Genomic DNA, 55,515 nt, shown 5'->3' with positions numbered 1-55,515 from the left:
CGTGCTGCTGCAGATGGCCGTGGTGCTGACCTTCGGCGGCTCGCTGCCGGTGGTGAAGCTGGGGCGCATGGCCGGGCAGTTCGCCAAGCCACGCTCCTCGGACACCGAGACGCAGGAGGGCGAGACGCTGCCCTCCTACCGCGGCGACATCATCAACGGGCCGGACTTCACCGCCGGGGCGCGCATCCCCGATCCCGGCCGGATGGAGTTCGCCTACATGCAGTCGGCCGGCACGCTGAACCTGCTGCGCGCCTTCGCCACCGGCGGCTATGCCGACCTGCACGAGGTGCACCGCTGGAACCTCGGCTTCGTCGCCCGCTCGCCGCTGGCCGACCGCTACCGCGACCTGGCCGCCCGCATCGACGAGACGCTGCGCTTCATGGCCGCCTGCGGCATGTCCGAGGCGCCGCAGGTGCGCGAGACGGAGTTCTACACCAGCCACGAGGCGCTGCTGCTGCCCTATGAGGAAGCGCTGACCCGCGTGGATTCCACCACCGGCGACTGGTACGCCTGCTCGGCGCACTTCCTCTGGATCGGCGACCGCACGCGGCAGCCCGAGGGCGCGCATGTCGAGTTCCTGCGCGGGGTGAAGAACCCGATCGGGCTGAAGGTCGGTCCGACCAGCGACCCGGCCGAACTGGTGCGCCTCACCGAGCTGCTGAACCCCGGCAACACCCCCGGCCGGCTGACCCTGATCAGCCGCATGGGCGCCCAGAAGGTGATGGAGAAGCTGCCGCCGCTGCTGCGCGCGGTGAAGCAGGCCGGGCGCGAGGTGGTCTGGATCTGCGACCCCATGCACGGCAACACCCACACCGCCGGCGGCTACAAGACCCGCTCCTTCGACGCCATCCTGGCCGAGCTGCGCGGCTTCTTCGACTGCCACGAGGCCGAGGGCACCTGGGCTGGCGGCGTGCATGTCGAGATGACCGGCTCCGAGGTGACGGAGTGTGTCGGCGGCGCCCATCGCCTCACCGAGGCCGACCTTTCCGCCAACTATGCCACCTTCTGCGACCCCCGGCTGAACGCCGAGCAGGCGCTGGAGCTGGCCTTCCTGGTGGCCGAGGAGCTGAAGGCCCGCCGGCCGGACGGCGTTCCCGTCCCCCTGGTGGCGGCACAATGAGCTTGACGGAGCGCGGTGCCGGCGTGGACGACGCCGGCATCGCGCGGCTGACCGACGCCTATTTCAACCGCACCCGGGAGATCGTCGGCCGCTACGGCGATGCCCGCGTCACCTATGCGGTGTTCATGCGCCGCCCGGTCGTCTCGGCGCCGCGGCTGGTCACGGATTGGCTGGAGCGGGTGGCGGCCGAGCGCGGCACCCGCTTCGAGGTCGAGCTGATGCACCCCGAGGGCGAGTGGATCGGCGCCGGCGACCCGATCCTTTATCTTTCCGGCTCCATGGAGCAGCTCGTCAACCTGGAGACGATCTACCTCCAGAAGCTCGGTCCCGCCTGCGTCGCCGCGCACAACGCCTACCAGATGTGCGTGGAGCTGCCGGAGGCCGCCTTCCTGGCCATGGAGGCGCGGCACTGCGCCGGCGCCGAGATGGAGGAGATGATGGCCTATGCCGCCGCGGTCGGCAGCGCCGCCGCCAGGCGCGAGGGGGCCAAGGGCTTCATCGGCAACGCCACCGATGCCACGGCGCACTGGTTCGGCAACCGGCATGGCTTCGGCACCATGCCGCATGCCCTGATCGGCTATGCCCGCAGCACCGTGCGCGCCGCCGAGATGTTCCACGAGACCTATCCGGACGAGCCGCTGACCGTCCTGGTGGACTATTTCGGCCGCGAGGTCACCGACAGCCTGGCCGTCTGCCAACGCTTCCCGGAGCTGGCGGCCAGCGGGCGGCTCTCGGTGCGGCTGGACACGCATGGCGGCCGCTTCCTCGAAGGCCTGGACCCGGCCGCCTCCTATGGCGCGCTGGAGCGGCACGCGCCGGGCGCCATCCGCCGCTACCGCTCGGAGACCGAGCTGCGCCACCTCGTCGGCACCGGCGTCTCCGCCGCCGCCATCTGGCGGATGCGGGAGGCACTGGACGAGGCCGGCTTCCCAAAGGTGCGGATCATCGCCTCCTCCGGCTTCGGTGTCTCCAAGTGCCGCGTCATGCGCGAGGCGCGCGCACCGATCGATGTGGTCGGCACCGGCAGCTTCATCCCGGACAGCTGGAGCGAGACCTACGCCACCGCCGACATCGTGGCCTATGACGGCGTCGCGCGGGTGAAGGTCGGCCGCGAGTTCCTGCTGCACAAGAATGGCGCCCGCAAGAAGGTGAGCGCCGCCTGAAACGCCGTGCCGGGGCCGCCGCGCCCCGGCCGGTTTTGCCAGCCTCAGGCCGCCAGCGCCGGACGGGCGGGCCGCAGAACCGTCTCCGCCTCGGCCAGCAGGCGTGCCTTCACCTCGCTCACGAAGGGGTTGTCCTCCGTGATGGTGCGGAACAGCGCCTCGGAATCCTGCGACACCATGCCGACGGCCCGCAGCAGCTGATCGAAGCTGCTGGTGGTGTGCGGCAGCTCCGGCATCTCCAGCGATGCGACGATCCGCCCCAGCAGGTGCGTCAGCCCCTGCACCCAGGCCATCTGCCGGTCGTGCTCCTCCGGCGACATCCGCACCACCTCCAGCCCAAGGCCCCGCAGCATCCGCCCTGCCAGCCGTGCCCGTGCGCTGGGCCGGGCGTCGGCGGGCGGGCAGAGCGCCAGACGCAGGCCGGCAATGCCGTCCCGCCCGCTCTGGGGGCCGAAGAGCGGATGGGTGCCGAGCAACTCCACATGGTCGGGCAGGGCGGCGCGCAGCACTGCCAGCGGGTGCAGCTTCAGCGAGCAGACCTCCACCACGAGGGCGCCAGGCCGCAGATGCGGCGCGATGGCCTGCGCCACCTCGGCCAGCCGCGCGACGGGCACGGCCAGCACCACCACGGGCTTGCTGGCGGCCTCGGCGAGCGTCGCATCGCAGGGCAGCGCCGGGTCATGGCCGCGGACGGTGAAGATCCGCTCCAGGTGTGGCCGGCAGAAGCCGCCGAAGGCACCCAGGCCGATCAGGCCCAGCGAAGGTCGGGAAGACGGAGACATGGCATCCTCGGGCTTGGCTGCCGCCGCCGGGAGAAGGCCTGTCCGCAAATGGAAATGCCGCCCGGGGGCGGCATGAGGTCATTTGGAAGGGACGACCGCGCCGCGCGTTATGCCGAGCGACGGTAATAGGAGCGCAGGAAGGGCGCGGCCGTGTTCATACCCTCATGAAACGCGCCGCCGCCCGTCGCGTCAAGCCTGCGTCGCGTGCCGCCACGGTGCGAAATCCGCCGCGCTGCTCTGGCCGATGCGGGAAAGCAGCAGCGGCCAGGCGCGCAGCCCCTCCTCCAGCGAGGAAAGGCGGAAAAACTCGTTGGGCGCGTGCACGTCCTCGTCCGGCATGGCGAAGCCGAACATCAGCGTGTCGATGCCCAGCATCTCCCGGAAGATGCCGGTGATCGGCAGGGTGCCGCCGATGCGGGCGCGCACGGGGTCGCGGCCCTGGGTCTCGCGCACCACCGCCTCGGCGGCAACAAGCAAGGGATGCCCTTCCGGAAGGGTGGCGGAGGGCGAGTTGCCGCCCGGCGGGGAGAAGAACAGCTCCACCCCCTCGGGGCAATGGCTTCGCAGGTGCGCGACAATGCAATCGCGCGCGCGGTCCGGGTCCTGGCCGGGCACCAGCCGCGCGGTGATCTTGGCCTGCGCCTCGGCGGGAATGACCGTCTTGCTGCCGGCACCGGTATAGCCGCCCCACAGCCCGTTCACGTCGATGGTGGGGCGCAGGGTGACGCGCTCGCGCACGCCATAGGCCGGGTCGCCATGCGGCAGGGCGCCGGTACTGGCGTAGAAGGCGGCCTCGTCGCCGGCCAGCGCGGCGGCATCGGCGCGGTCGCGCTCGGTGAGCGGCGCGGCGTCCTCGTCGAAGCCGGCGACCTGGATGCGCCCCTGCGCGTCGTGCTGCGAGGCGACGAGGCGGGCCATCTCATGCAGCGCGTTGCGCACGGCGCCGCCATAGCGGCCGGAATGCATGTCCTTGCCGGCGCTGCGCAGCGTCACCTCCAGCTTGCACAGCCCGCGCGAGCCGGTGTTCAGCGTGGGCAGGGAGGTGCTGGCGCGTCCGCCATCGGCGGAGAGCATGGCGTCCGCGGCCAGCAGGTCCCGGTGCCGCTCGATGATGCGGCGGATGCTGGGGCTGCCGGTCTCCTCCTCGCCCTCCAGGAACAGCTTCACGTTGACCGGGCACTTGCCCTCGGCGGCCAGGAAGGCGCCGACCGTCTCCACGGCGATCAGCGTCGAGCCCTTCACGTCCGAGGCGCCGCGCGCGTAGAGGCGGCCGTCGCGGATGGCGGGCTCGAAGGGCGGCGTCACCCAGCGGTCGAGCGGATCAGGCGGCTGCACGTCGTAATGGCCGTAGATGATGATGGTGGGCTGGCCAGGTGCGCCGAGCCATTCGCCGTACACCGCCGGCTGCCCGCCGCCATCCAGCAGCTGAACCTTCTGCAGCCCAAGCTCGCGCAGCCGTGCCGTCAAGAAGTTCCGGGTCGCGGCCATGCCCTCGGCATAGGCGGGATCGGTGCTGACGCTCGGCAGGCGCAGCAGCGCCATCAGGCGTTCCAGCACCGCGTCCTTGCGGGCAAGGAGGTGATCGGCGACGGCGGTGCTCATGCTGCGGGACTCCTGCGGTGAGGTGCCGAGTGTGGAGCGATGGCGCTCCGTCATCCAGCCCGTGCCTCGCGGACTTGACGCGGATCGCGGCCGTGCGAGGCTCCGCAACATGCGCATCCATGTTCAGAACCCGGCCGACGAGGCCATCTTCCCCATCACGCCCCGGCAATGGTCCGACGCCATCGCGCGGGCGCCCGACATGGCGGGCCTGCAGGCCAGCTTCGCCAGCGATGACACCGGCTACGCCCAGGCCATGCGCGAGGCGGAGGTGCTGGTCACCTGGACCCGCATCGTGCACGAGCGCTTTCCCAAAGGCGCGCTTCCCGGCGTCGCGCCGAAGCTGCGGATGATCTTCTGCACCTCGGCGGGGCTCGACCGCCTGGCGCCCTTCGACTGGCTGCCGGATGACGTGCTGCTGCTGAACAACCGTGGCACCCACGCGGCCAAGGCCGGCGAATACGGCATCATGGCGCTGCTGATGCTGGCCAACAACATTCCCTTCTTCGCCGACCGGCAGCGGGAGGGGCAGTGGCAGCCGCGCTTCGCCTCGGTGCTGGCGGGACGGACGGTGTGCGTGGTGGGGCTCGGCTCGCTTGGCGGCGCGGTGGCGCAACGCGCCAAGCAGTTCGGCATGCGCGTCATCGGCGTGCGCAGCAGCGCCCGGCCGCATGAGGCGTGTGAACGCGTGGTGGCGCAGGATGCGCTCGACAGCGTGCTGCCGGAGGCCGAGTTCCTCGTGCTTGCCTGCCCGCTGACGCCGCAGACACAGGGCCTGCTCGACCGTCGCCGCATGGAACTGCTGCCGCGCGGCGCCAAGCTGGTGAACATCGGTCGTGGCGCGTTGTGGGACCAGGAGGCCGTCTGCGATCTGCTCGATGCCGGGCATCTGAACGGCGCGGTGACGGACGTGGCCGTGCCGGAGCCGCTGCCGCCGGAGCACCGCGCCTGGCGCACGCCCGGGCTCTTCGTCACGCCGCACATGTCCTCCGACGATCCCGGCACCTACAACGATCGCAGCCTGGATATCCTGTTCGAGAACATCCGCGCGCTGCGCAGCGGGCAGCCTTGCCCAAACCGTGTCGAGCCGGGCCGCGGCTACTGACGCCGGAGCGCTGCCGCGATCCGTGCCGGCAGCGCATTCCTTGCGGCTCCGATCGCTTTTTACGTGGCGGCCACTCGTGGCGGAACGGCCGCGGCGCAGGTCTTGAGTACCCGCGCCCTACGTTAATATGACCACTTTGTGACGAACCCCCGCGCGCAATCCGGACTACTGAGAATGAGCGAATGCCTCATTTTCGGACAGGAATCTCATGCGGAACACACACGCGGCGGAAATCATCGACAGACACCGCGGTGTGCGCGACAAACCGGAACAACCTTACATCCGCGCCGGCATCGTGGCGCTGCTGTCCGCCGTGGTGATGGTGGTCCTCGCCGTCCTTGAGAAGCGCGCGTACGGCTCCTGGGGGTTCGCGGACGAGCCGCCCGCCTTCGACGCCGCATCGCTCGCAAAATCCGCCCTGGCGCTGCTGCTTTCGGCCTTGTTCATCCTTCCCTTCCTGCGGAGCCCGCCGGCTCGCGCGCTGCTTGCCATGGGCGTGGCGGAGAAGGGACTGGCCTGGGCGTCACTCGCGCTGGCCGTGGCGTTCCTCGCCGTCTTTCTGGCCAGTCCGGAGCTGTTCAGCGCGCTGGCGCGTGAGGACCACAGCGTGGAATGGGGCTCGGCGCTCGCGCTCTTCCTGGGTTGCGGCCTGCTGCTCTGGAGCGCGGTGCGCTTCATCGCCGGCCGGCGGAACTCCGGCGGCTATTCAGCCTCCCTCTGCGGCCTTGGCGCGCTGCTTCTGGCCGCCTGCCTCTTTGTGGTCGGCATGGAGGAAATCTCCTGGATGCAGCGGGTCTTCGACATCCATACGCCCGAGGCACTGATCGGGACGAACATGCAGGAGGAGCTGAACTTCCATAACCTTTTCACCAACGGCTCCGAACTGCTGTACTACGGCGGAAGCTTCGTGTTCCTGATGCTGCTGCCCTTTCTGAAGGAGATGGCGCCGGTGCCGGCGGTGCTGCGAGCCGTCGGACCTCTCATCCCCGGCCGCGCCGTGCTGGCGGTCAGCGCGCCGATCGCGACCTTCAACTTCGACATGTGGCATCTGCTGCCGATCCAGATGGTGTTGATCCTGAGCCTGGTCATCGTGGTTCAAGCCGCCAGGACCGCGCCGAACCGGGGCGAGGCGACGCTCTTCTCCGCCATTGCCGCCATGCTGGCGCTCTCGCAGCTGCTGCTGATCGCCTTTGGCGACCACCTGGTCCGCCTGTGGGACCCGACGGAGTACAAGGAGCTGTTCATCGGCCTCGGCTTCGCCTGCTACGGAGGGCAGGTGGCCTGGCATGCCGCCAGGAGCAGCGTGCCGGCGTCTCGCCGCCTCAGGGCCTGACAGGAAAGGGGGTGCGGGCGCCCAAGCAGCCGTCGCTGCGGCCGCCCGCGCCACGGGAAGGCGGAGGGGCGGCGGCCGTATGACGCCGGATCGTGCCGGTGGATGCGCCCGGCCCGTCCTCAGGCGCGAGGGAGAAGGTGGGCGCGCGGCTCGCGCCGCACCCGGCTAGGCCGGGAGGCCCTACTTCACCAGGCCGGAGCGCGCGATGGGCGCGACGAACTGCGGCTCGGTGTCCCAGGGGAACAGGATCCAGGTGTCCTGGCTCACCTCCGTGATGAAGGTGTCCACCAGCGGCTTGCCGGCCGGCTTCGCATAGACGGTGGCGAAATGCGCCTTGGGAAGTATGGCCCGCACCACCTTGGCGGTGGTGCCGGTGTCCACCAGGTCGTCCAGCACCAGCCAGCCCTCGCCATCGCCGGCGGCCACCGGCGGCTTGGCCACTTCCGGCGTGCCCAGCTTCTCCTCGTCATAGGTGATGACGGAGACGCTTTCGATCATCCGGCAATCCAACTCGCGCGCCACGATGGCGGCGGGGATCAGGCCTCCGCGGGTGATCGCGACAATGCCCTTCCACGGGCCGCGCTCCACCAGCCGCCAGGCGAGCGCCTTGCTGTCGCGGTGAAGCTGGTCCCAGCTGACGGTGTAATAACGAGGCGCCATGCTCAGAACATCCTGCCGCCGTTGGGGACGGCGAAATCGGGTCGGATCAGCACCACGTCGCCATTGGCGTCCGGCAGGCCCAGGGTCAGGACCTCGCTCTCGACGCCGGCGATGCGGCGGGGCGGAAAGTTCACCACGCACAGCACCTGGCGGCCGATCAGCCTGTCGGCCGGGTAGTGCACCGTGAGCTGCGCGGAGGAGCGCTTGACGCCGATCTCCGGCCCAAGGTCGATCTCCAGCCGCAGGGCCGGCTTGCGGGCCCCCTCCAGCGGAACGGCATCCAGCACCGTCCCGACACGGATGTCGATCCGGTTGAAGTCGTCGATCGTGGCGGTGGTTTCCATCCGCTTCGGATAGCGCAGCCGGGCGGCCGGCGGAAGTGGGCGGATTGATGCCGGGGCCGGACCGTGCCAGCGTCGGCGCCTGGAAAACGGAATGGAGGATGCCGCCCATGGCCGAGGCCTTGCCCCAAACGCCCCCGCTGCGCTGCGACGGGCTGCGTGCGCTGGTGACGGGGGCCTCCCGCGGCATCGGCCGGGCGGCGGCGGTGGCGCTGGCCGGGGCCGGGGCGGAGGTGGTGCTGGCGGCCCGTGCCCTGCCGGAGATGGAGGAAACCATCGCCGCTCTCGGCCCCGAGGCGCGGGCGAGCGCCCGCGCGCTGGACGTGACCGACCGCGCCGCCGTGCGCCATCTGGTTGAGGGGGAGGGACCCTTCGACATCCTGGTCAACAATGCCGGCACCAATATCCGCGAGCCCTTCCTGGAGGTTCGCGACGAGAGCTTCGACCGGCTGGTGGCCCTCAACCTGCGCGGCGCCTTCGCCGTGGCCCAGGCGGTGGCGGCCGGCATGGTGGCGGCCGGCAAGGGCGGCAGCATCATCAACCTGTCCTCGGTGAACGGGCATGTCGGCGGGCTGAACCGAAGCGTCTACACGGCCACCAAGCACGCCATCGAGGGGCTGACCAAGGCCATGTCGGCCGAGCTGGGGCCGCACGGGGTCCGCGTCAACGCCATCTGCCCCGGCTTCGTCCAGACCCCGCTTACCGAGGGGCTGCTGGCCGACGAGAAGTTCCGCGCCGCCCATCTGCGCCGCACCCCGCTCGGCAAGATCATGACGGTGGAGGACGTGATGGGCGCCATCGTCTTCTTCGCCTCGCCCGCCTCTGCCATGATCAGCGGCGCCTCCTTGCTGATCGACGGCGGCTTCTGCACGCTGTGACCTCTTCACCCGGAAAGACTTCGATGCGCGACTTCCATATCCCCGGCCGCAGTGCGGTTCTCTCCACCCACGCCATGGCCGCGACCTCGATGCCGATCGCCACGCTGACGGCGCTCGACATCCTGCGCCAGGGCGGCAACGCCATGGACGCCGCCATCGCCGCCTGCGCCGTGCTGGCCGTGGTGGAGCCGCAGTCCACCGGAATCGGCGGCGACTGCTTCTGCCTTTACGCGCCCGCCGGCACGGGCCAGGTGGTCGCCATGAACGGCTCCGGCCGCGCCCCCGCCGGTGCCACGCCGGAGAAGCTGCGCGCCGACGGGCTGACCGCCATGGTCAACACCTCGGCCCATTCCGTCACCGTGCCCGGCGCTGTCTCCGCCTGGGAGAAGCTCAACAAGGCGCACGGCAAGCTCTCCCTGGCGCAGATCCTGGCGCCCGCGGCGAAGATCGCCGAGGAGGGCCACCCCGTGCATGCCCGCGTGGCGCATGACTGGGAGGCCGGGGCCGGCAAGCTCGCCAGGCACGAGGCTACCGCGCGCCACTTCCTGAAGGATGGCAAGCCCTACGCTGTTGGCGAGGTGTTCAGGCAGCCCGCCCTTGGCCGTACGCTGCGCGCCATCGGCGAACGTGGCGCCCGCGCCTTCTACGAAGGCGAGATCGCGGCCGACATGGCGGCGACGCTGCGTGCCGCCGGCGGCACCCACACGGAGGAGGATTTCGCCGCCGGCCTGGACGGCGCCGAGTTCGTCACGCCGATCCAGTCCAAGTGGCGCGGCCTCGACATCTTCCAGTGCCCGCCGAACGGCTCCGGCCTGCTGGTGCTGCAGATGCTGGGCGTGCTCGGTGAATGCGCGACGCCCGAGCAGGGGCCGCTCTCCACCGAGCGCCTGCACCGCCATGTCGAGGCGGCACGCCTCGCCTACCGCGATCGCGACGCCTTCGTGGCCGACCCGGCGCAGGTGGACGTGCCGGTGGCGAAGCTGACCAGCCCGGATTACGCGAAGCAGTTGCGCGCGCTGATCAGCGACGAGGCCGCGATGCGCGAGCTGCCACCCGCCGGGATGGCGGAGATGCTGCCGAAGCACAAGGACACGGTCTATCTCTGCGTCGTGGACGCCGACGGCAACGCCTGCTCCTTCATCAACTCGCTTTTCGAGGGCTTCGGCTCCGGCATCCTGGCCGAGAAGAGCGGCGTGATGCTGCACAACCGCGGCTTCGGCTTCCGCCTGCAGGAAGGCCACCCGAACTGCATCGCGCCGGGCAAGCGGCCGATGCACACCATCATCCCCGGCATGGTGATGAAGGATGGCCGCGCCATCATGCCCTATGGCGTGATGGGCGGGCACTTCCAGCCGATGGGCCAGACGCTGTTCCTGACCAACCACTTCGAGTTCGGCATGGACGTGCAGGCCTCGCTCGATTTCCCGCGCCTCTTCCCCTACGCGGGCAAGGTGCAGATCGAGCGCGGCATCCCGACCGAGGTGATCGACCGCCTCAACCGCATGGGCCATGCCTGCGAGATGATCGACAAGCCGCATGGCGGCGGCCAAGCCATCCTGATCGACCACCAGCGCGGCGTGCTGATGGGCGGCTCCGACCCGCGCAAGGACGGCTGCGCGCTGGGGTATTGAGGCCATGATCCGCGCCATCCAGGCCGACATCACCCGGCTGGACGTGGACGCCATCGTCAACGCCGCCAACGCGGCCCTGGCGCCGGGCGGCGGGGTCTGTGGCGCGATCCACGCCGCGGCGGGGCCGGAACTGGCCGCCGCCTGCGCGCGGCTCGGCGGCTGCCCCACGGGCGAGGCGCGGATCACCCCCGGCTTTCGCCTGAAGGCGCGCCACGTCATCCATGCCGTCGGGCCGGTCTGGCATGGCGGCAGGCAGGGAGAGGCGGAGCAGCTCGCCGGCTGCTACCGCGCCTCCCTGTCGCGCCTGCGCGAGGCGGGTGGCCGTTCCATCGCCTTTCCCGCCATCTCCACCGGCATCTACGGCTACCCGCGCGAGGAGGCCACCCGCGTCGCGGTGGCCACGCTGCGCGAGGAGCTCGCGGCGGAGGGCGACCTCGACGTCACTTTCGCCTGTTTCGACGCCGCCATGCTGGCGCTCTACCAGAAGGAACTGGACGCGTGACCGAAGCCTGCGACCTCTCCGCCGTCGCCCTCCGTCGGATGATCGGCCAGAAAAAACTATCCCCCGTCGAGCTGCTGGACTCCTGCCTGAAGCGCATCGGCGCGGTGAACCACGCCGTCAACGCGATGGTGGCGCTGGACGAGGAGCGGGCGCGCGGCGCGGCCAAGGCCGCCGAGACTGCGGTGATGCGCGGCGACAAGCTCGGCCCGCTGCACGGCCTGCCGCTCGGCATCAAGGACCTGGACGACACCGAGGGGCTGGTCACCACCTTCGGCAGCCCGATCTTCAAGGACAACGTGCCGGCCAAGGACTCCACCATGGTGGCCGACCTGCGCGCGGCGGGCGGCATCGTTCTGGGCAAGACCAACACGCCGGAATTCGGCGCCGGCGCCAACACCCGCAACGCCGTCTATGGCGCGACGGGCAACCCCTTCGACCCGAGCAAGTCGGCCGCCGGCTCCTCCGGCGGTTCCGGCGTGGCGCTGGCCTGCAGCATGGTGCCGCTGGCCAGCGGCTCCGACACCGGCGGCTCGTTGCGCAACCCGGCGGCCTTCAACGGCATCGTCGGCTTCCGCCCAAGCCCCGGCGTGGTGCCGCAGGAGCGGCGGCTGCTCGGCTGGTCCGGCCTGCCGGTGCTCGGCCCGATGGCGCGCAACATGGCCGACCTGGCGCTGCTCTTCTCCGCCATGGCGGCCGACCACGGCGTGGACCCGCTGGCCTACACGCTGCCGGGCAAGGACGTGCGCCGCGGCATGCCGCTGAACGAGGCGGTGGACCTTTCCGCCCTGCGCGTCGCCGCCACGCCGGATTTCGGCTTCGCGCCGACCGAGAAGCACATCCGCGACGTCTTCGCCGAGCGCGTCGCGGCGCTGACGCCGCTCTTCGGCAGCGTCGAGGACGGCCACCCGGATTGCACGGATGCCGATGAATCCTTTGCCATCCTGCGCGCGCTGAACTTCCTGGCGGCGCATGAGGAGAAGGTGCGGGTCCGCCCGCAGGATGTCGGCCCCAATGTGCGCGCCAACGTCGAGGAGGGGCTGGGCTACAGCGCCAAGGACGTGGCGCGCGCCTCGGTGATCCAGACCAGGATCTACCGCGCCTGGCAGAGCTTCTTCGCCGGCGGCGTGGACGTCATCATCGCGCCCGCCATCACCCTCTCGCCGCGCCCCTGGAGCGAGCTGTACCCGGCCGAGATCGACGGCAAGCCGACCAAGAACTACTTCCACTGGCTGGCGCTGGCCTATGCGGTGACGCTGCCCGGCCATCCGGCCATCAGCCTGCCGCTGGGCGTGGATCATGCCGGCATGCCCTTCGGCCTGCAGATCGTCGGACCGCGCGGCGGGGACGCGAAGGTGCTCGCGGTGGCGGCGGCGATCGAGGCGGCGGTGGAAGGCGATGCAACGCTCGCCCGGCCGGTGCCGGATCTCGCCAGGCTGCGCGCGGCGCGGCCGATCAGCGAGATGCCGGGCTTCCTCAGCTTCGACTGAGAGCAGCAAAAAGGCCGGGGGAAGGAATTCCCCCGGACCCCCATCTTTTTTCTATCAGTTTGGCGCTGCGCGTCCTGCCCGCGCGGGAACTCGAAGAAAAAGAAAGGGGGGCTTGGGGGGGGGGGGGGAGTCTTTCCCCCCGGCCTCCCTCAATCCAGGCTGATCTTCGCCTGCTGCGCCACCTTGCCCCAGCGCTGCGTCTCGCTGGCGACGAAGGCGCCGAACTCCTGCGGGCTGTTGCCGACCGGCGTGATGCCGAGGTCCTTGAACCGCGCCTGCACGTTCGGCTGGTTCAGCGCCGCGACCGCCTCCTTGTGCAGCCGCTCGACGATCGGCTTCGGAACGCCGGCCGGCGCGAAAAGCCCATGCCAGGAGAGGCTCTCGAAGCCCGGCACCGTCTCGGCCACGGTGGGAATGTCCGGTGCCGCCGGCACGCGCTGCAACGAGGTCACGCCCAGGATGCGCAGCTTGCCATCCCGCGCGAAGGGCCAGGCCGAGGAGAAGTTGTCGAAGGCGATCGGCAGTTCGCCGGTCAGCAGCGCCGTCATCAACTGGCCGCTGCCGCGATAGGGCACATGCTCCATCTGCGTGCCGGTGAGCTGCGAGAACAGCGCGCCCGCGAGATGCACGGAGGTGCCGACGCCGGAGGAGCCGAAATTGTACTCGCCCGGCTTGGCGCGCAGCAGGGCGACCAGTTCGGCCACGGTCTTCGCCGGGAAGTCCTGCGTCACCGCCAGCGCGTTGGGCTGCGCCGCGAGCTGGGTGATCGGTGCGAAGTCCTTCAGGTTGTTGTACGGGATCTTCGGATAGATCGCCGGGTTGATGGCGTGGCTGCTGATGGTACCGAGGCAGATGGTGTAGCCATCCGGCGTCGCGCGGGCGCAGGCCTCGCTGCCGACATTGCCGCCGGCGCCCGGCCGGTTCTCCACCACGATCGGCTGCCCGAGCGCCTTGCTCATCTCGGTGCCGACGAGGCGTGCGATGGTGTCCGAGGTACCGGCGCTGAAGGGCACGATCAGCCGGATCGGCTGCGTGGGATAGCTGGCCTGCTGGGCGAAGGCGGGCGCGGAGGCCAGCGCGAGGGCGCAGGCGGCCGCCAGCTTCGGGATGATCTTCATGGTTGATCCGCTCCTCCGGGCCCGCCGTCACTGCGGCGCGGCCGCGACTCATCGCGCCGGCCGGGCACCTGCCTGGCCGGATGGACCTGCCCGGCGGACGCCCGCCGGGCCTTCAAGGAATATGCGTTGTGCGGCTCAGCGCCCGTTCTGCTCGCGCCAGGCGGCGAACTCTTCGAGGTTGCGCTCGTCCGTCGCCGGGTAGAGGCCGCGGATCGTGCGGCCCTCGCGCACTTTCTCGGTGACGAAGTCCTCGTAGGCCGTCATCTCGGTCGCCTCCTCGGCGATTTCGTCGGCCAGGTGCGCGGGGATGATGATGACGCCGTCATTGTCGCCCACCACCACGTCGCCCGGGAAAACCGGCGCATCACCGCAGCCGATCGGCACGTTGATGTCGATCGCCTGGTGCAGCGTCAGGTTGGTCGGCGCCGAGGGGCGGGAATGGTAGGCCGGCATCTCCAGCGTGGCGATCTCGGCCGAGTCCCGGAAGCCGCCATCGGTGACGACGCCGGCCACGCCGCGCTTCATCAGCCGCGTCACCAGGATGCCACCGGCCGAGGCCGCGCGGGCGTCCTTGCGGCTGTCCATCACCATCACGGCGCCTGGCGGGCACTCTTCCACCGCCTTGCGCTGCGGGTGGTCCGGGTTGCGGAAGACGGTGAGCTGGTTGAGGTCCTCGCGCGCCGGCATGTAGCGCAGCGTGAAGGCCTCGCCGACCATGCTCTCCTCGCGCGGGGCGAGCGGCTTGACGTCCTGGATGAACTGGCTGCGGAGGCCGCGCTTGTAGAGCGCCGTGGCCAGCGTGGCGGTGCTCACCTTCTTCAGCTTGTCCCGCGTTTCGGGCTTCAGCTTGCTCATCGGGGTTCGTGCTCCTGCGCGATCAATGCCTGGACGCTCAATGAATGACCGGCTCGCCCACCGGGGGGCCGAACTCGGTCTTCAGGAAGTCGAAGTCGCAGCCTTCATTGGCCTGCTGGATGTGCTTGAGGAACATGTGGCCGTAGCCGCGGCCGTAGCGCGGTTCCGGCTCCTTCCATTCGGCGCGCCGCTTCGCCAGCTCCTCCTCGGAGACGCGCATGTTGATGCTGCGCGCGTCCACGTCCAGCTCGACGACGTCGCCGGTGCGCAGCAGCGCCAGCGGGCCGCCGATGTAGGATTCGGGCGCCACATGCAGCACGCAGGCGCCGTAGGAGGTGCCGCTCATGCGCGCGTCGGAGATGCGCAGCATGTCGCGGTGGCCTTCCTTCAGCAGCTTCTTCGGCATCGGCAGCATTCCCCATTCCGGCATGCCCGGGCCGCCCTGCGGGCCGGCATTGCGCAGCACCATCACCGTGTCCGGCGTGAAGGGGTAGTTCTCGTCGTCCACCGCCTTCTTCATGGCGTCGTAGTCGTCGAACACCACGGCGGGGCCGGAATGCTTCAGGAAGCGCTGGTCCATGGCGGCCGGCTTGATGACGCAGCCATCCGGCGCCAGGTTGCCCTTCAGCACCGCCAGCGAGCCCTCGCCGTAGATCGGGTTGCTGGTGGTGCGGATGACGTCGTCGTTGAAGACCTTCGCGCCCTCGATGTTCTCGCCGAGCGTGCGGCCGGTGACGGTCAGGCAATCCAGGTGCAGGTGCTCGCGGATCTGGTTCATCAGCGCCTTGATGCCGCCCGCGTAGAAGAAGTCCTCCATCAGGTAGGCATTGCCGGAGGGGCGCACGTTGCCGATCACCGGCACCTTGCGGCTGAAGCGCTCGAAATCTTCCAGCCCGATGTCGCAGTTGGCGCGCCGCGCCATGGCGATCAGGTGGATGATGGCGTTGGTCGAGCAGCCCATGGCCATGGCAACGGCGATGGCGTTCTCAAAGGCCTCGCGCGTCTGGATGCGCTGCGGCGTCAGGTCCTCCCACACCATGTCCACGATGCGGCGGCCGGATTCGGAGGCGAGGCGGATATGCCCCGCATCGGCGGCCGGCACCGAAGAGCCGCCCGGCAGCACCAGCCCGACCGCCTCGGCGATCGCGGTCATGGTGCTCGCCGTGCCCATGGTCATGCAGGTGCCGTAGGAGCGGGCAATGCCGCCCTCGACGCCCAGCCAGTCCTGGTCGGTGATCTTGCCGGCGCGCAGCTCGTCCCAGTACTTCCAGGAATCCGAGCCGGAGCCGAGGATCTTGCCCTGCCAGTTGCCGCGCAGCATCGGTCCGGCGGGCAGGTAGATGGCCGGAATGTTCATGCTGGTGGCGCCGAGCAGCAGACCCGGCGTGGTCTTGTCGCAACCGCCCATCAGCACCGCGCCGTCCACGGGGTGGGAGCGCAGCAGCTCCTCCGCCTCCATCGCCAGCATGTTGCGGTACATCATGGTGGTCGGCTTGACGAAGCTCTCCGAGACCGAGATCGCCGGCAACTCCACCGGAAAGCCGCCCGCCATCAGGATGCCGCGCTTCACGTCATCGACGCGCTGCTTGAAGTGCGCGTGGCAGGGCTGCAGGTCGGACCAGGTGTTGAGGATCGCGATGACCGGCTTGCCCGTCCATTCCTCGGGCGCGTAGCCCATCTGCATGGCGCGCGAGCGATGGCCGAAGCTGCGCAGGTCGGCCGGGCCGAACCAGCGGCGGCTGCGGAGATCCTCGACCTTCTTGACGTGGGGCAGGGGAGACTGGGACATGGGAAGCCGGACCTCCGTTCAGACCGGGTCGATCGGCCCGCGGCCGGATGCGACCGCGGCGATGTTGTCGAGGGCGCGCATTCCCATGGCGTCGCGCGTCTCGCGCGTGGCGCTGGCGACATGCGGGGTGAGGAAGACGTTCGGCAGCGCGGCGAAGCGCGTGTCGTAGTCCGGCTCCTTGCGGAACACGTCGAGCCCGGCGGCGAAGAGATGGCCGGACTTCAGCGCGTCGAGCAGCGCCTCCTCGTCCACCACCGAGCCGCGCGCGGTGTTCACGAACACCGCGCCCTTGGGCAGCAGTGCGAAGCGCGCCGCCGTCATCAGCGTGCCGGTCTCCACGCCGCCCGGCAGGTGCAGCGAGAGGATCTGGCAGCGCGGCAGCATGGCGTCGAGGCTGGGGCAGAACTCGGCCCCCTGTTCCAGCTCCGGCGCCAGGCGGTTGCGGTTGTTGTAGAGGATGCGCATGCCAAAGCCGCGGGCCCGCTGCGCCATGGCGCGGCCGATGCGCCCCATGCCGACGATGCCCAGCACCTTATTGCTGGGCTGGATGCCCAGCATGTCCGGCAGGCCGAGCGGCTTGCGCCAGCCCTCGCGCATCAGCGCGTCGTACTCATGCGCGCGGCGGCAGGCGGCCAGCAGCAGCATGAAGGCGAGGTCGGCGGTGCAGTCGGTCAGCACGTCCGGCGTGTTGGTCACCAGGATGCCGCGCGCCTTGGCGGCGGCGGCGTCCATGTGGTCGTAGCCGACGCTGGAGTTGGCGATCAGCCGCACATGCCCGGGCAGGCGCGCGATGGCGGCGGCATCGAGCTTCGCCGTGCCGCCGATCAGCAGCGCCTCCGCGCGATGCGCGGCGGCGGCGGCGATCGCCTCCTCCGCGGTCATGTCCTCCTCGGCCAGCACGGCGTCGAACTCGCGGCGCGCGCGCTCCGTCGCCAGCGGGGTGAGCCGGCGGCAGACGACGATGCGGGGAAGGGCAGGGGTCATGCGCGATCTCCAGAGCCGCAGCGGCGTTGGGCCGGATGGAGACCTGGCGGGCGGGGACATGCCAGACGGGGACCTGCCAGACGGGGACATGCCAGACGGGACAGGGTCATGCTTCCTCCTCGGCCGGTGTTCCATGGGGCCTTTGCGACCGGCATAAAGGGGATCGGCTTGTCTGACAAGCCACCGATATTTCGGATTTTGGACTTTGGTGCTAGGCTCGCCTCATCATGTCCAAGCTTTCCGCCGCGCCGCTGCAGCCCTTTGAGCGTCGCCCCTCCGCGGGGGAGTTCGCCTATGGAAGCTTGCGGGAAACCATTCTGACCCTCGCTTTGCCGCCCGGAGCGCCCCTTTCGCGTGCCACCCTCGCGGAAAGCCTCGGCCTCAGCCAGACCCCGGTACGGGAGGCGCTGGTGCGGCTGCAGGCGGAAGGCCTTGTGGAGGTGGTGCCGAGCGCCTCCACCCATGTGGCGCGCATCAACCTCGCTTCGGCGCGCGAGACGCTGTTCCTGCGCCGCGCGCTGGAACGCGAGATGGTGCGGCAACTGGCCGAAGCGCCGCCGCCCGGATTGACGGAGCGGATCCAGGCGCAGCTTGCCGCGCAGGGCGACCTGCTGGAGCGCGGCGACCACGCCGCCTTCTCGGCGGTCGACGACGCCTTCCACGCCATGCTCTACGAGGCGGCCGGGATCAGCGGTTTGTGGGACATGGTGCAGAGGCGCAGCGGCCATCTGGCGCGGTTGCGGCGGCTGCATCTGCCGGCCCCGGGGAAGGCGCGCACGGTGCTGCAGGAGCACGGCGCGCTGGCGGACGCCATACTGGCCGGGGACGCCGTGGCCGCCGAGGTGGCTCTGCGCCGGCATCTCTCCGACACCTTCGGGCGGCTGGAAGAAATCCGCGCCGCGCATCCCGGCTACTTCGCCGCCGGCTGATCTGCCTGCGGGAGTTCCTGTTGCGAACGCGGCGCATTCTCGCCAAGTCCCTGAAAAGTAACGGTATTTCTCCGCACGCCCTCTTGCCCGCATGGTCCATCGAGGCGAAAAGGCAGGCAGGAGAACCGTCACATGAAGCGCCTCGAGGACCTGACCGAAGCCGAGATCCTGGCTCTGGCCATCGCCAGCGAGGAGGAGGATTCTCGCATCTACGGCCACTTCGCCCTGCGGCTGCGCGGCAGCTACCCGGCCTCCGCCGCGGTGTTCGATGCGATGGCCACCGAGGAGCAGGAGCATCGCGACCGGCTCCTGACGCTCTACGAAGCCAAGTTCGGCTCCGAGCTGCCCTACATCACGCGCGAGGATGTGCGCGGCTTCCTCAGACGCCGTCCGGTCTGGCTGATGGACGACCTGCGCATCGAGACGGTGCGTGCCCAGGCCGAGTTGATGGAACGGCAGGCCGCCAACTTCTACACCGCCGCCGCGGCGCGCAGCCGCGATACCGAGGTGCGCCGCCTGCTTGGCGACCTCGCCGCCACGGAGCGCCACCACGAGGAGCGCGCCGGCGAGCTGGAGACCGCCTATCTCACCGAGTCAGCCCGCAGCGCGGAGGATACGGAATCACGTCGCCTGCTGCTGCTGCAGATCGTGCAGCCCGGGCTCGCCGGGCTGATCGACGGCTCCATCTCGACCCTTGCGCCGATCTTCGCCGCCGCCTTCGCCACCCAGGATTCGGGCGACGCCCTGCTCGTGGGCCTGGCCGCCTCGGTTGGCGCAGGGATCAGCATGGGCCTCACCGAGGCGCTCTCCGACGACGGCGCCATCACCGGGCGCGGCCATCCCTGGGTGCGCGGCACCGCCTGTGGACTGATGACGGCGCTCGGCGGCCTCGGCCATACGCTGCCATACCTCATCCCCGATTTCTGGCTGGCGACCGCCGTGGCGGGGATCATCGTGCTCATCGAGCTGTTCGCCATCGCGTGGATCCGCTGGCGCTACATGGAGACGCCCTTCGCCTCGGCAACGGTGCAGGTGGTGCTGGGCGGCGTGCTCGTGCTGCTCGCCGGCATCTTCATCGGGAGCGCGTAGCCGCCCCCCCGGGGGCCTCCTCCTCGGGGGCCGCCTCCTCGGGGGCGCCGACCGCCACCAGGCGGCCTTCCTGCATCCGCAGCGTGCGGTCGTGGTGCTTCACCACGGCGGGGCGGTGGGCGATGGAGAGAATGGCGGTTTCCGGAAGTTCCTGCCGCAGCAGGGTGTAGAGACGGTCCTCGGCCTCCGGGTCGAGGCTGGCGGTGGCCTCGTCCAGGAACAGCCAGCGCGGCTTCAGCAGCAGGGCGCGGGCCAGGGCCACCCGCTGCTGCTCGCCGCCCGAGAGGCGCCGCTCCCAGGCCTCCGCCTCGTCCAGCCGCGGCAGCAGCGCGCCCAGTCCCGCCTTCTCCAGCGCGGCGGCGACGCTTCCCTCGCTGAAGTTGGCGGGATCGCGCGGATAGGCCACCACCTCGCGCAGCGTGCCGAGCGGAAGATAGGGCCGCTGCGGCAGGAACAGCGCCTCGCCCGCCGGAATGCTGATGCGCCCGCTGCCGAAGGGCCAGATGCCGGAAAGCGCGCGGAACAATGTGGACTTGCCACTGCCGGAGGCGCCGGTGATCACCACCGCCTCGCCCGGCTCCAGCGTCAGCGCGGCGTCATGCGTCAGCGCGCGGCCACTGGGCAGGCGGATGGTGAGCGCCTCGGCCCGCAGCGCGGTCCCGTCGGTCGGCACCCGGTCCGGCCCGTCGCCGGCGGCGAGCTGGGCCGCCTTCAGCGCCCGCTGGAAGCCGGCCAGGCGCTCCACCGTGGCGCCCCACTCGGTCAGCCGCGCGTAGTTGCTGACCACCCAGGACAGCGCGCCCTGCACCTCGCCGAAGGCCGAGGAGGTCTGGATCAGTCCGCCGAGCTGGATGCGCCCGGCGAAGAAGGCCGGCGCCGCGACGACGATCGGAAAGATCACCGCCACCTGCCCGTATCCCGAGGTGAAGAAGGTGAGCTGCTTGGTGGCGCGCATGATGCCCCACCAGTTCTGGATCACGGCGCCGAAGCGGTGCAGCAGGTTGCGCTGCTCCTGCGCCTCGCCGCCATGCAGCGCGACGCCTTCCATGTTCTCGCGGAACCGCACCAGGGCGTAGCGGAAATCCGCCTCCACCCGCTGCTGCAGGAAGTTCAGCCCGATCAGCTTGCGGCCGATCAGATGCGCCAGCCAGGTGCCAAGCATCGAGTAGAGCAGCGCCGCCCAGACCATGTAGCCGGGAACCGAGACGCCGAAGATCACCATCGGCCCCGACAATCCCCACAGCACCACAACGAAGGAGACCAGCGTCACCACCGCGTTCATCAGCCCGAGGCCGAGGCTCAGCGTGTCGTCCACGAAGAGCCGCATGTCGTCCGAGATGCGCTGGTCCGGGTTGTCGGTGCCCTGGTCGGTGAGGGCGATGCGGTAGTAGGCGCGCTTCTCCAGCCAGCCGGACAGGAAGCGCTCGGTCAGCCAGCGGCGCCAGCGGATCTGCAGCGCCTGCTGCAGGTAGAGCGCGTAGACGCCGACCAGGATGTACACCGCCGCGACCAGCGTGAAGCCTGGCATGAAGAAGCCTCCCTCGGTGGTCTGCCCCCAGAGGATGAGGCCGGTGAAGGCGCCGAAATCCTTGGCCTCCAGCGCATTGTAGAAGGCGCGCTGCCAGTAGGTCAGCAGCACGCCCATGCCGACCAGCGCCAGGTTGAGCAGGATGACGACGGCGAGCAGCCCCCGCGCGCGCCAGCGCTCCCCGCTGTTCCAGTAGGGGCGGGCGAGCGCCCAGGCGTCACGCAGGAAAAGCGGGATGCGACGCATGGAAGGAGGGTGTCCTCGCGGAAGGGGAAGCAGGGTCGCTCAGCCGTTGCGCCGACCGCTTAGCCGGCGCGCAGCTCGGCATCCAGCGCGGCCAGCCATGCCGCAACGCGCCGGCCGTTCACGCCGAGGTCGGACCAGCCGAACAGGCTGCGCGAATAGAGCACCAGCGCGGCGCCGGCCGGATCGGGCAGCACCTGGGCGGCGATGATGTCCGGGAAGTTGGTCCAGCGGGTGCGCTCCACCCATTGCACCTGCTCGCGTTCGGGCCACTCGGCCAGCAGGGAACAGCGTGCGCGCTTTGTGGCGACGCGCCGCAAGGCCGCCATCAGCGCGGTGGGCGCCAGCCGATAGGGCTCCAGCCGCCGGTGAGCCGGCAGGGCGCTGCCGGCCGGTGCCGCCAACGCGGCGTTCGGCGAAGGCGGTAGGCGGAAGGTCGCGTCGAAGGCGATCGGCTGCGGCGCGGGCAGGCGGTGCGCGCCGCGGCCGAGCAGCGCGCGGAAGGGAACGCTGTGCCTCATGCCGCAGGTGCCCGCAGGCGGATCACCCCGCGTACTTCCTCGGGAGGCACCGGCTTTCCCTTGCGCAGCACCTCCAGCCGCCCCTCGCGCTGCAGGGCGACGGCGGCCTCGCGCACCGCCCCGAGCAGGCCGCGCCAATGCTCTTCCGGCGCCAGGGCCTGCGCGACCTCGCTCGGGGCGATGGACCGCCCGGGCGCGCAGGCCGCGGTCTGGCGAAGGATCTCGGCGCTCAGCACCTCCAGGGAGGGGCGTTCGAAGGGATGGCTCATGCGCGGTCCTGAACTCGTGAGGTCCGTCAGCGCGGGGTGGCGCGCAGACGGGTGAAGCTGATGACCGCGGCGCAGGCGGCAATGGCGGCCGCCACGAGCAGGGCCGTGTCCGCGCCGCCCGCACCGATCAGGCGGAGGCACAGCGCCGCCAGCGCCGCGCCCGTGGTCTGCCCGAGCAGGCGGGCGGTGGAAAGCATGCCGCTGGCGCCGCCGCTGCGCTCGCGTGGGGCGGAAGAGAGAATGGTGCGGTTGTTGGGCGTCTGGAAGAGGCCGAAGCCGAGGCCGCAAAGCGCCATCCGCCAGCCGATGTCGAAGGCGCCGGGCGCGTCCGGCAGCAGCGAGAGCAGGCACAGGCCGGTGGCCATCAGGCCGAGCCCAACGCCGCCGAGCAGGCCGGCCGGCAGCTTGTCCGAAGCCCGCCCGGCCAGCGGCGAGACCACGATCAGTACCAGCGGCCAGGGCATCATCAGCAACCCGGTCTCGACCTGGGTGCGGCCGAGATCGTGCTGCAGGAAGAAGGGCAGGGCGACAAAGGTGAGCATCTGCGCCGCGAAGGAGCAGATCGAGGTGGCGATGGAGAGCGCGAAGATCGGGATGCGCAACAGGTCCACCGGCAGCAGCGGCGCGGTGCGGCCGGCCTGGCGCCGTACCAGCAGAAAGCCGGCGAGCAGGCCGGCCAGCACCAGCGGCCCCGCCACCAGCGGCGACCCACCCCGCGCGAACTGCTCCACCCCGGTCATCAGCAGGCCAAAGGTCGCGGCGCTGAACAGGGCGCTCGCCACGTCGAAGCGGCGGCGCGCCCGCGGGGTGGCAGGCAGGTAGCGCAGCGCCAGCACCAGGGCGGCCAGCCCGATCGGGATGTTGATGGCGAAGATCCAGGGCCAGTGCGCCACGCTCAGCACCGCGGAGGCGACGCCCGGGCCGAGCACCGATGAACTGGCCACCACCAGCGCGTTGATGCCCATGCCGCGGCCGAGCAGCCGGTTCGGATAGATGAAGCGCACCAGGGCGGTGTTGACGCTCATCAGCCCGGCGGCGCCGAGCCCCTGCGCGATGCGGGCGATGGTGAGGCCGGTGAGCGAGTCGGCCATGGCGCAGAAAAAGGAGGCCAGGATGAAAAGCGTCAGCCCGGCGCGGTAGATCCGCTCGTAGCCGAGCTTCTCGCCGAGCGAGGCCAACGGCAGCAGCGAAACGACGACGGCGATCTGGTAGGCGTTGACCACCAGGATCACGTCCGCGGACGAGACGCGCAGATCGGCGGCGATGGCCGGAAGCGCGACATTGGCAATGGAACTGTCGATTACCGCCAGGGCGATGGCGACGGCGATGGCCAGCACCGCACCCCGCCGCTGTGGCTGGGGCAGGCCATCCCTATCCTCTTGCTGCATCCGGCGGCGCGTCCTCCGATTTTGCCAGGGCTCCGACCTTGCGCCCGGTGCGACCAGGGCGCCAGGGGGAGTGCCTGCAGGAAGGGGGTGCGGAAAACGCGGGGCCGGAAGGGGGCGGCTCAGGCGTAGGCGCGCTCCACCAGTGGTCCGGGCGGCGGGTTGCTGGCGATCTCGCGGATGATCTTGCGCCGCACCGCGCCCTCGAAGGAACGGAAGCCCTCGGCCACCATCAGAAAGGCGCCGGGGCCGCCGATCACCTCGTGGCGGTAGTAGTCGTCGAGTGGCGGCTGCAACAGGGCGACCTGGCTCGGGGCCGGGGTGTGGTCCACCACGGCGAGGCCGTTGAGCACGATGCCCTGCGCCAGCGCCTCGGTTCGTGCCTGCGCCAGCGGCCGGCCGGAGTTGTTCACGCCGTCGCCGGAGATGTCCACCACCCGCCGCGTGCCTTCGTAGCCCTGGCCGAACAGCCGCGCCGCGTAGTCGATGGCACCGGAGATGGAGGTGTAGAGATACGTCTGCCTCGGCGCGGCGTCGAGCCGGTCGGCGAAGCGGGCGGCGCTCGCCGGGCCGTCGATGCGCGTCCAGGGCACCACGAGATCCTGGATGTTCCAGTCGGACCAGGTGAAGAGGGTGACCGCGATGGCGCCCAGCGGACCACCCTGGATGCCCTCGGCGAGGCGCTGGTCGCGGAAGGCCGCCGCATAGCCGCGGAACTGCAGCTCCTGCTCCTCCGCATCCACGGAGCGGCTGACATCCACGGCCAGCACGAGTTCCACGTCCACCGGTTCGTTCTCGCCCGCGCGTGCCGGGCGGCCTGCCAACAGCGCCGGCGCGGCCAGCAAGCCCGCCGAGGCATGTCGGAGAAGTTCTCGTCGTCGCATCGGAGCCCTCGCTCGCTGGGCCATGCACCGGGGTTTCCTGTCGCCACCATAGGCCAAGGCGATTGTGCAGTGCAACAAAAGCTGGTGCGGATCGCGGCTTCGCCAGTGCAGGTCGGCGCGCAACCCCGGCGGAAGGCCCGTTTTACCGAAGAGAACCAATCAGGAGGATTTCCGATGCAGCCCACCGGCACGCCCTTCAACCCGCAGGCTCCGCCATGGATCGCGCAACTTCCGATCCCGCCTGGAGATCCGCCGCGGCCGCCGCCGATGCCGCCGGAGGAGGAGCCGCCGCGCCCGGACATCCCCGAGCCTCCCATCGACGAGCCGCCCGATCCGGATGAGCCGCCGCCGGACTCGCCGGACATCCCGCCGATCGGCGACCCGCCCGGCACGCCCCCCCGGCGGATGCGGCGGGCGCTTCAGTAGGCGAGGCTGTCCCAGAAGCGGCAGCGGTGCGCGGCAGCAAGGTCGTCGCGCATCCGGCTTCCCTCCGGCCGCAGCGCGAGAACCTGCTCTGCCGCCGCCCCGAACCGGCGCCAGTCCGGCAGGCTGGCCGCGCCTGGAGGGCCGCCCCGAGCGAAGCTGCCCCAGGCATCCTGCATGGCATGGGAGAGCTGGCGTTGCGCGGGGGTGAACTCGGCGGGATCGGCCAGGATCCACGGCGTCCCGAAGACATAGGCCACCTCGCCGGCATGATAGGCGCCGAGCGGTGGCAGGAAGGGCAGGGACGGAATGCGCGAGGCCGCCTGCTCGTCGGCGAACTCGTAGGCATGCACCGGCACGTGTTCGGCGAGCAGGCGGTTGAGTTGCAGCGCCGGGCAGGCGAATGCACCGTCGGTGGCGATGGCGGCGAAGCGCTGCGGGGCCGCCATGTCCGCGCCATAAGCCCGCAGCACGGCGGCGGTTCGGGAACCCATCAGGCGCGCTACCTGCGCCCGGTAGCTCTCCTCGGTGTAAAGCTCGCCGATCAGCCGCAGGAGCAGACTGAACAGGCGGCCTTCGTCGCGGTTGGTGCCGTTCAACACGGGAACGCGGTTGAAGCGGCCGGTGGAGAAGGCCTCGCGCGGGGAAAGCGGCAGCACCGTGTCGCCCGTGACGGGGCTCCAGCCGCGCGGGCCCACCGGGCTGCTGGTGCGGGCGGGCGTGGCGGTCAGCTCATGGGCGGACAGGCTGCGCAGGCAGGCTGCCGCCGTCTTCAGGTCAGCGCAACCCAGCGCGGCCGCCAGTTCGCGACCGGCCGCATCGGCTTCCGCCACGGGCGTCGCGGAGGCCGGAAGGATGCAGACGCCGCTTTGCAAAATGACTCGCTGAAACAATCCGGCCGCACCTGGCGCCGCGAGCAGGAAGCAGGCGCTCCAGCTTCCCGCCGACTCCCCGAACAGGGTGACGTTCGCCGGGTCGCCGCCGAAGCCGGCGATGTTGTCGCGCACCCAGCGTAGCGCCGCCTGCTGGTCGAGAAGGCCAAGATTGGCCGCGCCGTCCGCCTCGGCGCGCAGCGCGGGATGCGAGAGGAAGCCGAGCGTGCCGAGCCGGTAGTTCGGCACAACAACGATAACTCCCTGCGCCTGGGCCAGGCGGCTCGGATCATATTGGCGGTTGCTTCCCAGCACGAAGGTGCCGCCGTAGAGCCAGACCATCACCGGCAGCCGGGCACCCGGGCTTGCGCCGGCGGGCGCATAGACATTCAGGTTCAGGCAATCCTCGTCCCCCTTGATCCACCAGGCGGAGCGGCTGCCCAGCACGTAGTCGAGGCCGAAGTTCTGCATGCAGCCATTGCCAAGCCGGGTCGCATCGCGCGGCGCCGGCCATGGGGCGGGAGGCTGGGGAGGCCGCCAGCGCAGCGGCCCGGTGGGCGCTGCGGCGAACGGGATGCCGAGAAAGGCCTGCCCCTCGGGCGCGGCCACTCCCCGCACCGGGCCGGCGGCTGTCATGACCTCGGCGGGCCGCGCGCCCGGCGCCTGCGTCAGATATTCCACCGCGCCCGGCTGCACATCGCAACCCGTCGCCAGCAAGGCCACGAGGGCTGCCGCCATGGCCCGGAGAGCGGTCCGCCTCAGGCGGGCCCGAACGCAGAAGGGGCGCCTTGCGGCGCCCCTTCCCGTTTCCGGCCGGTGAGCCGTGCTGCTCAGCGCAGCACGATCTCCACGCGGCGGTTCTGCGGCTCGCGCACGCCATCGGCCGTCGGCACCAGCGGGCGGCTCTCGCCGAAGGCCTGCACGGTGATCTCCGAGCGGTTCACACCCAGACGGACCAGCTCGGCGGCAACCGCGTCGGCGCGGCGCTGGGACAGGCGCTGGTTGTACTGCGGCGTGCCGGCGCGGTCGGCGTGGCCGGCCACCTCGATGCGGGTGGTCTGCACGCGCCCGGCGTTCTGCGCGGCCTCGGCGATGATCTGGCGGGCACGGTCCGTCAGGTCGGCGCGGTCGAAGTCGAAGAACACCAGGTAGGTGCGGGCCGGGGCCGGAGCGGCCGCCGGGGCGGGCGCGACAACCGGCGTGGGAGCCGGCGGCACCGGCTGGTTGAAGGCGTAGCGGATGCCGATCAGGGCGGAGTGGTTGTTGCCCTGGTCCACCTCGAACTTGCCGGGCGCCACGGCGCCGGTGGCGCCGCTGGTCACGGTGCCGTCGAACTTGCTCTGCAGCACGCCGGTGTAACGATACTCGGCGGTGATGGCGAGGCCCGGCACCGAGGTGATCGGGAAGGACATGCCGGCGATGCCCTGCCAGGCGAACTGGCCCGTGCCATCGTCCACATAGACGTAGTCACGGGTGTCGTTCTGGCGGCCCTTGGCGTTCAGGTTGGTCCACATGTAGCCCACGCCGCCGCCGACATACGGCACGAAGTAGAACGGCATCTGCGGGAACCACTGCGGCAGCTGGAAGTCGTAGAACAGGTTGGCCATCACGCCGTACTGCTGCAGCGACCCGGCGATGCTGCTGAAGCCGACGCCAGCGCCCGGCCCCTGGAACCCGCCGAGGCGGTCCACGTCGTTGTAGCGGTAGTTGCCCTCGATCTCGGTCCGGAAGCCGTTGCCGAAGCCGTAGCCGAGCGAGAGAACGCCGATGCCGCCTTCCTCGAAGCCGAGGTTACCCTGGTTGTTGCGGCCACGGTTGTTGAAGTAGTTCGCAGCGGCGCCCTGGGAGGTCAGGCCGCGTGCATCGGAGTGGTTCCAGCCGACGCCGGCGCCGAGATAAAGCCCCTCAACCGCCTGCGGGGCGGCTGTCGGCATCCAGCTCATCGGCGAGTACCACGGGGAGCTCTGCGCGAAGGCGGCACCCGGGGCGGCGAGGATAGTGGCGGCGAGGAGGTAACGACGAAGCGACATCTGCGTGTTCCTTAGCAACCCATTTGATCGGGTACGGGCACAACATTGGCTTTTATACCCAAGTTTCGATGCCGCTTTTCGCTCTTTCGTCCCTGTGGCACATCGGCCACAGAGTACCGAACAAGCTGAGACAGAATTTCGCTTTATGCTTTTAGTGCCCTGATTTCACAAATAAATTCCTCCCACCCAGGGTCGGGAAGCCGATCCGGAGCGTTGCTGCGAATCAACCCACAAGAAGAAAAGAAACCATTTTCCGCGGCCTCACCGTGAATTGGGCTTATTCCAACCCTCAAGCTGCACACGCATGTGATCGGGAAAGCCGCCTCGGCGCGCAACCGCCGCCGCCTTGCCCGGGCAGCTCGCTCAGAAACCAGCGCCGGGAAGCGTGAGGTAGACCGATTCCTCGGGTGTGCTGGTGCGGCCCAGCACCGCGTTCCGGTGCGGAAAGCGGCCGAAGCGGCGGATCACCCGCCGGTGCCGCCAGGCGTAGTCGATGGTGCCGCCGGGCGCCCGATGCGCCGGATCGTCCCGCAGCCCTTCGAAAAGCGCGACCGAAAGGTCCTGGTCGGCCATCGCCTCGGAATGCTCGAAAGGCAGGTAGAGAAACGTCCGTGCGACGGGCGGCAGGGCGAGGTCCTGCCGCTGCTCCAGCACCGCCCGCCGCGCGACGGCGCGGGCATGCGGGTCGCTGGCAAAGGCGTCGCTGCGGCCGCGGCACAGGTTACGCGGAAACTGGTCGAGCAGCAGCAGCAGCGCCAGCGTGCCTTCCGGGCGCGAGGCCCAGGCATCCAGTTCGCCATCCCGCGCTGGTGCCAGCAGCGCCCCGAATCGCGTTCGGATGGCGGCGTCGAAGTGCTCGTCCCGCTGGAACCAGACGGGGCGCGCGACCGTCCGCCCCTCGGCGAACCAGAAGTTGAGGAGGTCGTCAGGCTGTGTCATGCGGAACTCGTCGCGTTGGATGGGCGGGGGGCGCTCAGGCCGCCGCGGGGCGGGCGGCCAGCGCGCGGCAGGCCTCGGCGGCCAGTTCGAAGCTGCGCAGCCGGGCCGGATGGTCAAAGATCTGCCCGGTGATCATCACCTCGTCCACCCCTGTCTGCTCCACGAAGCGGGCGATCCCCTGGCGGACCGCTTCCGGCGAGCCGACCGCCGAGCAGGCCAGGCTCTGCTCCACCCCCGCAAGCCGCGCCTCCTGCTGGAGCGCGCCGACATCCTCCGCCGGCGGCGGCAGTTTCCCCGGCGTGCCGCGCCGCAGGTTGAGGAACTGCCGCTGGAGCGAGGTGAACAGGCGCTGCGCCTCGGCATCGGTGGCGGCGGCGAAGACGTTCAGCCCGGCCATCGCGTAAGGCTTCTCCAGGGTGGCGGAGGGGCGGAAGCCTTCGCGGTAGATCTCCAGCGCCTGCATCATCATGGCAGGCGCGAAGTGCGAGGCGAAGGCGAAGGGCAGGCCCAGCATGGCCGCGAGCTGCGCGCTGAAAAGGCTGGAGCCCAGCAGCCAGATCGGGATCTCCATGCCGCCGCCGGGCACGGCCTGCACGGCCTGGCCGGGCTGCACCGGCGCGAGCCAGCCCTGCAGTTCCACGACGTCATGCGGAAAGCGGTCGGCATCGCCCTGCAGGTTGCGGCGCAGGGCGCGGGCGGTGCGCATGTCCGTCCCCAGGGCGCGGCCGAGGCCGAGGTCGATCCGGCCGGGATAAAGGGCGTTCAGGGTGCCGAACTGCTCCGCCACCATCAGCGGCGCGTGGTTGGGCAGCATGATTCCACCGGCGCCGACCCGAATGGTGCGCGTCCCCGCCGCCACATGGCCGATCACCACCGCCGTGGCGGCGCTGGCGATGCCGGGCATGTTGTGGTGCTCGGCCAGCCAGAAGCGATGATAGCCCCAGGCCTCGGCGTGCTGCGCCAGGTCGCGCGCGTTGTGGAACGCGGTGGCGGGCCCGGCGCCCTCGGGAATGGGGGCGAGGTCGAGGACGGAGTAGCGGAACATGCGCGAGGAATCTCCCGGAATGGAGGGAAATGAAGGTAGGCAGCCCCGCGGGGCGGGGGAGGTTCCCGCCGATATGGGGCGCCGCGTGGCGGCCGGGCAGGGGGGGTGCTTGGCAGGAGGGCGGGCGAGACCCCACCTTGCCGGGCTGAAGGAGGGCCAGACCCATGACCACCGAGATTGACGCCGCCACCCGCACCGAGCTGGAGGCCGCCGCCTTCCGCCGCCTGGTGGAGCACCTGCGCGAGCGCGGCGACGTGCAGAACATCGACATGATGAACCTGGCGGGATTCTGCCGGAACTGCCTCAGCCGCTGGTTCCGCGAAGCTGCCGAGGCGAAGGGCATCGCCCTGCCGGACCCCGAGGCGCGGGAGATCGTCTACGGCATGCCCTACAAGGATTGGCAGGCGAAGCACCAGAAGGAGGCCACCGCCGAGCAGAAGGCGAAGCTCGCCGCCAGCAATCCGGGCCACTGAGCCGCGGATCGGCTTTGCCCGGAGTCCTGGCCGGGCTATACCGCGCGCCCTGTGCCGGTGGAGCGTGTCCGCCGGCAGGAATGGATGATTGGAGTATCGCGATGTCCGACGCGGCGGAAACCCAGGACCAGGACACCGAAGTCGGCGGCATCGCCGCCGACCGGCTGCGCTCGATCATCGAGCGGGTCGAGCGGCTGGAGGAGGAGCGGAAGGCCCTTGCCGACGACATCAAGGACATCTTCGCCGAGGCCAAGTCCGCCGGCTTCGACGTCAAGGTGATCCGGCAGATCATCCGCCTCCGCAAGCAGGAGCCGGCCGAGGTTGAGGAGCAGGAGACGCTGCTCGACCTTTACCGGCGCGCGCTCGGCATGTGAGCCGCGCCGGGGCGGGGCGGCGGCGCCCTCGCCCCGGGCCGGGCCGACCGCCCACCCCCTTCTGCGCCGCCCCTTCCTCGCGCGGCCGGCGGTGACCGGCGCGGGCCGACTGCGGGGCCCCTCGATCCGGAGCCGCGCCGTGCGATCGCCGCTTGCCACCACCCTCGCCACCGTTGTCACCCTGCTGTTCGGCTATGCGCTGCTGCAGATGGGCAACACGCTGCAGGGCTCCCTGTTGACGCTGCGGGGCGGACGGGAAGGCTTTTCCGCCACCGCCATCGGCCTGGTAGGCTCGGGCTTCTATGTCGGGCTGATCTTCGGCTCGCTTTATGCCGGGCGCCTGGTGCGCGGCGTCGGCCACACCCGCGCCTTCGCGGCACTCGCGGCGGTGGCCTCCTCGGTGCCGCTGCTGCACCTGATGCTGGTCAGCCCCTGGCTCTGGCCCCTGGGGCGGGCGATCACCGGCTTCTGCTTCGCCGGCCTGTTCATCGTGGTGGAAAGCTGGCTGAACGGCGCCGCCTCCAGCGCGGTGCGCGGCCAGATCCTCAGCATCTACGGCATGACCGGAATGCTGTCGGGCGTCGTCGGCCAGCTGCTGCTGACCACCGCCGCGCCCACCGGCTTCGTGCTGTTCTGCCTCGTTTCCATGATCATCTCCTTCGCCCTGGTGCCGGTGGTGCTGTCCCGCGCCCAGGCGCCGGCGCAAGGCGAGGGCGACGCGACGCTGGACCTGCGGCGGCTCTACGGGCAGTCCCCCTTCGGCGTGGTGGCCGCCTTCCTGGTCGGCATCAGCACCAGTTCCTACTACTCGCTGGGGCCGCTGTTCGCGCAGCGTGCCGGGCTGGATGCCGGCGCGGTGGCGGTGTTCATGGCCTGCGGCTCGCTGGGCGGGTTTCTCGCCACCTGGCCCATGGGCTGGCTGTCCGACCGGATGGACCGCCGGCAGCTCAGCGTCGGCCTCGCCATGGTGGCCGCGGGCGCGCTGCTCTGGATGACGCTCGCCGTGCCAGAGCACCCGCCGCATGTCGTGCTCTATCTGCTGGTGGGCGTGTTCGGCATGCTGGTCATCCCGGCCTACAGCCTGGTGCTGGCGCATGTGAACGACCACGTTCCGCCTGGCCAGTTCGCCGCGGCCTCGGGCGGGTTGCTGATCCTCTGGGGCGCGGGCTCGGCGCTGGGGCCGCTGCTGGGCGGCGTGGCCATGGCCACGCTCGGCAGCCGTGGCCTGGGGTGGCAGATCCTCTGCGCGCAGGCGCTGATCGCCCTCTGGGGCATCTACCGCATCAGCCAGCGCGCCGCGCCGGAAACCAAGGAGGACTTCCTGGTCATGCCGGTGCAGCCGGTGGGCACGGAGCTGGTGGCGGTGGCCGAGGAAGCCGCGGTGGAGCGCGAAGCCGGGGCTTGAACCCGGCCTCCTTCCACCACATATCCGCTTCCGTCAGCCAGTCCAGGCTGCTTCCGCGCCCGCGGTTTGCCGGGGTGCGATGGCAAGGCGCCGTCCCAGACAATTCGGCCAACCGTCAGCTCGGCAACTTCGTGCCGCGCGGCGTGTTGATGTGCCGCGTGATGGGCGCTCTTTGGCGGCGTGACCTCATTAACCTTGAAGTGAATGGATGGTGCCAGACTGCGCGCCAGCCAGAAGGATACGACTAGAAATGTCTTCGATTTCCGCTCTCCGGCAGCCCATCGTGGCGCCGCGTCCGCTCCCCGCAAGCCAGCAGGGAGCCGATAAGTCCGGCCTTTCCCAGGCCGAGATCCGCCTTCTCATCCTTGAGACCATGGGCTGACCCCGGCTCAGGCGCCTTTGCCTCAGCTGTAGAACTGGTCCACCCTGGCCGCGTGGACCTGCAGCACCATGCGGCGCTTCACCTTCATGGTGGGCGTCAGCAGGCCATTCTCCACCGTGAAAGGTTCCACGGCGGCGAAGCGGCGGATCCGCTCGACGGTCGTGAGCCGGCCGTTCACCCGTCTGACCGCACCCTCCAGCGCCGCTGCGTCCTGCCCCTCGGCAGGCACCAGCAGGGCGCTGATGGCAGGGCGCCCTTCACCGGCCACCACGGCCTGGGCGATTTCCGGTTCAGCCATCAGCAGGCTCTCGATGCGTGCCGGGCTCACCATTTCCCCGCTCAGCGTCTTGATGAAGTCGCGCTTGCGATCGGTGATGCGCAGCGCGCCATTCACGATCTCCCCCACATCGCCGGTATGCAGCCAGGGCTCGCTGTCCGGCAGCTCCGGCCGCAGCGCGGCCGCGGTCGCCTCCGGGTTGTTCCAGTATCCATCCATCGTCAGCGCGCCGCGAATCAGCACCTCGCCATCCCCGGCGATCCGCACGGTGACGCCCGGCAAGGGCCTGCCGACGCTGCGGCGGTCGTTTTCCCAAGGGGTGTTGACGCTGACCACCGGTCCGGCCTCCGTCTGCCCGTAGCCCTGCAGCACGGGCAGGCCGAGCGCCAGGAAGAAGCCGGACAGGTCGGGGTCGAGCCGCGCCCCGCCCGAGACCAGCGCCATCAGCCGGCCGCCGAAGCGCTGCCGGACCTTGCGCCTCACCAGCCGGTCCAGCACCGCGTCCTCCGCCCGCTCCAGCGCGTTGAGGGGAGGGCCATCCATCCGCCGCAGGCCCAGGCGCAGCGTCGCCTCGAACAGGCGCTGCTGCAGGGCGGATTGCTTCTCCAACCCGGCCAGGATGCGCGCGCGCAGCACCTCGAAGAGGCGCGGCACGGCGGTGACCACCTGCGGCCGGACTTCCGCCAGTTCCGCCGAGAGCCGCTCGGCCCCCCGGCTGAAGACGATCTCGATGCCGAAGGAGGTGAGCAGGTAGGCCACCGTATGCTCATAGGCATGGGACAGCGGCAGGAAGGAGAGGTAGCAGGCGTCGCGCGGCAGGGCGAGGCGGCGAATGAAGCTCGCGATGCCCCGCCGGTTCGCCAGCATGGCCCGGTGGGGCAGCATCACCCCCTTGGGCGCGCCACCGGTGCCGGAGGTGTAGATCAGGCAGGCGAGCCGGCCGGAGGGGATCTGGTCCGCCTCGGCGGCCAGCATGGGCAGGTCGCCGCGGGTGGCGCCCAGTGTGCCCCAGGGCACCGTGCCGGGCGTGTCCTCCATGCAGACCACCAGGTCGAGCCCGCCGAGGCCCGCGGCCTCCGCCACCGCCGAGGCCAGCTTCGCGGTGGAGGTGATGGCGCAGCGGGCGCCTGAATCGCGCAGCAGGTGCGCATGGTCCGCCACCGTGTTGGTGGTGTAGGCCGGCACGGAAACGGCGCCGATGGCCATGATGGCGGTGTCGGCGATCAGGAATTCAGGCCGGTTCTCCGCCACGATCAGAACCCTGTCACCAGGGCAGATGCCGCGCGCCCGCAGCCCGGCGGCGATGTCGGTCACCTGAAGGGCGAACTCGGCCCAGGTCAGGCTGCGCCACCCTCCATTGCGCCAGAAGCGCAGCATGGGCCGATCGGGCCAGGAGCGGGCCAGCCCGAGCATCAGGGCGGGCAGGCTGTTCCATTTGTCCTCGGCAGGCATGGGGCGGGGCGGCGTCCTATGGAGGGAGGGGGAACGTCGGTCGCATAACCGCGTTTTGCGGCCGGCTTCCGCGGCTGTGGCGCGAAGACCGGGCGGGGGGCGCTTGGCCTGCCCCGCGAGGGGATTATATCGAGAGCAGCGAACCCACAACCGCAAGGCCCGTCGTGACGCTGAACAACCTTCGTCTCCTTCCCCGCGACACCGCCGGCCGCCCGCAAGGGGGCGAAGGTGGCGCGGCCCTGCCGGCCTGGGATCTTTCCGACCTCTACGCCACCACCGCCGACCCGAAGCTGGAGGCTGACCTCGCCCGGGCCGAGGTGGAGGCCCGTGCCTTCGCCGAAGCGCATGCCGGCAGGCTCGCCGCCCATTCCGGGGACCGGCTGGCGGAGGCCATCGCGACTTACGAGCGGATCGAGGAGGTGCTGGGGCGGGTGATGTCCTTTGCCTCGCTGGTCTTCTCCGGCGACGCGCAGGACCCTGCCAACGGCCGCTTCTACCAGGACATGCAGGAGCGGGTGACGGCCATCTCCACCCACCTCCTGTTCTTCACGCTGGAGCTGAACCGGCTGGAGGACGCGGTGCTGGAGAAGAAGTTCGCCGTCTCCGCCGCGCTGCGCCACTACCAGCCGTTCCTGCGCGACCTCCGCGTCTTCCGCCCGCACCAGCTTTCCGACGAAGCCGAGCGCCTGCTGCACGAGAAGGAGGTGACCGGCCGCGCCGCCTGGAACCGCCTCTTTGACGAAACCATCGCCGCGATGGAGGTGAAGGTGGGCGAGGAGACGCTGAACGTCTCCGGCGCGCTGAACAAGTTGTCCGACCGCGACCGGGCGGTGCGCGCCGCCGCCGCCAAGGGGGTCTCGGCGGCCTTCGGCGAGAAGGCGCGGCTGTTCACGCTGATCACCAACACCCTGGCCAAGGACAAGGAGATCGTTGACGGCTGGCGCCACTACCCGCGCCCCGGCAGCAGCCGCAACCGCGCCAACATGGTCGAGGACGAGGTGGTGGACGCGCTGGTCACCGCCGTGGTCGAGAGCTTCCCGAGCCTCTCGCACCGCTACTACGCGATGAAGGCCAGGTGGCTCGGGCTGCCCAAGCTGCAGCACTGGGACCGCAACGCGCCGCTGCCCGACGAGGACGACAGCAGCATTCCCTGGGAGGCCGCGCGGGAGCGGGTGCTGAAGGCCTACAGCGCCTTTGACCCGGAGCTGGGACGCATCGGCCGCGAGTTCTTCGACAAGCCCTGGATCGACGCGGTGCTGCGCCCCGGCAAGGCCTCCGGTGCCTTCGCGCATCCGACCGTGCCTTCGGCGCACCCCTATCTGCTGCTGAACTACCACGGCAAGTCGCGCGACGTGATGACGCTGGCGCACGAGCTTGGCCATGGCGTGCACCAGGTGCTGGCGGCCGGTCAGGGCTACCTGATGTCCGGCACGCCGCTGACGCTCGCCGAGACCGCCTCCGTGTTCGGGGAGATGCTGACCTTCCGCGCCGTGCTCGACGCCGAGACCGACCCGCGCCGCCGCCGCGCGCTGCTGGCCGGCAAGGTGGAGGACATGCTGAACACGGTGGTGCGGCAGATCGCCTTCTACCGCTTCGAGACGCTGCTGCACGACGCCCGCCGCAAGGGCGAGCTCTCGCGCGAGGAGATCGGCGCGCTCTGGATGCAGGTGCAGGTGGAGAGCCTCGGCCCGGCCTTCGAGTTCACGCCGGACTACGAGATCTACTGGTCCTACATCCCGCACTTCGTCCACACGCCCTTCTACGTCTATGCCTATGCCTTCGGCGACTGCCTGGTGAACGCGCTCTACGGCGTGTTCCAGGAGGGCGGCGTGCCCGGCTTCCAGGAGAAGTACCTGGAGATGCTGCGCGCCGGCGGCACCCTGCGGCACAAGGAGCTGCTCGCGCCCTTCGGGCTCGACGCCTCCGACCCCGCCTTCTGGCACAAGGGATTGAACGTGATTTCCGGCTTCATCGACGAGCTTGAGCGTGCCGATGGCTGAGCCCCGTGACGAGGAGGGCCGCACCCTTTTCGGTGAGATCCGCCGCATGGCCCGCACCTCCGGCGCGGTCGGCGGCATCGCCGCGCGCATGGCCGGCGAGCGCTATCTTGGCTTCCGCACCGACAAGGCGGCCCATGCCAACGACCTGAAGGCGCTGCTCGGCGGGCTGAAGGGCCCGCTGATGAAGGTGGCGCAGTTCCTCTCCACGGTTCCCAACGCCCTGCCGCCGGAATATGCGCAGGAGCTGGCGGGGCTGCAGGCCAACGCGCCGCCCATGGGCTGGGCCTTCGTGCGCCGGCGCATGGCCTCGGAGCTGGGCGCCGGCTGGCAATCCCGCTTCACCAGCTTCAGCCAGGAGGCGGCCGCCGCGGCCAGCCTCGGCCAGGTGCACCGCGCCACCCTGCCGGACGGCCGACTGGTCGCCTGCAAGCTGCAGTATCCGGATATGCCGAGCGTGGTGGAGGCCGACCTCCGCCAGCTCAAGATCGCCATGGGCATCTTCGCCCGCATGGACGACGCCATCCAGCATGACGACGTCTATGTGGAGCTGTGCGACCGCCTGCGGGAGGAACTCGACTATGCCCGCGAGGCCTCGCACATGCGGCTCTACAACCGCATGCTGGCCGATGTGCCGGATGTGCGCACGCCGCAGCCGATCGAGGGCCTCTGCACCCGCCGCCTGCTGACCATGACCTGGCTGGACGGCCGCCCGATCATGGACCGCCTGGCGGAGGACCCGCCGCTGGAGGAGCGCAACGCCTATGCCCGCGCGCTGTTCCACGCCTGGTACACGCCCTTCTATCGCTACGGCGTGATCCACGGCGACCCGCATCTCGGCAATTACCAGGTGCGGCAGCCGACCGAGGGCGAGCCAGCCGGCATCAACCTGCTTGACTACGGTGCCATCCGCGTCTTCCCGCCGCAGTTCCTGCGCGGCGTGATCATGCTCTACGAGGCGATCCGCGACAGCGACGACGAGAAGGCGGCGGAGGCGTACCGCATCTGGGGCTTCACCGACCTCTCGAAGGAGAAGATGGCGGTGCTCGGCCTCTGGGCGAAGTTCCTGCACGAACCGCTGCTGGACGATCGCGTGCGGCCTATCCAGACCGGCGGTGACCCGGATTTCGGCCGCAAGGTGGCGGCCGAGGTGCATGCCGGCCTCAAACGCACCGGCGGCGTGAAGCCGCCGCGCGAGTTCGTGCTGGTGGACCGCGGCGCGGTTGGCCTGGGCAGCGCCTTCATGCGGCTCGGCGCCGAGCTGAACTGGCACCGCATGTTCCAGGAGCTGATCGCGGGCTTCAACGAGCAGGAGCTGGCCGCGCGGCAGGCCGAGGCGCTGCGCGAGGCGGCGGTGCCCCCCACCGCCGCCTAGAGCAGCCCTTCCTGGCGGAAGGACAGGTGGCGGCCGCTGCCGATGATGAGGTGGTCGTGCAGCGTGATGCCGAGGGCCGTGGCCGCCGCCTGGACCTGGGCGGTCATGGCCCGGTCGCCCTCGCTGGGCGTGGGGTCGCCGCTGGGGTGGTTGTGCACCAGGATCAGCGCCGTGGCATGCAGCTCCAGCGCCCGCCGGATCACCTCGCGCGGATAGACCGGCGTGTGGTTCACCGTGCCCTTGCCCTGGGCCTCGTCGGCGATGAGGCGGTTGCGGCTATCGAGGAACAGGACGCGGAAGTGTTCGACGCGCTCCCGCGCCAGCGCGGCGCTGAGGTAGCCGAGCAGGCTCTCCCAGTTTCCCAGGACGGGGCGTTCCAGCACCTCGTGCCGCATCAGGCGCAGCGCCGCGGCCTGCACGGTCTTGAGCGCGGCGATACCGGCCTCGCCGATCCCCTCGACCTGGCGGAGCTCCGCCACGGAAGCGGAGAGCGCGTTGCCGAAGCTGCCGAAACGGGCCAGCAGCCGGCGTGCGATGGCGCGCGTGTCCCGACGCGGCAGCGCCAGGAACAGCAGCATCTCGATCAGCTCATGGTCCAGCAGGGCGTCAGGGCCGGCGGAGAGGAGCCGTGCCCGCATCCGCGCACGGTGCCCCTCCGCACCGGCGGGCACGGCGCGCGGGTCGATGGAGCCAGAGTCAACGGAGCCAGGGTCAACGGAGCCAGCGTCGATGGAGCTAAGCTCACTCTCCGGCGTGGCAAGGCCGAGCAGAAGCACGTCAAGGCCTGCTTCCGTCGCCGCCATGCCGCGCAACTTGCGCATTGGAGCCTCCACTGGTCGCGCGGAGGTTGGGGCAAAGCCGGGAGGCTGTCCAGCACTCCCGGTCCCGGCCTAGGCGGCGTAAGGCGGCTTGTGCAGCCCGGCGGGGGAGAAGGTGAAGACCTCGCATCCCGTCTCGGTCACGCCCACCATGTGCTCGAACTGCGCAGAAAGGCTGCGGTCGCGCGTCACGGCGGTCCAGCCATCGTCCAGCACCTTCACCTCGGGCCGGCCGGCATTCACCATCGGCTCGATGGTGAAGAACATGCCGGGCTTCAGCGCCGGCCCCTCGCCGGGGCGGCCGAAATGCAGGATGTTCGGCGGCGCGTGGAAGCTGCGGCCGATGCCATGCCCGCAGAAGTCGCGCACCACGCTGAAGCGCTGCTTCTCGACATAGCTCTGGATGGCATGGCCGATGTCGCCGAGCCGCGCGCCGGGGCGGACGGCGGCGATGCCGCGCATCATGCTCTCATGCGTCACGTCCAGCAGCAGGCGGGCCTTGGTGCTGGGCGTGCCGGCCACGTACATCCGGCTGGTATCGCCGTACCAGCCATCCAGGATGACGGTGACGTCGATGTTCAGGATGTCGCCATCCTGCAGCGCCTTGTTGCCGGGAATGCCGTGGCAGACGACGTGGTTGATCGAGATGCAGACCGACTTCGGGTAGCCCCGGTAGCCGAGGCAGGCGGAGACGGCGCCGTTGGCGCGGATGAAGTCGTCGCAGAGGCGGTCCAGCTCGCCGGTTGTCACGCCCGGGCGGACATGCGGCGCGATCATGTCGAGCGTCGCGGCGGCCAGTTGCCCCGCACGGCGCATTCCCTCGAAATCTTCAGGCGGGTGCAGGGCTATGCGCCGCGCCTCGGCAGCAGAGTTTTCCATGGTGCCAGGCAAGATGCGCGCCCCTCCCTTCGGTTGCAAGCATCGCAACCGCAGGGCAGGGGTGCGGCCGCCATCATCCTCCGGCCCGCTCGCCGGCCTTGCGCTCCACCGTGCCCAGGGCATCCGCCAGCCGCGCGTCGGCGCTGCCGCGGCGGGCGGGCTTCGGCTGGTCCGGGGCGGGCGCCCAGCCGGTGAGCGTCAGCAGTTCCAGCGGCATGGCCAGCACCCCTTCCTCCAGCGGCAGCGCGCCGAGCGCCAGCGGGAACATGGCGCGCGGCGGCACGCGCGGGTCGCGCGCCTGTACGGCGTTGCTCTCGCCGGCCGCGCGCAGGTCGGCGATCAGTGCCATGGGCGAGCGGTAGCGAAGGTCGAGCCGGTCGCGGTCGGCCACCGGCATGGCGAAGCCGGCGCGCTGCAGCAGGGCGGCTCCGTCACGCAGTTCCGGGAAGGGCGAGACGCGCGGGCTGAGCCCGTCGCGCAGCGCCGTCTCGGCCCGGCCGAGCGCCTCGCGCAGCGGCTGCAGCGTGCCAAGCGCCGGCAGCGTGGCGAGGAACAGCCCGTCCGGAGCCATGGCACGCCGGATCTGCAGCAGGGCGCCGGGAAGATCGTTCACCCAGTGCAGCGAAAGGCTGGCAACCACGAGGTCGAAGCTGCCGGTGGCGAAGGGCAGCCACTCCTCGTCGGCGGCCAGCGGCAGGCCGCCCGCGCCCCGCGCCATGGGCGCGGAGAGGTCCATGGAGACCACCGTCTCCACGCCGCGGGCGCGCAAGGCAGGCGCCACGGCACCACGGCCGCCGATATCCAGCGCCCGGTGAAAGCGGCGGCTGATGTCGTCGAGCCGGTCCAGCAGAAGGGCCGCGCCGGCCTCCAGAACCGGCGCCACGCGCCCGATTCCGGCCGCCGCGCGGTCACGCCGGCACCGGACCAGGGCGCGATCGAAAACCTGCATTGCATCCGCCATGCGGCAGCAGATGCGCCCCGCGCCCGCGGCGCGCAAGCGGCCATTGCGGCGCGGTGCGGCAGCCCTGTATTGTCACGAAATGGTGATTCTTGATCTGCCGGCCGCGGGGCAGGCCCTGCGGGCCCGTTGGCGGCGCCTGGGCTCGGCAGCGCTGGATGCGCTGCTGCCACCACGCTGCCCGGCCTGCGCCGCCTTGGTGCTGACGGAGGGAACCCTTTGCCCGGACTGCTTCCGGGCCGTGACGCCGGTCGGTGAACCTCTCTGCCATTGCTGCGGCCTGCCGTTCCTCCATGCGGGGCAGGGCGAGGCGCTGGCGGCGGCGCCGGGCGGCGAGCTGCATTGCGCGCGGTGCGCGGAGCGTCGTCCCCTCTACGGCCGGGCGCGCGCCGCCTGGCTTTACGATGCCGGCTCCAAGCGGCTGATCCTGCCCTTCAAGTACGGCGACCGTACGGAACTCGCCGGCCTGCTGTCACGGCAGATGGCGCAGGCTGGCCGCGCGCTGCTGGCGGAAGCCGACCTGCTGCTGCCGGTGCCGTTGCATCGCGGCCGGCTGCTTGCCCGCCGCTACAACCAGGCGGGGCTGCTGGCGGCACGGCTGTCGCGGCTTTCAGGCACGCCCTGGGCACCGAACCTGCTGCGCCGCGCCCGCCATACGCCGAAGCTGGCGGGCCTCGGCGCCGCGCAGCGCCTCGCGGTGCTGGATGGGGCCTTTTGCCTGGCGCGGCACGGCGGGTCGCGGGTCGCGGGCCGCCAGGTGCTGCTGGTGGACGACGTGCTGACCTCGGGCGCCACGGTTTCGGCCTGCGCGGCGGTGCTCCTGGCCGCTGGCGCGACGCAGGTGGATGTTGTGGCCGTGGCGCGGACGCCGGGCCCTGAACTGGTCGAGATGGGCTGAACCCGCCGCACCGGTGAAACGCTCTTGACCGGCCGCCGGTGCGCGCCGATCTGTGCGTCATGGCCAAGGTCGAAATCTACACCACCGCGTTCTGCCCCTACTGCTCGCGTGCCAAGCTGCTGCTCGGCCGCAAGGGCATCGGCTTCACCGAGTACGACGCGCCGCACGGCTCCCAGGAGCGCAAGGACGCGATCCGGCGCTCCGGGGGGCGCACCACGGTGCCGCAGATCTTCATCAATGATGAGGCGATCGGCGGCTGCGACGACCTGTTCGCGCTGGACCGTTCTGGCAAGCTCGATCCCATTCTCCAGGCCGGCTGAGGCTTGGACCAGGCGCCTTGCGCGGAGCCGAGCCAGACCGGCGCTTTACGCCGCGTTAAACCAGATCGGCGCTTTGCGCTGAGATAAACCAGATCGGCGCTTTGCGCTGAGATAAACCAGATCGGCGCTTTGCGCTGAGATAAACCAGATCGGCGCTTTGCGCTGAGATAAACCAGATCGGCGCTTTGCGCTGAGATAAACCAGATCGGCGCTTTGCGCTGAGATAAACCAGATCGGCGCTTTGCGCTGAGATAAACCAGATCGGCGCTTTGCGCTGAGATAAACCAGATCGGCGCTTTGCGCTGAGATAAACCAGATCGGCGCTTTGCGCTGAGATAAACCAGATCGGCGCTTTGCGCTGAGATAAACCAGATCGGCGCTTTGCGCTGAGATAAACCAGATCGGCGCTTTGCGCTGAGATAAACCAGATCGGCGCTTTGCGCTGAGATAAACCAGATCGGCGCTTTGCGCTGAGATAAACCAGATCGGCGCTTTGCGCTGAGATAAACCAGATCGGCGCTTTGCGCTGAGATAAACCAGATCGGCGCTTTGCGCTGAGATAAACCAGATCGGCGCTTTGCGCTGAGATAAACCAGATCGGCGCTTTGCGCTGAGATAAACCAGATCGGCGCTTTGCGCTGAGATAAACCAGATCGGCGCTTTGCGCTGAGATAAACCAGATCGGCGCTTTGCGCCGGGCCAAACCAGATGAGAGAATGGGCGTTCCGTCCCATGCACCCGGAACCGGCATGATCCACTACCAGCTCCGCTGTGACCAGAACCACGGCTTCGATGGATGGTACAAGGACAGCGTGGCCTTCGAGAAGCTGGCCCGCGCGGGGCTGATCGACTGCCCCGTCTGCGGCGGCACCAAGGTGGAGCGCGCCCTGATGGCGCCCGCCCTCGGCAAGGGGCGGGCGGCGGAGGCGCCGCCGCCCGCGGCGGTGCCGCCCGCGGATGCCGGCAAGACCACCCAGGCCGCCGCCGGGCCGATGCCGGCCCAGGTGCTGGCGCTGCTGCAGCGCATGCGGGCCGAAGTGGAGAAGAGCTGCGACTATGTCGGCCATGAGTTCGCCGACGAGGCGCGGCGCATCCATCGCGGGGAAAGCGAGCGCCGTGGCATCTACGGCGAAACGAGCGACACCGAGGCCGAGGCGCTGCGCAAGGAAGGCGTCGACATCGCGCAGCTCCCCTGGGTGCCCCGCGCCGACAGCTGAGGTCAGTCCTTCCGCGCCGCCGCGATGTAGTTGACCGCCACGTCGCGGCTTTCCCGCCACTCCCTGCCGCCGAGCACCGGCACCATGCCGGCGATGTCGCAGACCCGCAGCCCGGCGCGGCGCGCCTCCGTCCCGAGCTCTGCGGGCGTGACGAACATCCGCCAGTCATGTGTGCCGCGCGGCAGCAGGCGCAGCAGGTACTCCGCCCCGACCTTGGCGAGGAGAAAGGCGCGCGGGGTGCGGTTCAGGGTGGACAGGAACAGCATCCCGCCGGGCTTCAGCAGCGCGGCCAGGGCGGCCAGAAAGGCCGCGCGGTCGGCGACGTGCTCGATCACCTCCAGCGCCACCACGGCGTCGAACCGCGCCCCCTCGGCCGCGAGGTCCTCCGGCCGGCCCTCCCGATAGCCGATGCTGAGGCCCTCGGCCTCGGCATGGGCGCGGGCCACGGCGAGGGCGCCGCCGGCGGCATCCAGCCCGGTGACCTGGGCGCCGCAGCGGGCGAGGCCTTCGCTGGCGAGCCCGGCGCCACAGCCCACATCCAGGATCGAAAGCCCCCCCAGGTCGGTGCCGGCGCGGCCATGCGCCGCGGCGAGGCGGCTGGCCACCCACCGGCAACGCAGCGGATTCATCCGGTGCAGCGGGGCCATCGGGCCGTTCGGGTCCCACCAGCGCGCGGCCAGGGCGTCGAACTTGGCGATCTCGTCCGGCAGGGCGGTGGCAGCGGTCATGGCGGGGTCTCCGGGCTGGGGCGCGCGCCATGCCGGTTGCGGCAAGGCGCGCGTCTCGTTATCTGTCCCACGGCTTGGCCGGCCGCAACCGCGCCCGGTTTCCGGACCCATTGGACACAGCCTCCCAGACCCGCATGGCACGCATCGTGATGAAGTTCGGCGGCACCTCCGTCGCCGACCTGGACCGTATCCGCAACGTCGCCGCCCGGGTGAAGCGTGAGGTCGACGCCGGGAACGAGGTGGCGGTGGTGGTTTCCGCCATGGCCGGCACCACCAACCAGCTGGTGAAGTGGTGCCAGGAGCTTTCGCTGCTGCACGACGCGCGCGAGTATGACACCGTGGTGGCCACCGGCGAGCAGGTGACGATCGGCCTGCTGGCCATCGCGCTGCAGACCATCGGCGTGGACGCGCGCTCCTGGCAGGGCTGGCAGATCCCGATCCGCACCGACGACGCGCATGGCAAGGCGCGCGTCGAGGAGATCGACGGGCAGGTGCTGATCGGCCGGATGGCCATGGGCCAGGTGCCGGTGGTCGCGGGCTTCCAGGGCGTCGGCCCGGACAACCGCGTGACCACGCTAGGCCGGGGGGGCTCGGACCTTTCCGCGGTCGCCATCGCCGCGGCGGTGAAGGCGGACCGCTGCGACATCTACACGGATGTGGACGGGATCTACACCACCGATCCCCGCATCGTGCCGCGCGCCCGCAAGCTGCCGGCGGTGGCCTATGAGGAGATGCTGGAGCTGGCCTCGGTCGGCGCCAAGGTGCTGCAGACCCGCTCGGTCGAGCTGGCGATGAAGCAGCGGGTCCGGATTCAGGTGCTGTCCTCCTTCGAGGACAAGCCGGGCGAGCCCCTGCCTGGTTCATTGGTCGTGGATGAGGATGAGATCGTGGAACAGCCGCTGGTGACGGGCGTCGCCTATTCCCGCGACGAGGCCAAGGTGACGCTGCGCCGGGTGCCGGACAAGCCGGGCATCGCGGCGCTGGTGTTCGGGCCGCTTTCGGCCGCCAACGTCAACGTGGACATGATCGTGCAGAACCTGGGCGCCGACGGCACCACGGACATGACCTTCACCGTGGGCAAGGCCGACCTGCCGCGCGCCAGGGATGTGCTGGAGAAGTTCCGCCCGGAGATCAACTTCGAGGCCATGGTGACCGACCCGGAGGTCGCCAAGATCTCCATCGTCGGGATCGGCATGCGCAGCCATGCCGGCGTCGCCGCCACCATGTTCAAGGCGCTGGCGGAGAAGGGGATCAACATCCAGGTGATCTCCACCTCCGAGATCAAGACGAGCGTGCTGGTGGGCGCCGAGTACACCGAGCTCGCCGTCCGCGCCCTGCACAGCGCCTACGGGCTGGACGCGGAGGGCTGAGCCCATGGATGCGCTCGCCGCCCCTGGTGGAGCCGACACGCTGGACGCGCTGATGACGCGCGGTGCCGCTTTCCTCGGCACGCGCCATGCGATCCTCGGCGGCGCCATGAGCTGGGTCAGCGAGCGCAACCTGGTCGCCGCGCTCTCCAACGCCGGCGCCTTCGGCGTCATCGCCTGCGGAGCGATGACGCCGGAACGGCTGGCGGAGGAGATCGCCGCCACCCAGGCGCTGACCGATAAGCCCTTCGGGGTGAACCTCATCACCATGCACCCGCAGCTCGCGGCGCTGGTGGATGTCTGCCTGGCCGCGCGGGTCGGGCACATTGTCTTCGCCGGCGGCATTCCGCCCACGCCGGCGATCCGCCAGGCCAAGGAGGGCGGCGCGCAGGTCATCTGCTTTGCCCCGGCCGTGGCGCTGGCGAAGAAGCTGGTGCGCTCCGGCGCCGACGCGCTGGTGATCGAGGGCTCCGAGGCGGGCGGCCATATCGGCCCTGTCAGCCTGAACGTGCTGGCGCAGGAGATCCTGCCGCAGGTGCGCGACGTGCCTGTTTTCGTCGCCGGCGGCATCGGGCGGGGCGAGGCGATCCTCTCCTACCTGGAGATGGGCGCGGCGGGCGTGCAGCTCGGCACGCGCTTTGTCTGCGCCACCGAATGCGTGGCGCATCCGGACTTCAAGCGCGCCTTCATCCGCGGCGCGGCGCGCGACGCGATGCCCAGCGCGCAGGTGGATGCCAGTTTCCCGGTGATCCCCGTGCGCGCCCTGCAGAATGCCGGCACCCGCCGCTTCGTCGAGCATCAGGTGAAGGTCATCCGCCGCTTTCAGGCCGGCGAGCTGAGCAAGGAGGCCGCGCAGCTCGAGATCGAGCACTTCTGGGCAGGCGCCCTGCGGCGCGCCGTGGTCGAGGGCGACATCGAGAATGGCAGCGTGATGGCCGGGCAGAGCGTCGGCATGGTGACGCGGGAGCAGCCCGTGGCCGAGATCATCGCCGAGCTGCTCGCGCAGGCCCGCGCCGCGCTGGCGGCGCGCCGCGCCCGAAGCTGAGCGCGTGCGCCTGCGGCAGCTCTCCTCTTTGCGGTTCGCAGCGCGTTTGGCCGCGCCTTCCCTGGCGCGATAGGTGTTCCCCGGGTGGCGTACGACCTGAAACGCACTGCTCGCAGCGATCTCCAGCTCGCCGAGGCGGTCCGTGTCGGCGACGAGCTCCGCCAGGCCCGCCTTGCCCTGGGCATCAGCCTGGAGGAGATGGCGGAGCAGCTCCGCATCAGCCGCCGCTATCTGGACGCCCTTGAGGACGGGCGGGTGAATGACCTTCCCGGCCTCGCCTACGGCACCGGCTTCGTGCGCAGCTATGCCCAGGCCATGCGGCTGGACGCCGCCGACCTGGTCCGTCGCTTCCGCCAGGCCGCCGGTGGGCAAAGCCGGGGCAGGGACCTCGTCTTTCCCGAGCCGGTGCCCGAGCGGGGCGTCCCTGCGGGAGCCATCATCATGCTGGGCGCGGTGCTGGCGGTCGGGGCCTATGCCGCCTGGTACCGCTGGAGCGGTCCTTCCGAGCGCACGGTGGACGCGGTGCCCGCCCTTCCGCCCCGGATGGAGGAGGCAGCCCGCGAGGCTGGCCAGCCTCCGCTGCCGGAGCCGCCAGCGCCTGCCACCGGCGCCTCGCGCTCCGGCTCGCCGCCGGCGCTTCTCCCGCCGCCCGCCACAGGCGGCGAGGCCGCGCCCGGAACGGGCGTGCGCGCCGGCTCGGGCTCCCCGGGCCAGGCGCCGCCGCCGCCGCTCGCGGAGGCGCGTGCTTCCGCGGCGGCTGCCGAATCGGGCCGGACGCAGGGCGCCGGCCCCCAGGCGCCCGCCACGCCACCGGTCGCCTCTCCTTCAAGCCAGCCCCCCGCACCGACCGGGAACGCGATTGTGCTGCGGGCCACGCAGGAATGCTGGGTGCAGGTGCGCGAGGCCCGCTCCGGCCGGGTGCTGGTCAGCCGCGTGCTGCAGCCCGGCGAAGCCTACGAGGTGCCGCAGGAGCCCGGATTGCTGCTCACCACCGGGCGCGCCGAAGGCCTCGCCATTGAGGTGGGCGGCGTTGCGAGCCAGGCCCTGGCCACGCAGGTGGGGGTGCGGCGGGACATCCTGCTCGACCCCGCACAGCTGCGTGAGGCGCGCCCGGGCCAGCTTCCCACCCGTTAGGCTTGGCCGGCAGCCCGTCTGCTGCCATATCGGCGGCATGCCGAAGCGGGAGGCCTGACCGCCATGTCCTATCGTCCCTACCAGCAGATCCTGCGCCGGAAGTCGCGGCAGATCGGGGTTGGCAAGGTGCTGGTCGGCGGAGACGCACCGATCTCCGTCCAGACCATGACCAACACGCCCACCGAGGATGCGGCGGCCACCATCGCGCAGATCCGCCGGGCGGAGCTGGCGGGGGTGGACATCGTCCGCGTCTCCTGTCCCACCGAGGAAAGCACCGCCGCGCTGCATGAGATCGTGCGCGAGGTGAACGTCCCCATCGTCGCCGACATCCACTTCCACTACCGCCGCGCCATCGAGGCGGCGGAGGCGGGGGCGGCCTGCCTGCGTATCAACCCCGGCAACATCGGCAGCAAGGAGCGGGTGAAGGAGGTCGTGAAGGCCGCCCGCGACCATGGCTGCTCCATCCGCATCGGCGTCAATGCTGGCAGCCTGGAGCGGCACCTGCTGGAGAAGTACGGCGAGCCCAACCCGGAGGCACTGGTCGAATCCGCCCTCTGGCACGCCGCCCACCTGCAGGAACTCGATTTCCACGAGTTCAAGATCAGCGTGAAGGCCAGCGACGTGTTCCTCGCCGTCGCCGCCTACCAGCAGCTCGCCGAGGCCTGCGACCACCCGCTGCACATCGGCATCACCGAGGCGGGCGGCAAGCGCACCGGCACGGTGAAGTCCTCGATCGGCCTGGGCTCGCTGCTCTGGGCCGGCATCGGCGACACCTTGCGCGTCTCGCTCTCCGCCGAGCCGGAGGAGGAGGTGCATGTCGGCTGGGACATCCTGAAGTCGCTCGGCATCCGGCACCGGGGGGTGAAGATCATCTCCTGCCCCTCCTGCGCCCGGCAGGGCTTCAACGTCATCGAGACAGTGGCGGCGCTGGAGGAGCGGCTGGCGCATATCGAGACGCCGCTCACCCTCTCCATCATCGGCTGCGTGGTGAACGGGCCGGGCGAGGCGCTGATGACGGATATCGGCGTGACGGGCGGTGGCGCCGGGCGCCACATGGTCTATCACGCCGGCCGCACCGACCACACCGTGGATGGCGCGGGCATGGTCGATCACATCGTGGAACAGGTCGAGCGGAAGGCGGCGGAGATCGCCGCCTCCCAGGCCCAGCAGGCAGCGGAGTAAGGCGTTGAGCGGAATGCAGCCGGTTCGTGGCACCCGGGATCTGATCGGGGATGCCTTCCGCCGCCATCACCACGTGATCGAGACGGCGCGGCACGTCACCGGACTTTACGGGCTGGAGGAATGGGCGACGCCCATCTTCGAGGCCACCAGCGTCTTCGCCCGCACCCTGGGCGACACCTCCGACGTGGTGACCAAGGAGATGTACACCTTCGAGGACCGCGGCGGCGATTCCGTCACCCTGCGGCCGGAGAACACGGCCGGCATCGTGCGCGCGCTGGTCTCCAACGGGCTGGCGCAGCAGGCGCTGCCCCGCAAGGTCTTCTATGCCGGGCCGATGTTCCGCTACGAGCGGCCGCAGAAGGGCCGCTACCGGCAGTTCCACCAGATCGGCGCCGAGATCCTGGGCGCCGCCGAGCCGCTGGCCGATGCCGAGGTGATCGCCTGCGGCTGGCAGATCCTGCAGCAGCTCGGCATCGATGACGGCGTGGTGCTGGAGCTGAACACGCTGGGCGACACGCCGAGCCGCGATGCCTACCGCGCCGCGCTGGTGGAGTATTTCACCGCCCATCGCGACCAGCTTTCCGAGGACAGCCAGAAGCGGCTGGAGAAGAACCCGCTGCGCATCCTCGACAGCAAGGATGCGGGCGACAAGGCGCTGGTCGCCGAGGCGCCGACCATCCACCAGCACCTCACCCCGCAGGCGGCGGAGTTCCACACGGCGGTGAAGCGCCACCTGGACCGCTTCGGCGTGCCCTACCGGGACAACCCGCGCATCGTCCGCGGCCTGGACTACTACAGCCATACCGCCTTCGAGTTCGTCACCGACCGGCTGGGCGCGCAGGGCACGGTGATGGCCGGCGGCCGCTATGACGGGCTGGTGCAGGAGATGGGCGGCCCCGCCACCCCCTGCGTCGGCTGGGCGGCGGGCGTCGATCGCCTGGCCGAGCTGCTGGAGGAAACCCCGGACCCGGTGCGTCCGGTGGCGGTGGTGCCGGTCAGCGAGGCGGAGGAAGGCCCGGCCGTCGAGCTGCTGCAGATGCTGCGCGCGGCGGGCGTGCCGGCCGAGATCGCCTACAAGGGCAACCTCAAGAAGCGGATGGAACGCGCCAACCGCGTCGGCAGCCAGGCCGCCATCATCATCGGCGAGAGCGAGGTGGCCGAAGGCGTGGTGGTGGTCCGCAACCTTTCGGACGGCACGCAGGAGCGCGTCGGCATGCCCGGCCTGCTGCCGGCGCTCGCCGCCGCCGGCGTGGTGGACGCCATGCTGGAGCAGATGGTCGAGGAGATGGAGCTGGCCGCCGAGGGCGACGAGTTCGACGAGGACGAGTCGGACGAGGAATGAGCCTGCCCGAGAAGCTGGATCGCCTGCTCTATCGCGCCGACGAGGTGCGGGCGCTGCTGGAAACGGCGGAGGGCGGGCAGATCGGCGCCCTCTCCAAGGAACTCTCCGAGCTGGAGCCGCTGGTCGAGAAGGTGCAGGCGCTGCGCGCCGCCGAGCGCGCCCGCGACGAGGCGGAGGCCCTGCTGGCCGACCCCGAGATGCGCGAGCTGGCCGAGCCCGAGTTCTACGCCCAGCGCGACGCCGTGCCCCGGCTGGAGCACGAGGTGCGGCTGATGCTGCTGCCGAAGGACGCAGCGGACGCCGGCAGCGCCATCCTGGAGATCCGCCCCGCCGCCGGTGGGGACGAGGCGGGACTCTTCGCCGCCGAGCTGTTCGCCGCCTACCAGCGCTACGCCGCGCTGCGCGGCTGGCGCTTCGGCATCCTGGAGTACGACGAGTCGGAGCTGGGCGGCATCAAGGGCGCCGTGGCCGAGATCGAGGGGCAGGGGGTCTTCGCCCGCTTGAAGTTCGAGAGCGGCGTGCACCGCGTGCAGCGCGTGCCGGCCACCGAGACGCAGGGGCGCATCCACACCTCCACCGTCACCGTCGCGGTGCTGCCGCAGGCCGAGGAGGTGGACGTGCAGATCAACGAGGGCGACCTGCGCATCGACACCTACCGCGCCTCCGGCGCCGGCGGGCAGCACGTCAACAAGACCGACAGCGCCGTCCGCATCACCCACCTGCCCACCGGCATGGTGGTGGCGATGCAGGAGGAGCGCAGCCAGCACAAGAACCGCGCCAAGGCGATGAAGGTGCTGCGGGCGCGGCTCTACGAGATGCAGCGCAGCCAGGCCAGCGCCAGCCGCTCGGCCGACCGCCGGGCGCAGGTCGGCACCGGCGACCGCTCCGAGCGCATCCGCACCTACAACTTCCCCCAGGGTCGCGTGACCGACCACCGCATCGGCCTGACCCTGCACAAGATCGACCGCGTGATGCAGGGCGAGCTGGACGAGATCATCGACGCGCTGACCGCCGAGGACGAGGCGGCGCGGATGGCGGCCGAGGGTGTCTGAGAGCCCGCCTGGAGGCGCCTGCCCCGACCCGGCCGGCACCGTCGGCGCCTTCCTCTGCCGCGCCGGACAGCACCTGCGCGCCGCCGCCATCGAGAACCCGCGCCTGGAGGCCCGGCTGCTGCTGGCCGAGGCCATGGGTGTGGAGCAGGGGGCACTGCTCGGCTCGCCACGCCGGCCCGTGCCGCCGGAGCCGGCCGCCCGCTTCGCCGCCATGCTGCGCCGCCGCCTCGCGCATGAGCCGATGGCCTTCATCCTGGGCCACCAGGGCTTCTGGACGCTGGACCTGGAGGTCTCGCCCGACACGCTGATCCCCCGCGCCGATTCGGAGACGGTGGTGGAGGCGGCGCTCGCAAGCCTGCCGGTGCCCGCGGCGCGTGTGCTGGATCTCGGCACCGGCACCGGCTGCCTGCTGCTGGCGGTGCTTTCCGAGCGGCCCGACGCGTTCGGGGTGGGGGTGGACCTGTCGCCGGCCGCGGCGGCCCTCGCTGGCCGGAACGCGCGGAGGAACGGGCTTGGCGGGCGTGCGGCCTTCCTGGCCGGCGACTGGGCAGGCGCGTTGGCGGGACGCTTCGACCTGGTGCTCTCCAATCCGCCCTATATCCTCCGGGAGTCGGTCCCAGGACTGATGCCGGAGGTGGCATTGCACGAGCCACACCGTGCGCTCGACGGCGGTGAGGACGGGCTGGAGGCGTATCGGCGCATTGTCGCGGCGCTGCCCGACCTGCTCACGCCGCATGGCTGTGCCGTGCTGGAACTGGGGCAGGGGCAGCGGGAGGCGGTTTCCCTGCTTGCAGGCTCAGCACAGCTTGCAATCCGGGGTTGCCGGGCCGATCTGAACGGCATTGAAAGAGCCCTGATCCTAGGCCGTCAGTGAAAAAAACCGTTTGGCGGCGGGGGGCTGCGCGGTTAGGGTGACTTCGCGGCCCCGGGCGGACGAGTTCACCCGGCCGGATCCGCCGGAAAGGTTTTTCTGGTGAAAGATCACCAGTGGCTTCCGGCGCCGCAGCAACGCAACACCATCAGCAAGCTCCCCGGTGCGCCGGGGTCCATGCCGGACCCCTGAATGCCGGACGGCGCGAGCGTGAGACGGCGAACGCAACACCGATGAACATGAAGCGCATGCGCGGACGCGGCGGCCATCGCCATGGCGGCGGCGGGGGCGGCGGCGGCGGCGGGCAGTTCCGCCAGAGCGGCCACCAGCCCATGAACCGCAACCATGTGTTCGACTCCAACGGGCCGGACATGCGGCTGCGGGGCACCGCCCAGCAGCTCTTCGAGAAGTACCTGCAGCTTGGCCGCGACGCGACCAGCGCTGGCGACCGGGTGATGGCCGAGAGCTATTTCCAGCACGCCGAGCACTACTTCCGGATCCTGAACGCCATGGCCCAGGCCGCCCAGGCCCAGCAGCAGCCGCGCCGCCCGCAGTCTGGCCCGGATGGTGCCGAGGGAGGCGAGCAGCAGGGGGAAGGGGGCGAGGTGAACGGCCATGCCCAGCCGTCCTTCGACGGCGAGAATGCCGACGTGCCCGACCAGCGCGAGACGGTGCAGTAACCTCCCGCATGGCGGGGCAGGGCCGTGCGGGCCCGCCCCGGCCGGGGGCCGGCTCAGGCCGGTTCGAGCGCCTCCAGCGCGTCGCCTAGGGCAACCTGGCCGCCTTCCTCCACGGTGGCATGCACCCCGAGATCGGCATGGCCGAAATGCTCGCGCAACAGGCGCGGCACGTCGGCGTCGCGCTCGCCGGTCTGCAGGTTCACCTGGGTGGCCGGGCAGCGAACAGTGCGCTTGAACACTGCCAGGCGCGCCCCGCCCAGCATCACCTCGTGCCCGACCCAGGCGAACTCCGCCCAGGCCGGCAGGCCGGTGAAGTAGACGTTGGCGCGGAAGCGCAGCGGTTCCAGGCGGCGGCCGATCGCCTTCTCGAGCGCCTCAAGGCTGGCCAGGTTGATGAGGGAAACGCCCTTCTTCTTCTGGTCCGTGAAGGCGTGGCCCGGCGCTTCCAGGAAGCGGGGCGCCCCGCGCGCTTCCGCTCCCAGATAGGCCGTCAGCACCTCCGCGATTCGCGCGCGCCCGGCTTCCGTGCGGGTGTCCGCCACCAGCGGCTCGGCGCCGGGCACGCGCAAGGATAGCTTGCCGCTGCGCGGCTCGTAGGCCGAGGCGACCAGGGCGAGGCGCGCATTGGCCATCAGGCAGGCGAAGTTCTGCTTGGGCAGGAAGCGGGGCGCCGCCTCGTCAAACGGCGCGTCGCCCTGGACCAGCGCGAAGCGTCGGTCATGCGGAAAGCACTCGCCGGCGTGTAGCTCGACCGATTCCAGCGCCTCCGCCGTCAGGCCCTTCACGGGATAGCGGTAGAGGTGCTCGACGCGCATCGGTTCAGCTCCCAATTTTTCGACGCCCCTCTTGAAGGAGCCTTCGTCTCCTTACCACATCCCCCGCATCAGCGGAGCCGTTGTCGCCTTCAAGGGACCTCGCGCTCCGGTTGCCTCACCGGAGGGACCAGAATGGACATCGAGAAGTTCACCGAGCGAGCCCGCGGCTTCCTGCAGGCGGCGCAGACCATCGCCATCCGCGAATACCACCAGCGTGTCACCGCCGAGCACCTGATGAAGGCGCTGCTCGATGACGAGCAGGGCGCGGCCGCCGGCCTGATCCGTGCCGCCGGCGCCGACCCGAAGCCTGTGCTGAGCGCCGTTGAGGCCGAGTTGGCCAAGCTGCCGCGCGTGCAGGGCGGCGGGGCCGGGCAGCCGCAGTTCATGCCCGACATCGTGCGTGTCCTGGATGCCGCCCAGCAGCAGGCCGGCAAGGCCGGCGACAGCTACGTGGCGCAGGACCGGCTGCTGACCGCGCTGGCGGCCAGCGACACGCCGTCCGGCCGCGCGCTGGTCGCCGCCGGCGCGACCGCCAAGAAGCTGGAAGCCGCCGTCGCCACCATCCGCAAGGGGCGGAAGGTGGATAGCGCCAATGCCGAGCAGAGCTTCGACGCGCTGAAGAAATACGCCCGCGACCTGACCGCCGCGGCGCGCGAGGGCAAGCTCGACCCGGTGATCGGCCGTGACGAGGAGATCCGCCGCGCCATCCAGGTCCTCGCCCGGCGCACCAAGAACAACCCGGTGCTGATCGGCGAGCCCGGTGTGGGCAAGACCGCCATCGTCGAGGGGCTCTCGCTGCGCATCGTCAACGGCGACGTGCCGGAGGCGCTGAAGGACAAGCGCGTCCTGGCGCTCGATCTCGGCGCCATGGTGGCCGGCGCCAAGTATCGCGGCGAGTTCGAGGAGCGGCTGAAGGGCGTGTTGTCGGAAATCGAGCAGGCGGCCGGCGAGGTCGTCCTGTTCATCGACGAGATGCACACGCTGGTCGGCGCCGGCAAGGCGGATGGCGCGATGGACGCCTCCAACCTGCTGAAGCCGGCGCTGGCGCGCGGCGAGCTGCACTGCATCGGCGCCACCACGCTGGACGAGTACCGCAAGCACGTGGAGAAGGACGCGGCGCTGGCGCGGCGCTTCCAGCCCGTCTTCGTCGGCGAGCCGACGGTGGAGGACACCGTCTCCATCCTGCGCGGCATCAAGGAGAAGTACGAGCTGCACCACGGCGTCCGCATCGCGGACAGCGCCCTGGTGGCGGCGGCGACCCTCTCCAACCGCTACATCACCGACCGCTTCCTGCCCGACAAGGCCATCGACCTGGTGGACGAGGCCGCCTCCCGCCTGCGCATGCAGGTGGACAGCAAGCCGGAGGAGCTGGACGAGGTGGACCGGCGCCTGATGATGCTCAAGATCGAGCGCGAGGCGCTGAAGAAGGAGGACGACGCCGCCAGCCGCGACCGGCTGGAGCGGCTGGAGCGCGAGCTCTCCGAGTTGGAGGAGCGGTCGGATACGCTGACCACTGCCTGGCAGGAGGAGAAGGGCAAGCTCTCTGAGGCTCAGAAGGCCAAGGAGGAGCTGGACCGTGCCCGCACGGAGGTGGAACTGGCGCAGCGGAAGGGGGACTATGCCCGGGCCGGCGAGCTGACCTATGGCGTGATTCCCGCATTGGAGAAGAAGATCGCCGAGGCGGGCGACGGCGGCCGGCTGGTCAATCAGGCGGTGACCGAGGAAGGCATCGCCGCGGTGGTGAGCCGCTGGACCGGCATTCCCGTCGAGAAGATGCTCGAGGGCGAGCGGGCCAAGCTGCTGCACATGGAGGATTCGCTCCGCGCCCGCGTGGTCGGGCAGGAGGAGGCGCTGGAGGCGGTCTCGAAGGCGGTGCGGCGTGCCCGCGCGGGCCTGCAGGACCCGAACCGGCCGATGGGCAGCTTCCTGTTCCTCGGCCCGACCGGCGTCGGCAAGACCGAGCTGACCAAGGCGCTCGCCGCCTTCCTGTTCGACGACGAGAAGGCGCTGCTTCGGATCGACATGTCCGAGTACATGGAGAAGCATGCGGTGTCGCGCCTGATCGGTGCCCCTCCGGGCTATGTCGGCTACGAGGAGGGTGGCTCGCTGACCGAGGCGGTCCGGCGGCGGCCCTACCAGGTGATCCTCTTCGACGAGGTCGAGAAGGCGCATGAGGACGTGTTCAACGTCCTGCTGCAGGTGCTCGACGATGGGCGGCTGACGGACGGGCAGGGGCGGACCGTGGACTTCCGCAACACCCTGATCGTGCTGACCAGCAACCTGGGTTCCGAAATCCTGGCGGCGCAGCCGGATGGTGAGGACGTTGACCTGGTGCGCGGGCAGGTGATGAACATCGTGCGCGGCCGGTTCCGGCCGGAGTTCCTGAACCGGCTGGACGAGATCGTGCTGTTCCGCCGCCTCGCGCGGAAGGACATGGGCTCGATCGTCGAGATCCAGCTTGGCCGGCTGCGGAATCTGCTCGAGGAGCGGAAGATCACGCTCGAGCTTGATCAGTTCGCGCGGGACTGGCTGGCGGAAGCGGGATACGACCCGGTCTATGGGGCGCGTCCGCTGAAGCGCGTGATTCAGCGGAACCTGCAGGACAAGCTCGCCGAGTTGCTGCTGGAAGGCCGCGTGGCCGACGGCAGCAAGGTGAAGGTCTCGCTGGGGACCGACGGGCTGGAACTGGACGTCGCCGGCTGAAGCGGACCGGCTGCGGAATTTTTGTGAAAGCTGTTTGACAGGGGCGGGGGCCGGGCCTAAAAGCCGGCTCCCGACGCTGAGGGACGGACGAACGGACGGACCGCAGCGAGAGGCGCCGCAGAAAAGTGCGGCGGGGCGTTGACAAGCGACCTGACGGTCGCTAGATACGGCGCCCCGCCAACGAGTGGGCGGTGACAAGCTTAAGGATGTCCACTACAGGCGGACAAGCTTAAGTTTGATGTTGATTGAAAATTGCATCGGGTTTTC

Annotated in this window: 52 protein-coding genes (1 of these 52 only partly in view); 28 read left to right on the top strand and 24 right to left on the bottom strand. The window is 70.4% G+C overall.

The genetic code is table 11. The features are described 5' to 3' along the window. Positions 1-1,120, top strand: partial view of a class II 3-deoxy-7-phosphoheptulonate synthase gene (locus E0493_RS00260; RefSeq protein ID WP_160934909.1) — the 3' portion only. It extends 260 nt beyond the left edge of the window; 1,120 of the gene's 1,380 nt are visible here — the last part of the coding sequence; its start codon lies off the left edge, out of view; it ends in the stop codon at positions 1,118-1,120. Then, complete coding sequence (locus E0493_RS00255; protein ID WP_160934908.1) at positions 1,117-2,283, top strand: beta/alpha barrel domain-containing protein; 1,167 nt, start codon at positions 1,117-1,119, stop codon at positions 2,281-2,283. Before E0493_RS00260 ends, E0493_RS00255 begins: the two co-directional genes overlap by 4 nt. Positions 2,284-2,327: 44 nt before the next feature. Here E0493_RS00255 and E0493_RS00250 read toward each other — a convergent pair whose 3' ends face one another. Further along, positions 2,328-3,065: a prephenate dehydrogenase/arogenate dehydrogenase family protein gene (locus tag E0493_RS00250; RefSeq protein WP_160934907.1), complete on the bottom strand. Its 738-nt coding sequence runs from the start codon at positions 3,063-3,065 to the stop codon at positions 2,328-2,330. 189 nt (positions 3,066-3,254) lie between these two features. Further along, positions 3,255-4,667, bottom strand: coding sequence for a dipeptidase (locus tag E0493_RS00245; protein ID WP_160934906.1), 1,413 nt, complete (start codon positions 4,665-4,667; stop codon positions 3,255-3,257). A 109-nt stretch (positions 4,668-4,776) separates the two neighbouring features. Here E0493_RS00245 and E0493_RS00240 point away from each other — a divergent pair, with 109 nt between their 5' ends. Then, a complete protein-coding gene (locus E0493_RS00240) occupies positions 4,777-5,769 on the top strand; it encodes a D-2-hydroxyacid dehydrogenase (protein ID WP_160934905.1) in 993 nt (330 codons plus the stop codon). 208 nt (positions 5,770-5,977) lie between these two features. After that, positions 5,978-7,102: a hypothetical protein gene (locus E0493_RS00235; RefSeq protein WP_160934904.1), complete on the top strand. Its 1,125-nt coding sequence runs from the start codon at positions 5,978-5,980 to the stop codon at positions 7,100-7,102. A 180-nt stretch (positions 7,103-7,282) separates the two neighbouring features. Here the strand turns inward: E0493_RS00235 and gpt are convergent, their stop codons facing one another. Next, positions 7,283-7,762, bottom strand: a complete 480-nt coding sequence (gene gpt, locus E0493_RS00230; protein ID WP_160934903.1) for a xanthine phosphoribosyltransferase — start codon at positions 7,760-7,762, stop codon at positions 7,283-7,285. Positions 7,763-7,764: 2 nt separating this feature from the next. Next, positions 7,765-8,106: a tRNA-binding protein gene (locus tag E0493_RS00225; RefSeq protein WP_160934902.1), complete on the bottom strand. Its 342-nt coding sequence runs from the start codon at positions 8,104-8,106 to the stop codon at positions 7,765-7,767. A 107-nt stretch (positions 8,107-8,213) separates the two neighbouring features. Here E0493_RS00225 and E0493_RS00220 point away from each other — a divergent pair, with 107 nt between their 5' ends. Genes E0493_RS00220 through E0493_RS00205 form a run of 4 tightly spaced genes read left to right on the top strand, consistent with a single transcriptional unit; the run spans position 8,214 to position 12,601 of the window. Continuing rightward, complete coding sequence (locus E0493_RS00220) at positions 8,214-8,981, top strand: SDR family NAD(P)-dependent oxidoreductase (RefSeq protein WP_160934901.1); 768 nt, start codon at positions 8,214-8,216, stop codon at positions 8,979-8,981. Between the two features lie 23 nt (positions 8,982-9,004). Continuing rightward, the gene (gene ggt, locus E0493_RS00215; RefSeq protein ID WP_160934900.1) at positions 9,005-10,612 is read left to right on the top strand and encodes a gamma-glutamyltransferase; all 1,608 of its coding nucleotides are present in this window, start codon (positions 9,005-9,007) and stop codon (positions 10,610-10,612) included. 4 nt (positions 10,613-10,616) lie between these two features. Beyond that, positions 10,617-11,114 carry an O-acetyl-ADP-ribose deacetylase gene (locus tag E0493_RS00210; RefSeq protein WP_160934899.1) on the top strand — a complete coding sequence of 166 codons (498 nt, stop codon included), beginning with the start codon at positions 10,617-10,619 and terminating at the stop codon, positions 11,112-11,114. Next, the gene (locus E0493_RS00205) at positions 11,111-12,601 is read left to right on the top strand and encodes an amidase (RefSeq protein WP_160934898.1); all 1,491 of its coding nucleotides are present in this window, start codon (positions 11,111-11,113) and stop codon (positions 12,599-12,601) included. Before E0493_RS00210 ends, E0493_RS00205 begins: the two co-directional genes overlap by 4 nt. Before the next feature lie 149 nt (positions 12,602-12,750). Here the strand turns inward: E0493_RS00205 and E0493_RS00200 are convergent, their stop codons facing one another. The 4 genes from E0493_RS00200 to E0493_RS00185 all read right to left on the bottom strand — a co-directional run bounded on the left by E0493_RS00200 (position 12,751) and on the right by E0493_RS00185 (position 17,347). Continuing rightward, complete coding sequence (locus tag E0493_RS00200) at positions 12,751-13,719, bottom strand: Bug family tripartite tricarboxylate transporter substrate binding protein (RefSeq protein ID WP_160934897.1); 969 nt, start codon at positions 13,717-13,719, stop codon at positions 12,751-12,753. A gap of 135 nt (positions 13,720-13,854) precedes the next feature. Continuing rightward, positions 13,855-14,574, bottom strand: a complete 720-nt coding sequence (locus E0493_RS00195) for a ribonuclease activity regulator RraA (protein ID WP_160934896.1) — start codon at positions 14,572-14,574, stop codon at positions 13,855-13,857. A 37-nt stretch (positions 14,575-14,611) separates the two neighbouring features. After that, positions 14,612-16,363, bottom strand: coding sequence for an L-arabinonate dehydratase (gene araD / locus E0493_RS00190; protein ID WP_160934895.1), 1,752 nt, complete (start codon positions 16,361-16,363; stop codon positions 14,612-14,614). Positions 16,364-16,381: 18 nt separating this feature from the next. After that, positions 16,382-17,347 carry a 2-hydroxyacid dehydrogenase gene (locus E0493_RS00185; protein WP_160934894.1) on the bottom strand — a complete coding sequence of 322 codons (966 nt, stop codon included), beginning with the start codon at positions 17,345-17,347 and terminating at the stop codon, positions 16,382-16,384. Between the two features lie 227 nt (positions 17,348-17,574). Between E0493_RS00185 and E0493_RS00180 the strand changes: the two genes are divergently transcribed. Together E0493_RS00180 and mbfA are read left to right on the top strand one after the other, a co-directional pair. Further along, positions 17,575-18,276 carry a GntR family transcriptional regulator gene (locus tag E0493_RS00180; protein WP_160934893.1) on the top strand — a complete coding sequence of 234 codons (702 nt, stop codon included), beginning with the start codon at positions 17,575-17,577 and terminating at the stop codon, positions 18,274-18,276. Positions 18,277-18,408: 132 nt separating this feature from the next. Continuing rightward, entirely contained in the window at positions 18,409-19,365 is a 957-nt protein-coding gene (gene mbfA / locus E0493_RS00175) for an iron exporter MbfA (protein ID WP_160934892.1), read from the top strand. On the opposite strand, the gene E0493_RS00170 is transcribed toward mbfA, so the two are convergent. The 5 genes from E0493_RS00170 to E0493_RS00150 form a co-directional block, all read right to left on the bottom strand. Continuing rightward, positions 19,349-21,139, bottom strand: coding sequence for an ABC transporter ATP-binding protein/permease (locus E0493_RS00170; protein WP_160934891.1), 1,791 nt, complete (start codon positions 21,137-21,139; stop codon positions 19,349-19,351). The two genes, mbfA and E0493_RS00170, sit on opposite strands and share 17 nt — an antisense overlap. Before the next feature lie 59 nt (positions 21,140-21,198). Beyond that, positions 21,199-21,657 (bottom strand): DUF1499 domain-containing protein, encoded by a 459-nt coding sequence (locus E0493_RS00165; protein ID WP_160934890.1) that lies wholly within the window; start codon positions 21,655-21,657, stop codon positions 21,199-21,201. Continuing rightward, positions 21,654-21,926 (bottom strand): DUF3253 domain-containing protein, encoded by a 273-nt coding sequence (locus E0493_RS00160; RefSeq protein ID WP_160934889.1) that lies wholly within the window; start codon positions 21,924-21,926, stop codon positions 21,654-21,656. Before E0493_RS00160 ends, E0493_RS00165 begins: the two co-directional genes overlap by 4 nt. A gap of 26 nt (positions 21,927-21,952) precedes the next feature. Then, positions 21,953-23,314, bottom strand: a complete 1,362-nt coding sequence (locus tag E0493_RS00155; RefSeq protein ID WP_160934888.1) for an MFS transporter — start codon at positions 23,312-23,314, stop codon at positions 21,953-21,955. 119 nt (positions 23,315-23,433) lie between these two features. Further along, positions 23,434-24,195, bottom strand: a complete 762-nt coding sequence (locus tag E0493_RS00150; RefSeq protein WP_160934887.1) for a DUF1194 domain-containing protein — start codon at positions 24,193-24,195, stop codon at positions 23,434-23,436. A 174-nt stretch (positions 24,196-24,369) separates the two neighbouring features. Between E0493_RS00150 and E0493_RS00145 the strand changes: the two genes are divergently transcribed. Continuing rightward, positions 24,370-24,621, top strand: coding sequence for a hypothetical protein (locus tag E0493_RS00145; RefSeq protein ID WP_160934886.1), 252 nt, complete (start codon positions 24,370-24,372; stop codon positions 24,619-24,621). Here the strand turns inward: E0493_RS00145 and E0493_RS00140 are convergent. The 4 genes from E0493_RS00140 to E0493_RS00125 all read right to left on the bottom strand — a co-directional run bounded on the left by E0493_RS00140 (position 24,615) and on the right by E0493_RS00125 (position 29,504). Next, complete coding sequence (locus tag E0493_RS00140; protein ID WP_160934885.1) at positions 24,615-26,228, bottom strand: carboxylesterase/lipase family protein; 1,614 nt, start codon at positions 26,226-26,228, stop codon at positions 24,615-24,617. The genes E0493_RS00145 and E0493_RS00140 overlap by 7 nt on opposite strands. Positions 26,229-26,320: 92 nt before the next feature. Next, positions 26,321-27,520 (bottom strand): OmpA family protein, encoded by a 1,200-nt coding sequence (locus E0493_RS00135; protein ID WP_160934884.1) that lies wholly within the window; start codon positions 27,518-27,520, stop codon positions 26,321-26,323. A 363-nt stretch (positions 27,521-27,883) separates the two neighbouring features. Then, complete coding sequence (locus E0493_RS00130) at positions 27,884-28,459, bottom strand: DUF924 family protein (RefSeq protein WP_160934883.1); 576 nt, start codon at positions 28,457-28,459, stop codon at positions 27,884-27,886. Positions 28,460-28,493: 34 nt separating this feature from the next. Continuing rightward, the gene (locus E0493_RS00125) at positions 28,494-29,504 is read right to left on the bottom strand and encodes an LLM class flavin-dependent oxidoreductase (RefSeq protein WP_160934882.1); all 1,011 of its coding nucleotides are present in this window, start codon (positions 29,502-29,504) and stop codon (positions 28,494-28,496) included. Positions 29,505-29,668: 164 nt separating this feature from the next. On the opposite strand from E0493_RS00125, the gene E0493_RS00120 reads away from it, so the two are divergent. The 3 genes from E0493_RS00120 to E0493_RS00110 all read left to right on the top strand — a co-directional run bounded on the left by E0493_RS00120 (position 29,669) and on the right by E0493_RS00110 (position 31,756). Then, the gene (locus E0493_RS00120) at positions 29,669-29,977 is read left to right on the top strand and encodes a DUF1244 domain-containing protein (RefSeq protein WP_160934881.1); all 309 of its coding nucleotides are present in this window, start codon (positions 29,669-29,671) and stop codon (positions 29,975-29,977) included. A gap of 101 nt (positions 29,978-30,078) precedes the next feature. Beyond that, entirely contained in the window at positions 30,079-30,351 is a 273-nt protein-coding gene (locus E0493_RS00115) for a DUF2312 domain-containing protein (protein ID WP_160934880.1), read from the top strand. A 139-nt stretch (positions 30,352-30,490) separates the two neighbouring features. Continuing rightward, a complete protein-coding gene (locus E0493_RS00110) occupies positions 30,491-31,756 on the top strand; it encodes an MFS transporter (RefSeq protein ID WP_367614427.1) in 1,266 nt (421 codons plus the stop codon). A 404-nt stretch (positions 31,757-32,160) separates the two neighbouring features. On the opposite strand, the gene E0493_RS00105 is transcribed toward E0493_RS00110, so the two are convergent. Then, entirely contained in the window at positions 32,161-33,867 is a 1,707-nt protein-coding gene (locus E0493_RS00105) for an AMP-dependent synthetase/ligase (RefSeq protein WP_160934879.1), read from the bottom strand. A 164-nt stretch (positions 33,868-34,031) separates the two neighbouring features. On the opposite strand from E0493_RS00105, the gene E0493_RS00100 reads away from it, so the two are divergent. Together E0493_RS00100 and E0493_RS00095 are read left to right on the top strand one after the other, a co-directional pair. Further along, positions 34,032-35,867, top strand: coding sequence for a M3 family oligoendopeptidase (locus tag E0493_RS00100; RefSeq protein WP_160934878.1), 1,836 nt, complete (start codon positions 34,032-34,034; stop codon positions 35,865-35,867). Further along, on the top strand, positions 35,860-37,239 hold the full coding sequence (locus E0493_RS00095; RefSeq protein ID WP_160934877.1) for an ABC1 kinase family protein: 1,380 nt from the start codon (positions 35,860-35,862) through the stop codon (positions 37,237-37,239). Before E0493_RS00100 ends, E0493_RS00095 begins: the two co-directional genes overlap by 8 nt. On the opposite strand, the gene radC is transcribed toward E0493_RS00095, so the two are convergent. The 3 genes from radC to E0493_RS00080 all read right to left on the bottom strand — a co-directional run bounded on the left by radC (position 37,236) and on the right by E0493_RS00080 (position 39,897). Then, the gene (gene radC / locus E0493_RS00090; RefSeq protein ID WP_235913508.1) at positions 37,236-38,060 is read right to left on the bottom strand and encodes a RadC family protein; all 825 of its coding nucleotides are present in this window, start codon (positions 38,058-38,060) and stop codon (positions 37,236-37,238) included. The two genes, E0493_RS00095 and radC, sit on opposite strands and share 4 nt — an antisense overlap. A 69-nt stretch (positions 38,061-38,129) precedes the next feature. Then, positions 38,130-38,936 carry a type I methionyl aminopeptidase gene (gene map, locus E0493_RS00085; RefSeq protein ID WP_160934876.1) on the bottom strand — a complete coding sequence of 269 codons (807 nt, stop codon included), beginning with the start codon at positions 38,934-38,936 and terminating at the stop codon, positions 38,130-38,132. Between the two features lie 73 nt (positions 38,937-39,009). Beyond that, on the bottom strand, positions 39,010-39,897 hold the full coding sequence (locus E0493_RS00080) for a methyltransferase domain-containing protein (RefSeq protein WP_160934875.1): 888 nt from the start codon (positions 39,895-39,897) through the stop codon (positions 39,010-39,012). A gap of 79 nt (positions 39,898-39,976) precedes the next feature. Between E0493_RS00080 and E0493_RS00075 the strand changes: the two genes are divergently transcribed. After that, positions 39,977-40,792: a ComF family protein gene (locus E0493_RS00075; RefSeq protein WP_160934874.1), complete on the top strand. Its 816-nt coding sequence runs from the start codon at positions 39,977-39,979 to the stop codon at positions 40,790-40,792. A 59-nt stretch (positions 40,793-40,851) separates the two neighbouring features. Continuing rightward, on the top strand, positions 40,852-41,112 hold the full coding sequence (gene grxC, locus E0493_RS00070; RefSeq protein WP_160935237.1) for a glutaredoxin 3: 261 nt from the start codon (positions 40,852-40,854) through the stop codon (positions 41,110-41,112). Between the two features lie 55 nt (positions 41,113-41,167). Here the strand turns inward: grxC and E0493_RS00065 are convergent, their stop codons facing one another. Then, positions 41,168-41,863 carry a hypothetical protein gene (locus E0493_RS00065; protein WP_160934873.1) on the bottom strand — a complete coding sequence of 232 codons (696 nt, stop codon included), beginning with the start codon at positions 41,861-41,863 and terminating at the stop codon, positions 41,168-41,170. On the opposite strand from E0493_RS00065, the gene E0493_RS00060 reads away from it, so the two are divergent. Then, positions 41,862-42,329 carry a DUF1178 family protein gene (locus E0493_RS00060; RefSeq protein WP_160934872.1) on the top strand — a complete coding sequence of 156 codons (468 nt, stop codon included), beginning with the start codon at positions 41,862-41,864 and terminating at the stop codon, positions 42,327-42,329. The genes E0493_RS00065 and E0493_RS00060 overlap by 2 nt on opposite strands. A gap of 2 nt (positions 42,330-42,331) precedes the next feature. Here the strand turns inward: E0493_RS00060 and ubiG are convergent, their stop codons facing one another. Beyond that, positions 42,332-43,057 (bottom strand): bifunctional 2-polyprenyl-6-hydroxyphenol methylase/3-demethylubiquinol 3-O-methyltransferase UbiG, encoded by a 726-nt coding sequence (gene ubiG, locus E0493_RS00055; protein WP_160934871.1) that lies wholly within the window; start codon positions 43,055-43,057, stop codon positions 42,332-42,334. A 134-nt stretch (positions 43,058-43,191) separates the two neighbouring features. Between ubiG and E0493_RS00050 the strand changes: the two genes are divergently transcribed. The 8 genes from E0493_RS00050 to E0493_RS00015 all read left to right on the top strand — a co-directional run bounded on the left by E0493_RS00050 (position 43,192) and on the right by E0493_RS00015 (position 51,730). After that, positions 43,192-44,427: an aspartate kinase gene (locus E0493_RS00050; RefSeq protein ID WP_160934870.1), complete on the top strand. Its 1,236-nt coding sequence runs from the start codon at positions 43,192-43,194 to the stop codon at positions 44,425-44,427. Between the two features lie 4 nt (positions 44,428-44,431). Then, positions 44,432-45,469: an NAD(P)H-dependent flavin oxidoreductase gene (locus E0493_RS00045; protein ID WP_160934869.1), complete on the top strand. Its 1,038-nt coding sequence runs from the start codon at positions 44,432-44,434 to the stop codon at positions 45,467-45,469. A gap of 84 nt (positions 45,470-45,553) precedes the next feature. Further along, positions 45,554-46,603 carry a RodZ domain-containing protein gene (locus E0493_RS00040; RefSeq protein ID WP_160934868.1) on the top strand — a complete coding sequence of 350 codons (1,050 nt, stop codon included), beginning with the start codon at positions 45,554-45,556 and terminating at the stop codon, positions 46,601-46,603. A gap of 63 nt (positions 46,604-46,666) precedes the next feature. Continuing rightward, a complete protein-coding gene (gene ispG, locus E0493_RS00035; protein ID WP_160934867.1) occupies positions 46,667-47,785 on the top strand; it encodes a flavodoxin-dependent (E)-4-hydroxy-3-methylbut-2-enyl-diphosphate synthase in 1,119 nt (372 codons plus the stop codon). A gap of 4 nt (positions 47,786-47,789) precedes the next feature. Next, the gene (gene hisS, locus E0493_RS00030; RefSeq protein WP_160934866.1) at positions 47,790-49,127 is read left to right on the top strand and encodes a histidine--tRNA ligase; all 1,338 of its coding nucleotides are present in this window, start codon (positions 47,790-47,792) and stop codon (positions 49,125-49,127) included. Continuing rightward, entirely contained in the window at positions 49,124-50,179 is a 1,056-nt protein-coding gene (gene prfA, locus E0493_RS00025; RefSeq protein ID WP_160934865.1) for a peptide chain release factor 1, read from the top strand. Before hisS ends, prfA begins: the two co-directional genes overlap by 4 nt. After that, positions 50,172-51,053 (top strand): peptide chain release factor N(5)-glutamine methyltransferase, encoded by an 882-nt coding sequence (gene prmC / locus E0493_RS00020; protein WP_160934864.1) that lies wholly within the window; start codon positions 50,172-50,174, stop codon positions 51,051-51,053. The genes prfA and prmC overlap by 8 nt, the downstream gene beginning before the upstream one ends. A gap of 230 nt (positions 51,054-51,283) precedes the next feature. After that, a complete protein-coding gene (locus tag E0493_RS00015) occupies positions 51,284-51,730 on the top strand; it encodes a DUF4167 domain-containing protein (protein WP_235913506.1) in 447 nt (148 codons plus the stop codon). A gap of 53 nt (positions 51,731-51,783) precedes the next feature. On the opposite strand, the gene E0493_RS00010 is transcribed toward E0493_RS00015, so the two are convergent. After that, positions 51,784-52,545 (bottom strand): MOSC domain-containing protein, encoded by a 762-nt coding sequence (locus E0493_RS00010; RefSeq protein ID WP_160934862.1) that lies wholly within the window; start codon positions 52,543-52,545, stop codon positions 51,784-51,786. A 132-nt stretch (positions 52,546-52,677) separates the two neighbouring features. Between E0493_RS00010 and clpB the strand changes: the two genes are divergently transcribed. Next, on the top strand, positions 52,678-55,248 hold the full coding sequence (clpB, locus tag E0493_RS00005) for an ATP-dependent chaperone ClpB (protein WP_160934861.1): 2,571 nt from the start codon (positions 52,678-52,680) through the stop codon (positions 55,246-55,248). Positions 55,249-55,515 lie beyond the last annotated feature (267 nt).

Origin of the sequence: Teichococcus coralli (assembly GCF_009829925.1) — a bacterium.
GTDB classification, from domain to species: Bacteria; Pseudomonadota; Alphaproteobacteria; order Acetobacterales; family Acetobacteraceae; genus Pseudoroseomonas; species Pseudoroseomonas coralli.
The sequence above is the reverse complement of the archived record's forward strand: the minus strand, read 5'-3'. Positions and strand labels throughout refer to the sequence as shown.

Coding starts and splice junctions, on each gene's coding strand:
- E0493_RS00220 (WP_160934901.1), top strand. CDS start 8,214: ATGGCCGAGGCCTTGCCCCAAACGCCCCCGCTGCGCTGCGACGGGCTG.
- E0493_RS00050 (WP_160934870.1), top strand. CDS start 43,192: ATGGCACGCATCGTGATGAAGTTCGGCGGCACCTCCGTCGCCGACCTG.
- araD (WP_160934895.1), bottom strand. CDS start 16,363: ATGTCCCAGTCTCCCCTGCCCCACGTCAAGAAGGTCGAGGATCTCCGC.
- E0493_RS00135 (WP_160934884.1), bottom strand. CDS start 27,520: ATGTCGCTTCGTCGTTACCTCCTCGCCGCCACTATCCTCGCCGCCCCG.
- mbfA (WP_160934892.1), top strand. CDS start 18,409: ATGAAGCGCCTCGAGGACCTGACCGAAGCCGAGATCCTGGCTCTGGCC.
- prfA (WP_160934865.1), top strand. CDS start 49,124: ATGAGCCTGCCCGAGAAGCTGGATCGCCTGCTCTATCGCGCCGACGAG.
- E0493_RS00195 (WP_160934896.1), bottom strand. CDS start 14,574: ATGAGCAAGCTGAAGCCCGAAACGCGGGACAAGCTGAAGAAGGTGAGC.
- E0493_RS00065 (WP_160934873.1), bottom strand. CDS start 41,863: ATGCCGGTTCCGGGTGCATGGGACGGAACGCCCATTCTCTCATCTGGT.
- E0493_RS00130 (WP_160934883.1), bottom strand. CDS start 28,459: ATGACACAGCCTGACGACCTCCTCAACTTCTGGTTCGCCGAGGGGCGG.
- E0493_RS00155 (WP_160934888.1), bottom strand. CDS start 23,314: ATGCAGCAAGAGGATAGGGATGGCCTGCCCCAGCCACAGCGGCGGGGT.
- E0493_RS00080 (WP_160934875.1), bottom strand. CDS start 39,897: ATGGCGGATGCAATGCAGGTTTTCGATCGCGCCCTGGTCCGGTGCCGG.
- gpt (WP_160934903.1), bottom strand. CDS start 7,762: ATGGCGCCTCGTTATTACACCGTCAGCTGGGACCAGCTTCACCGCGAC.
- E0493_RS00145 (WP_160934886.1), top strand. CDS start 24,370: ATGCAGCCCACCGGCACGCCCTTCAACCCGCAGGCTCCGCCATGGATC.
- E0493_RS00125 (WP_160934882.1), bottom strand. CDS start 29,504: ATGTTCCGCTACTCCGTCCTCGACCTCGCCCCCATTCCCGAGGGCGCC.
- E0493_RS00095 (WP_160934877.1), top strand. CDS start 35,860: ATGGCTGAGCCCCGTGACGAGGAGGGCCGCACCCTTTTCGGTGAGATC.
- E0493_RS00075 (WP_160934874.1), top strand. CDS start 39,977: ATGGTGATTCTTGATCTGCCGGCCGCGGGGCAGGCCCTGCGGGCCCGT.
- E0493_RS00165 (WP_160934890.1), bottom strand. CDS start 21,657: ATGAGGCACAGCGTTCCCTTCCGCGCGCTGCTCGGCCGCGGCGCGCAC.
- E0493_RS00015 (WP_235913506.1), top strand. CDS start 51,284: ATGAACATGAAGCGCATGCGCGGACGCGGCGGCCATCGCCATGGCGGC.
- E0493_RS00185 (WP_160934894.1), bottom strand. CDS start 17,347: ATGACCCCTGCCCTTCCCCGCATCGTCGTCTGCCGCCGGCTCACCCCG.
- E0493_RS00120 (WP_160934881.1), top strand. CDS start 29,669: ATGACCACCGAGATTGACGCCGCCACCCGCACCGAGCTGGAGGCCGCC.
- E0493_RS00245 (WP_160934906.1), bottom strand. CDS start 4,667: ATGAGCACCGCCGTCGCCGATCACCTCCTTGCCCGCAAGGACGCGGTG.
- ggt (WP_160934900.1), top strand. CDS start 9,005: ATGCGCGACTTCCATATCCCCGGCCGCAGTGCGGTTCTCTCCACCCAC.
- ubiG (WP_160934871.1), bottom strand. CDS start 43,057: ATGACCGCTGCCACCGCCCTGCCGGACGAGATCGCCAAGTTCGACGCC.
- E0493_RS00225 (WP_160934902.1), bottom strand. CDS start 8,106: ATGGAAACCACCGCCACGATCGACGACTTCAACCGGATCGACATCCGT.
- E0493_RS00105 (WP_160934879.1), bottom strand. CDS start 33,867: ATGCCTGCCGAGGACAAATGGAACAGCCTGCCCGCCCTGATGCTCGGG.
- E0493_RS00150 (WP_160934887.1), bottom strand. CDS start 24,195: ATGCGACGACGAGAACTTCTCCGACATGCCTCGGCGGGCTTGCTGGCC.
- E0493_RS00045 (WP_160934869.1), top strand. CDS start 44,432: ATGGATGCGCTCGCCGCCCCTGGTGGAGCCGACACGCTGGACGCGCTG.
- E0493_RS00010 (WP_160934862.1), bottom strand. CDS start 52,545: ATGCGCGTCGAGCACCTCTACCGCTATCCCGTGAAGGGCCTGACGGCG.
- map (WP_160934876.1), bottom strand. CDS start 38,936: ATGGAAAACTCTGCTGCCGAGGCGCGGCGCATAGCCCTGCACCCGCCT.
- E0493_RS00240 (WP_160934905.1), top strand. CDS start 4,777: ATGCGCATCCATGTTCAGAACCCGGCCGACGAGGCCATCTTCCCCATC.
- grxC (WP_160935237.1), top strand. CDS start 40,852: ATGGCCAAGGTCGAAATCTACACCACCGCGTTCTGCCCCTACTGCTCG.
- E0493_RS00180 (WP_160934893.1), top strand. CDS start 17,575: ATGTCCAAGCTTTCCGCCGCGCCGCTGCAGCCCTTTGAGCGTCGCCCC.
- E0493_RS00140 (WP_160934885.1), bottom strand. CDS start 26,228: ATGGCGGCAGCCCTCGTGGCCTTGCTGGCGACGGGTTGCGATGTGCAG.
- E0493_RS00060 (WP_160934872.1), top strand. CDS start 41,862: ATGATCCACTACCAGCTCCGCTGTGACCAGAACCACGGCTTCGATGGA.
- E0493_RS00115 (WP_160934880.1), top strand. CDS start 30,079: ATGTCCGACGCGGCGGAAACCCAGGACCAGGACACCGAAGTCGGCGGC.
- E0493_RS00250 (WP_160934907.1), bottom strand. CDS start 3,065: ATGTCTCCGTCTTCCCGACCTTCGCTGGGCCTGATCGGCCTGGGTGCC.
- E0493_RS00170 (WP_160934891.1), bottom strand. CDS start 21,139: ATGCGTCGCATCCCGCTTTTCCTGCGTGACGCCTGGGCGCTCGCCCGC.
- E0493_RS00235 (WP_160934904.1), top strand. CDS start 5,978: ATGCGGAACACACACGCGGCGGAAATCATCGACAGACACCGCGGTGTG.
- E0493_RS00210 (WP_160934899.1), top strand. CDS start 10,617: ATGATCCGCGCCATCCAGGCCGACATCACCCGGCTGGACGTGGACGCC.
- clpB (WP_160934861.1), top strand. CDS start 52,678: ATGGACATCGAGAAGTTCACCGAGCGAGCCCGCGGCTTCCTGCAGGCG.
- ispG (WP_160934867.1), top strand. CDS start 46,667: ATGTCCTATCGTCCCTACCAGCAGATCCTGCGCCGGAAGTCGCGGCAG.
- radC (WP_235913508.1), bottom strand. CDS start 38,060: ATGCGCAAGTTGCGCGGCATGGCGGCGACGGAAGCAGGCCTTGACGTG.
- E0493_RS00255 (WP_160934908.1), top strand. CDS start 1,117: ATGAGCTTGACGGAGCGCGGTGCCGGCGTGGACGACGCCGGCATCGCG.
- E0493_RS00200 (WP_160934897.1), bottom strand. CDS start 13,719: ATGAAGATCATCCCGAAGCTGGCGGCCGCCTGCGCCCTCGCGCTGGCC.
- E0493_RS00160 (WP_160934889.1), bottom strand. CDS start 21,926: ATGAGCCATCCCTTCGAACGCCCCTCCCTGGAGGTGCTGAGCGCCGAG.